A 57,671-nucleotide genomic window follows, 5' to 3' on the forward strand; every position below is an offset into this window, starting at 1 on the left:
ATGCCCTGGCTGGAGCCGGTGATCAGCGCGGTTTTACCCGTCAGATCGAACAGCGGAAATGACATCAGAAATTCCTCCCGGTTCATAAGCTTCTTTGACGTTGACATAGATGTTATCGATAACATATGCAATCAAAAACCAAACGCGGGAGTGAGAAATGAAGCCACAAATCCTCGTCATCGGCCCTTATCCGGAGTGGGATATGGTTGAGCTCGAAAAGAGCTACGATGTGAAGAAGCTCTATGAAGCCAGCGATCGAGACGCCTTCATCGCCAATGAAGCCAGCCAGGTAACGGCAATTGCTACGCGCGGTGAACTCGGCGCCTCGGCGGAGCTGATCGGCAGGTTGCCAAATCTGAAGATCGTTTCGGTCTACGGGGTAGGATATGACGCGGTCAATCTGGACGCCTGCCGCGAACGCGGTATTCGCGTCACCAACACGCCCGATGTGCTTACCAACGATGTTGCCGATCTCGGCGTCGCTATGATGCTCTGCCAGTCGCGCGGCATGATCGGCGCCGAGCAGTGGGTGAAGGACGGAAGCTGGGCCGCCAAGGGTCTTTACCCGCTTAAGCGCAAAGTCTGGGGCCGCAAGGCCGGTGTTCTCGGCCTTGGCCGCATCGGTTTCGAGGTCGCCAAGCGCCTGCGCGGTTTCGATATGGATATCGCCTATAGCGACGTGTCGGAAAAGTCCTATGCCGAGGGCATGACTTTTAATGCCGATCCGGTGAAGCTTGCCGAACATTCGGATTTCCTGTTCGTGACGCTGGCGGCTTCCGCTGCCACGCGGCATATCGTCTCGAAGCCGGTGATCGAGGCTCTTGGCCCGGAAGGCATGCTGATCAACATTTCTCGCGCCTCCAACATCGACGAGACAGCACTCCTGGACGCGCTTGAAAATGGCAAGCTCGGTTCGGCAGCGCTCGACGTGTTCGATGGCGAGCCCAATCTCAACCCGCGCTTCCTCAAACTCGAAAACGTTCTGTTGCAGCCGCATCATGCGTCGGGCACGATCGAGACGCGCAAGGCGATGGGCAAGCTCGTGCGAGACAATCTGGCGGCGCATTTTGCCGGCCAGCCCCTTCCCACTCCGGTCATCTGAGGTCGTGTCATGAAAGCTGTCGTCATCCATTCCGCCAAGGACCTTCGGGTCGAGGGTCGTGAAGTCGAGGTTGCTGGTGCAGGACAGGTGGATATCGCCATCGAAGCCGGCGGTATCTGCGGCTCCGACCTGCATTATTACCACCATGGCGGTTTCGGCACGGTGCGTGTGCGCGAGCCGATGATCCTCGGTCATGAAGTCGCCGGCCGGGTTGTTGCGCTCGGAAGCGGCGTTTCGCATCTCGCAGTTGGCGATCGTGTCGCCGTCTCGCCGAGCCGTCCCTGCAATAGCTGCGATTATTGCCTCAAGGGCCAGCAGAACCACTGCCTCAACATGCGCTTTTACGGCAGCGCCATGCCCATGCCGCATATCCAGGGCGCGTTCCGCCAGCGTCTGGTGGCCGAAGCCTGGCAGTGCCACAAAGTGAACGAAGGCATTTCCATCAACGAGGCAGCCTTCGCCGAGCCTTTTGCCGTGACGCTGCATGCGGTCTCTCGCGCCGGTTCGCTTCAGGGCAAGCGGGTTCTGGTCACCGGCTGCGGCCCGATCGGCGTCCTGTCGATCATCGCCGCCCGCCTGCATGGTGCACGCGAAGTGGTTGCGACCGACATCATGGATGCCGTGCTGGAAAAGGCGAAAGCAATCGGCGCCGATCGTACCATCAACACCGCGTCACACCCCGATGCCCTCAGCGCCTATACGGCCAACAAGGGTTATTTCGACGTTCACTTCGAGGCCTCTGGCAATGAACGCGCCGTCCGCTCGGGCCTGGAGGTGTTGAAGCCTCGCGGCATTCTCGTCCAGCTTGGCCTCGGCGGTGATATCTCGCTGCCGCAGAACACGATCGTCGCCAAGGAAATCGAGGTGAAGGGCACGTTCCGCTTCCACGAGGAATTCGGCCAGGCGGTCGATCTCATCAACCAGAAGCGCGTCGATTTCTCACCACTCCTGTCAGAGATCTACCCGGTCGCTGATGCGGTTAAGGCATTCGAGGTTGCGGGGGATCGCAGCCGTTCGATGAAGGTCCAGCTCAGCTTCTGAGCCGAATGAAACCTATCACGTGCTGCCGCGAAGCAGCACGTGATAGCTCGTCTTGATGGTCGCGGCGGTGCTGCGCTTTTCAAGCATGGCAATCATCTGCCCGGCTGCCTGCGCGCCTATACCGTAGCTGTCGACATTGACGGTGGTTATTCCGGGTTCAGACACCGAAGCGATCTCGTAGTCACCAAAGCCGGCGATGGCGATGTCTCCCGGCACAGAAAGCCCCATTCTACGGCATTCCATCATTGCGCCGAAAGCAGGGAGATCGCCGACGCAGATAGCAATATCGGTGTCCGCAAAATTGCGAAGCAACTGGCGGATAGCTTCTGCTCCATGCGCCATGCGCATTGGCGTGGACTCCACCGATACAACTCTGTGGCTGCTCAGGCCATGCCGCAGCAGGGCGCGGTCAAACCCGATATGACGCTGACGCCCGCGTGCATCGGAAGCTTCGGTCCCAATGATGAAGCCGAAACGCGAATAGCCTTGGGGGACGAGAGTGTCGACAAGTGCTTCCATCGCATCGGCGTTGGAGAAACCGACGACGGCATTAATTGGGTTTTCCGGCACATCCCAGGTCTCGATCACCGGAATTCCGGCATTTGCAAGCATCGATCGCGCACGCGACGTATGTTCTCCGCCCGTCAGGATGATACCTTCTGGCCGACGCCGCAGCATGGATTCAATCAGCTCTTCCTCGCGCTCGACCGAATAATTCGTGTAGCCGAGGAGCAGCTGCATGCTCGTCTGCGCAAGCGCATCGGTAATCCCGCGTGCGGTGTCGGCGAAGTTCGAATTGTCGATCGAGGGGACGATTGCGGCGATGAAGCCGCTACGGCGTGAAGACAGGGTACCGGCCGACTGATCTAGAACGTAACCAAGCTGGTCAACTGCCGCCATGATGCGCTCGAACGTGCCCCTGGCGATATAGGAATTGCCCTTGAGGGCACGCGACACCGTCATCGCGGATACGCCGGCAACTCGCCCGACATCCGCCATTGTCGGTGGACCATTACCGGCTTCGGTTGGTCGGGGCTCCTGCTCGATCGACATCTTTTCTCCTGTTACGGGATGATCCAGCTGAAAGGGTGCTTTCGGGCGCGTGTCAAGGCAAGCATGTCCAATGCCCTTCTTGGCCCAGCGTCTTTATCACAGATGTCAGAATGTTCCGCACCTCGATCATCGCGCGGGTCGGGGGGTGGTTGACCGGCATGTCGAGTATGAGGCGGCGCGAGAGTACGGGGGCGGAGAGGGGAATTGCGGCAAGGTTTCCCTGCTGCATATCCGTATACACGGCACCCCTGCCGAGGATGGCAAAGCCCAGGCCTGCGCGAATGGCAGCCCTGGTACTCGCCAAGCCCTCGATCTCGCGCACAATGTTGAGGTCGCGGCCCAGCATCAAAGCTTGCCGTTCAAGCAGGACACGAATGCCGTGACGGCGGGTCGGCATGATCAGCGGCAGAGAAAGTGCGTCCTCGACCGACATCTGCCCGGTTATGTCGTCAAAGCTGCCGATCCTTCCCACGGCATAAAGCCGCTCGTCGAAAAGGGGCAGTGAACTTGCCTTGGCGACATCAACGAGATTGATGGCAAGATCATGCAGATGCGCGTCGATCGCAGCTCTCAACGTCTGGCTGTCGCCCTCGCTGATCGTCAGGCGGATCTGCGGAAACATCTTCTCGCAGATTTCCAACACGGGAACGGAGAGAATCGGGGAGAGCGAGCTCAGCATGCCAAGCGAGACATCTCCCCTTGGCGTCAGATCCTGTTGCCTGGTTTCCGCCTCAGCCTGCTCGACCGCGCGCAGGATCGACTGGGCGTGAGAGAGCAGCGTCTGTCCCGCATCGGTAAGTATCACTCCGCGGGATGTACGGTTGAGAAGCTGGACGCCCAGATAGTCCTCCAGCGAGCGCATGTGCAGGCTCAGCGGCGGTTGAGCGACACCCAGTTCCCGTGATGCCCTAGTGAATGACCCCACTTCCGCAATCTTGGAAAAATAGCGCATCTTTAAAAGATCGAGAACCATGCATCCCCTCCACCTTCCATACCGTAAAGATATAGTACGTATCTGCAATATATATTTGTTCGAATATCGAGCTTGGCCTAGGTTTTCCATGCAGCGAGAGGAAGCGCTGTTAAAAGGAGGACACTATGAAATTTGCTCGTCTTATGACGCTAGCCGCGATCGGCGCTGCGTTGTTTTCAAATGTCGCCGCCGCCGAGCAGCTGGATGACATTAAGAAGGCTGGAGTTCTGAACTGCGGTGTTCTGACGAACTCGCCGCCGCTTGGTTTCCAGGATCCCAAGACCCGTGAGCCTAACGGTTACGAGATCGAGATTTGCCGTATGTTCGCCAAATATCTCGGCGTCAGCGCCAAGATGACGGCCGTCTCGCCACAGACCCGCATGGCCGAACTGACCCAGGGACGCGTAGACATCCTTTCATCGCTTCTGAGCTACAGCAAGGAACGCGCCGAGCAGGTGGATTTCAGCGGCGCCTATATTGCCGAGGACTTCAATTTCGTCGTGCTTGATCAGTCTGATATCAAGGCCGTTGCCGACCTTTCCGGCCAGCGCATCGGGCTGGTAAAGGGCTCGGTCCTGATCCCCCTGACGGAAAAGCGCCTTCCGGATGCCCGCATCCTCTCGTTCGAAACGAGTGCCGCATCCTTCCTCGCCCTGCAGCAGGGCAAGGTGAAGGCGACCGTCTATCGTTATTCCGAAGGCAAGGCCGTGCAACGTAATGCTGGCTCCGAGATCAAGGGGCTGCGCTTCCTTGACGAACCGCTTCTCTCCATGCCGTCCGGTTTCGGCTTCCGGAAGGGATCGCCGGAACTGGTCAAGCAGGCGAACGCATTCCTCGCCGAACTGGAGACCAATGGGGACGGCCAGAAGCTTTACGACAAGTGGCTGGGCAAGGATTCTGACCTGAAGGCCACGCGCAAGTTCGAGTTCGGCAAACCCCAGGAAACCTGGTTCACGAACTGATCTCCTCCGCATACTGCATACAGGTCAACTTTCATGGGTTACCAATTCGACTTTGGTAAGGTCCTGCAGGGTGAGTATCTCGAACTCATCCTGGAGGGTCTCCAGGCCACGATGGTGGTCTTCGTTTTCTCCTGGATTATCGGTCTGGTTCTGGCGGTCGTATTGACCGTCATTCGAGCGATCGAGTTCAAGCCGACACAGTTTCTGGTCGCTGCCTTCGTTGAATATCATCGCAACGTGCCGATGCTGATCCAGCTGTTCGTCTGGTATTTCGGTTTTGCCGTCGTCCTGCCGGATGCGGTCAACGATTATCTGAACGATATCGGAGCGGAGATCGGATATGCCATCGTGGCGCTGGCCCTGAACAAGGCGGCGTATATGTCCGAGGATTTCCGCAGCGGTCTGCGCTCCATCCATCCGGCGCAGATGGAAGCGGCGCGCTCGATCGGACTGACCTATCTTGGTGCCATGACCTGGGTGATCCTGCCGCAGGCCTGGCGCCTGGCGCTCCCGGCGCTGCTCGGGCAGACCCTCATTCTCTTCAAGGGTACCAGCCTTGCCGCCGCCATCGGTGTTGCCGAACTCAGCTACCAAGCCCGTTATATCGAGGAACAATCCTTCCGCATCTTCGAGGCCTACGGCATCGCCACGGCAATCTACATGCTCATCTCGTTTGCGATCATGTGGCTCTCGTCGATCCTCTCCAAGCGATATGAGCTGAGGGTGAAGTAATGCTGGAAATCATTCAGGAATACTGGCTTCTGCTGCTGATCGGCGAATATCCGCACGGCAAGCTCGGCGGACTGGCGATGACGCTGATCATCTCCTTCGTCAGCCTCATCGTAACATTTCCCTGCGCAGTTCTCATCGCACTCGCCAGAACCGGAAAACCTGGCATCATCCAGTCGATTGCCAACGGTTTCGTTCACAGCGTTCGCGCCATTCCGCTGCTGATGCTGATCTTCTGGGCCTATTTCGCCGTGCCGATGATCATCGGCTTTCCGATAGATGCTGCCTTCACGCTAATCGTCGCCATCGTCATCTATCAGACGGCCTATCTGGGTGAGATCATCGCAGCAGGTATCACGGGGCTGCCGAAGGGGCAGCGGGAAGCAGCCGCAGCGCTCGGCCTCGGCTATATCCCGACCATGTTCAGGATCATCCTGCCGCAGGCGATCTTCAATGTCATTCCGGGCATCGTCAATCAGCTGACAACGATCATCAAGGAATCCTCGCTCGGCTCGATCATCGCTGTCTCGGAACTCTCATATGTCATGCTGCAGGTCAATTCCAACGAGGTGACCAAGCCGCTGCAGATCTTCGGCATCCTCGCTGCGGTCTATTTCGTCCTTTGCTTCGCTCTCAGCCAGGCGACCAATTGGCTGGAACGCCGCATTTCGTCCCGCAGAACGGGGCAGGTCGTTGTGGAGGCCGTAGCATGATCGAGTTCCAAAACGTTTCCAAGTGGTTCGGTGCCTTGCAGGTGCTGCGCGATGTCAATGCTACGGTAGCCAAGGGAACCACGACCGTTCTCTGCGGCCCTTCCGGCTCCGGCAAGTCGACACTGATCCGCACCGTCAACCGGCTGGAACCGATCCAGCAGGGCAAGATCACGCTGGCCGGGCATGACATCTACGCGAAGGATATCGACGTCAACGTGCTGCGCAGCGGCATCGGCTTCGTCTTCCAGCAGTTCAATCTTTTTCCGCATCTCTCGGTCGCGGAAAACGTCATGTTGCCGCTGTTGCGCATCCGCAAGCAATCGCGTGCCCAAGCTCGGTCTGTGGCAATGCAGATGCTGGAGCGGGTAGGGCTCGCCGACAAGGCCCATTCGCTTCCTGCCGACATTTCCGGTGGTCAGTCTCAGCGTGTCGCGATTGCGCGCTCGCTGATCCTGAAGCCGGAAGTGCTTGTTCTCGACGAGCCGACCAGCGCGCTCGATCCGGAAATGGTCGGCGAGGTGCTGAAATTGCTGAGGGAACTATCGGCCGATGGCATCACCATGATGTGCGTCACCCACGAAATGGGTTTCGCCCGCGAAGTGGCGGATCGCATCTGGTTCCTGCGCAACGGCACGCTGACCTTCGACGCCGAACCCACCGAATTCTTTTCGGACGATGCCCATCAGGATGTTCGCAACTTCCTTTCGGCTGTTCGTAAAAATCATTGAAATCACAGGAGCAAAACATGGTCCATATCAAGGATATTCCCGCCCGCCCGAGCAAATCGGACATTGATGCACTGGCAAAATTTTCGCCCGCCACCATTCACGAAGCACAGGGCCGTCGGGGCGCCTTGTCGTCGCGGCTGAAGCCGGTCGATTACCGCATGAAACTCTGCGGTCCCGCTTTCACGGTCAAATCCTCGCCGCGCGACAACATCATGCTGCAGCTGGCGATCAATTACGCCAAGCCCGGCGACATCATCGTCGTTTCGGCGGGTGAATACGAAGAAGCCGGTTCGTTCGGCGATGTTCTGGCCAATGCTTGCCTTGCCAAGGGCATCGGCGGCCTGGTTACGGATACCGGCGTGCGCGATACGCTGCAGCTTCGCGAACTCGGCTTCCCGGTCTTCTCGCTCAGTACCTGCATCAAGGGCACCGTCAAGGAAACGATCGGCACGACGAATGACAGCATCATCGTCGGCGGCGAGATCATCAATCCCGGTGACGTGATCGTCGGTGATGCCGATGGTCTTGTCGTCGTTCGTCGTAGCGAAGTCGCCGAAGCGGCAAAGCTGTCTCAGGAGCGCGAAGACGCCGAAGCCGGTTTCATCGAAGCCTACAAGGCCGGCAAATCGGTGATCGAAGTCAGCAAGCTCGAGCCGGTCTTGAAGGCGAAGGGTCTCGTGGTCGAAGCCTGAGCTCCAGCCAAGACACAACACCATTTGGATATGACATGAGCGCAGCACTGAAAAAACTGACCGTTTCCTCGACCGAGGTTGCAGTCGAAATCATCGGCATGAACAAGTGGTATGGTGATTTCCACGTGCTGCGCGACATCAATCTGAAGGTGATGAAGGGCGAGCGCATCGTCATTGCCGGGCCTTCGGGCTCCGGCAAGTCGACGATGATCCGTTGCATCAACCGGCTGGAAGAACATCAGTCGGGCAATATCCTCGTCGACAACATCGAGCTTACCAACGATCTGAAAAAGATCGACGAGGTGCGCCGCGAAGTCGGCATGGTGTTCCAGCACTTCAACCTCTTCCCGCACCTGACCATCCTGGAAAACTGCACGCTGGCTCCGATCTGGGTCCGCAAGATGCCGAAGAAGGAGGCCGAAGAGATCGCGATGCACTATCTGAAGCGCGTCAAGATCCCGGAACAGGCGAACAAATATCCGGGCCAACTCTCCGGCGGCCAGCAGCAGCGCGTGGCGATCGCCCGCTCGCTCTGCATGAAGCCGAAGATCATGCTGTTCGACGAGCCGACCTCGGCGCTCGACCCGGAAATGGTCAAGGAAGTGCTCGACACCATGGTCTCGCTTGCCGAAGAAGGCATGACCATGCTGTGCGTGACCCATGAGATGGGTTTTGCCCGCCAGGTCGCAAACCGCGTCATCTTCATGGACCAGGGCCAGATCGTCGAACAGAATTCGCCGGCCGAGTTCTTCGATAATCCGCAGCACGAGCGCACAAAACTCTTCCTCAGCCAGATCCTGCACTGAGTTTTAAACGTTGCAGTGCACGAACGAAAGCTAGCAATGCGAACGGTGAGAACAAGCCAATAAAGTTCCATAATTCATATTATGCGACATCAATGTGTCGCCAAGTACATCATACCAGCAATTTCAATGGCTTTGCTTTGAATGCTTTCGCATGCCCCGATAGTACCGGCCACTGACCCTCACCGATCGGCATCATCTTCACTGGTTTGTTTGAGCAGAAAGTCGCGGTCAACGAGATGCCGCTACGGCAACGACGTCATCGTTGAACTATCTCTTGCGAGATCCGTCGCAACACCTTCCATGACAACGAGTCTCCTCAGTACAGCGCTTTGCACGTGAGAGCTTTATTTTCGATCGCGGCACGCAGTTCGCTGCATGCCGGCTTTGGAAGATGATATCGACGTACGAAGCCGGTTCTACGATCCAAGCGCGCTATGGCGGAAAGGTGCGATAGAAACACAAGCGAGCGCATACGCCGCTTCTTGCCGCCAGACCTCAGCCAGATGTCCCAAGCAATGCTGAACCAGATGGCACGCATTCTCAACGCAGAAAATGCCTAGGCTACAGGACGCCGACCGAAGCGTTCATGGCCAATTTGCAGGAGGAGGCCGACTCCCCTACCCTGCGAAACATACATGATGCACTTGGATTAGCTTCTCCAGTGGGTGGATTCGACGATGTTTGCCCAAGGTGACTTAGCCGTTCAGCCGCTAAAGCCGAGGCTCTTCGAAGCCATCTGTCCGGCCTCCAATAATATCCGAACATATGTGGATTTGCGCGCCGGATCGAAGCGGAATAGCGGAAATGAGATGCTGATTGCTGCGATTGACTTTCCCAGATGATCGCGAATGGGTACAGCCATGCATCGTACTCCTACCTCGCTCTCCTCCAGTTCCTCCGAATAACCGTCTTCGCGGATACGGATCAGCTGTTCACGCAGTGTCTGAACATCAGTAATCGTTTTTGGCGCCAGTTTCTCGAATGTCATCTTAGACAAACGCTCGGCGATTTCCGTTTCATCGCGATAGGCAAGCAACGCCTTTCCAAGAGAGGTGCTGTGCAACGGATTACGTTTGCCGAGCGGAGAGTTCATCGACAGGCTATAGGCACTGTCGTATTTGTGGATATAAGCGACGCGCTGTTCTCGCTCGTCCATCACCCCAAGATTTATGGACTCGCCAGTCTCACGAGAGAGCATGCCCATAGCACGGTCTGCGGCCTGAAGCAGATGTGTCTGGCCACGCAGTGTGCGCGCGCCCAGTCCAAACAATTTCAATGTCAGCCGATATTTTTCGGTCTCCTCCTCCTGTTCGGCATAGCCGAGATCAACAATTGTCTGCAGCAATCGGTGTGTGGTGGCCTTGGAGGTCATGGCTCTTTGAGCGATATCGCCCAGGCTGGAGCGCCCTTCCTCAGCCAGCGTTTCAAGGACCGAAAAGACCTTCAAAACCGCAGCCACATTGTCAGATTTGTTGCGCGAGGCGTCAGACATCGATCACTCCAAAAAAATAGAATTACATTTTGAAAATATTGCATCGCATTGTCAACCTCTGCCGTACCGACGAAAAATCCCCTAAAAACCTTAGTTCTTGCGGTTTGAGAGGTTTCTATCGATAAATCCTGAGCGCCCATTGCATTTCATTTTTTTGTATGCTTCCTTCAATTTCAGAATGAAATCGCGTTCCGATTTCGTGGCCGGGCGCGGAGGTCCGGCGGCACTGGAGGGAAGTATCTTTGACTATGCATGCGCTTCTGCGGCAGAAAAATTTCGTGGCGCCGAGACAGGAAGTCGTGGGCTTGATCCAGCGACTCGCGGATAATCTCGTCGCCATAGAAGACAAGACGGGCGAATTTCTTCTGCGTCTTGAAGATGGCCGGGTGATCGACACAAAGGGCTGGGCCGGTTGGGAATGGACCCACGGTATCGGGCTTTATGGTCTGTTCAATTACTGGCAGCAGACCGGCGACCAGAAGGCGCTCGATATCATCACCTCATGGTTCGATGCGCGTCTGGCCGAAGGCACCCCGACGAAGAACGTCAATACCGTCTGCCCGTTCCTGACGCTTGCATGCCTCTATGAACTCAATCCGAACCCGGCCTGGAGGCCCTACCTGGAAACTTGGGCGGAGTGGGTGATGCATGAAATGCCGCGCACGAGCGAAGGCGGCATCCAGCACATCGTTTATAATAACGTCAATCATCAGCAGATGTGGGATGACACGCTGATGATGAGCGTCATGCCGCTAGCCAAGATTGGCCTGCTGCTTGACAAGCCTGAATATGTGGAAGAGGCGAAATACCAGTTTCTCATTCACACCCAGTATCTGGCCGACCGCAAGACCGGCCTGTGGTTCCACGGCTGGACCTTCGAGGACAAGCACAATTTTGCCGAAGCGCTCTGGGCACGCGGCAATTCGTGGATCACCATCGCCATCCCGGAATTTCTCGATCTACTCGACCTGCCGGAAGGCGACGCGTTCCGGCGTCACCTGATCTCGACGCTGAAACGTCAGGCTGAAGCGCTGGCAGAACATCAATCATCGTCCGGTCTGTGGCACACGCTGATCAACGATCCGCAAAGCTATGTGGAATCCTCGGCTGCCGCCGGCTTCGGTTACGGGCTTATGAAGGCCGTACGCAAGCGTTACCTCGGTCCGGAATATCTTCCCGTGGCGGAACGTGCGGTAAAGGGTGTGATCGGCCATATCGATGCGGCCGGTGAATTGCAGAACACGTCCTTCGGCACGGCCATGGGATCAGATCTCGATTACTACCGCCAGATCAAGCTGACGGCGATGCCGTATGGGCAGGCGATGGCGATCCTATGCCTGTCGGAATATTTGCGTTCCTATATCTAACGACCAACCCGGGGGTTCCGGGCATTTCATGACCTTGTGATACGCCCGGCGCCTGTCGCCGGGCCGATGAACGCTGTCCTTTTTAGGAGGAGGAAAGCATGCATTCGCAATCAGTTTCCGAAATCACGTTAGCCTATATCGGCGGCGGCTCACTGAATTGGGCTCAGGTCCTGATGGCCGATCTCGTTCACGACCGTACAGTGGCCGGCGAGATCCGTCTGTTCGACCTCAACCTGGAAGCCGCGCAGCGTAACGCAGCGATCGGCAATCGTCTCTCGGAAGCCCACGGGCTTTCTATTCGTTATACCGCAAGCGAGACAATCGCGTCCGCTTTGACCGGTGTCGATTTTGTCGTCGTATCGATCCTGCCGGGGTCGTTCGACGACATGGCAAAGGATCTCGAACTGCCGGAAGCCGAGGGCATCATTCAGGCGGTTGGTGATACCGTCGGGCCTGGCGGATTGGTGCGCGCCATGCGTGCGATCCCCGCCATGGCCGAAATCGCCGAAGCGATCCGAAAATATGCGCCCAAGGCCTATGTGTGCAACCTGACTAACCCTATGTCGGTCCTGACGGGCGCGCTTTACGCCGCTTTCCCCGATATCAGGGCATGGGGCGAATGCCACGAAGTCACCAAGCTGCGCCACATTATCGCCTGGCTCGCCAATCGAGCAGAAGGTGCGATCCGTTACGGTTTTCGCGATGTGCAGGTTAATGTTCTCGGCATCAACCACTTCACCTGGGTCGACCGCGCCTTCGTCGGTGGCCGGGACTGGCTACCGGACTATCTGAATTTCGCGGCGGAAAATCGCGAAAACGGGTGGCGCGCCAAGCCCCTGGATCCGAACGATGAATTCCAGCGCTATTTCGAAGACATCAACAGAGTCAAGTTCGATCTGGCCTCGCGCTTCGGCATCGCGGCTGCGGCGGGTGACAGGCATCTTGCCGAATTCCTGCCCGCAAGCTGGTATCTCAACCGCGCATCCGAATGGGGCTTTGGCCTGACACCGGTGGATTGGCGCCGCCGCGATCAGGCCAAACGCCGGGAAGACGCACGCCTGGCTGAGACTGGCAACGAAGTGCCACCACTACGGACAGTCTCGGAAGAGGCCCTTGTCGGGCAGATCCGCGCGTTGACCCGTGGCGAGACGCTGGTCGTCAACGCCAACATGCCCAACATCGGTCAGATGCAAGGCTTTGCACCGGGCACTGTCGTCGAGACCAATGTGCTGTTTTCCGGTCATGGGGTGCGCCCGATACATGCCGGACGTTTGCCAGCAGCCGTCGAGGCTTTGGTAAAACCACATGCGGAGCGTCAGAATACCGTATTGCAGGCGGTCCTCGCTGGTGACGGCGCAACTCTCGAAGGCCTGTTCCTTTCCGACCCGCTGGTTGCACCGCTAGGTCAGGACCGTGCCGCAAAACTGTTCCGGGCCATGGTTGCCGCGACAGCCGCGCGCCTGCCGGAGAAGTTGAGGAGGCTCTCTGCATGAGTGGCGATAGTCGACTTCTCGGCTTCTGGTACGTCCTGCCGTACCTGATCGGCCTGCTGGTTTTCACGGCCATACCGTTTCTTGGCTCGCTCTACCTGTCGTTTACCGATTACCGGTTGATGCAGGGCATGGATTTTGTCGGACTGCAAAACTACATCGACATTCTGACCAGTGACCGCACATTCACGCGGTCCTTCAACGTGACGATGCTCTTCGTGGCGCTAACCGTGCCGCTAAAACTGGCCTTCGCGCTTTTTATCGCCAGTATCCTCAACTCCAAGCTCAAGGGCATCGGTATTTTCCGCACCGCCTATTACGTGCCCTCCATTCTTGGCGGCTCGATCGCTGTCGCGGTTTTGTGGCGCTACATGTTTGCCGATGTCGGTATGGTCAACATGGCTTTGACCGGCCTTGGTTTCAAAGCCATCAACTGGTTCGGCAATCCCGGTACGGCGCTGTTCACCATCACGATCCTGCGCTTGTGGCAGTTTGGTTCGGCCATGGTGATCTTCCTGGCGGCGCTGCAATCGATCGACAAGTCGCTTTACGAGGCGGCGGCCATCGATGGCGCAAAGCCGTGGCGGGCCTTCTTCGCCGTCACCCTGCCGCTTCTGACGCCGGTCATTTTCTTCAACATGATCATGCAGATGGTTCAGGCCTTCCAGGAGTTCAACGGACCTTATGTCATCACCAGCGGCGGCCCCTTGAAATCCACCTACCTGCTGCCGCTGTACATCTATGAAATGGCCTTCAAGAAATTCGACATGGGGTATGCCTCCGCCATCGCCTGGGTGCTGTTCACAGTCATCATGGTGCTGACGCTCATCGCCTTCTGGTCTTCGAAATACTGGGTCTATTACGCCGGCGACAAGAGGAGCTGACCATGAGTGACAGTATCATTCACTCCGACGACAAGGCCTTCGAAGAGGCCGAACAGTATCTTGCCGTGCAGAGGCGCCGCGAAAAGATAACGCTGACCATCCGCTATACCATCCTGACGGTTGTCGGCCTCATCATGCTTTATCCATTGATCTGGCTGGTCGGCGCAAGCTTCATGACCAATGAGGAAATTTTTGGCAGCGCCGGCTTCATGCCAGCGAACCCGGTAATGGACGGTTATATCGAAGGCTGGCAGACGTCGACGCCCTACACATTCGGTCGCTTCTTCTGGAACACGTTCCTGATCATCGCGCCGAAAACGATCTGCACGGTGATTTCCTGCACGGTCGTTGCCTACGGGTTTGCCCGTTTCGACTTTCCCGGCAAGAAGATTCTGTTTGCCGCCGTGATCGGCACGCTACTTCTGCCCAACGTTGTTACCCGTATCCCGCAATACATGCTCTTCAACGAACTCGGCTGGCTCGACAGCTACCTGCCGCTCTGGGTGCCGTCCGCTTTCGCCGGCGATGCGTTCTTCGTCTTCCTGCTGTTGCAGTTCTTGCGTTCCATTCCGCGTGACATGGAAGAAGCGGCGCGCGTGGATGGCGCCACCAGTTTTCAAGCGCTGATCTACGTGGTCGTGCCGATGCTGGTGCCTGCGATGATCTCGGTCGGGCTGTTCCAGTTCATGTGGACCATGGACGATTTTCTCGGCCCGTTGATCTACATCTCTTCGGTTGAAAAATTTCCTGTTTCATTGGCGCTCAAATTGTCGATCGATACTGCTGAATCGTTCGAGTGGAACCGCATCCTTGCCATGTCAGTGCTGGCGCTTCTGCCGTCGTTGCTGGTGTTCTTCATGTCTCAGAAATACTTCGTCGAAGGCATCTCTGCCGGTGGCGTAAAGGGTTAATCCAATGGCACAATTGACTATCCGTAACCTGGAAAAGGTCTATAGCGGCACCATCAAGGCGCTTCACGGCATCAATCTCGAAGTCAAGGACGGGGAATTCATGGTGCTGGTCGGTCCTTCCGGCTGCGCCAAGTCGACAACGCTGCGTATGATTGCAGGCCTGGAAACCGTTTCCGGCGGCCACATCACAATCGGCGAAAAGGTCGTCAACAACCTGCCCCCGGGTGACCGTGGCATCGCCATGGTCTTCCAGAACTACGCGCTCTATCCGCATATGAAGGTGCGCAAGAACCTCTCCTTCGGGCTCAAGCTGGCCGGGGAAAGCAAGGAGGAGATTGCAAGGCGCGTTGCTGAAGTCGCCGAAGTGCTGGAAATCGAGCCCTTGCTAGACCGCCTGCCCAAGCAGCTCTCCGGCGGGCAGGCCCAGCGCGTGGCGCTCGGGCGTGCGCTGATCAAGAAGCCGGAAGTGTTTCTGTTCGACGAACCGCTTTCCAACCTTGATGCCAAGCTTCGTGCGTCCATGCGCGTACGCATCACCGATCTGCATCGCCGGCTGAAGGAGCAGGGGCAATCGTCCACCGTGGTCTACGTTACCCATGACCAGGTCGAGGCCATGACCATGGGCGACCGGATCTGCGTCATGAAGGACGGCCACATCATGCAAGTGGATGATCCCGAAACGCTCTATGCCCGGCCGGCAAATGCGTTTGTTGCAGGTTTCATCGGCATGCCGGAAATGAACCTTGTCAGTGCCAGCTTGAGCCGCGGCGAAAGCGGGCCGGTCGTCACCTTCGGAGACCAGTCGATCCAGTTCGGCAAGGAACTCGCAGCGCGCCTACAATCGGGTGTGGACGGCGATGTAACCTTCGGCGTGCGGCCGCAGCATTTCCGCCTGGCAGAACCGAGTGAGGATGCCTTGATAGCGAAGGTCATCAAGGCGGATTTCCTTGGGCATGAAGTCGATGTGCACATTACCATCGGCGGTCAGCGTTTTACCATCGTTCTGCCTGTCGAGAACTTCCGCAAGGCTGTCGTTGACGGCGCCATCCGTATTCGCCCGGAAGAGGAACGGGTTTTCATCTTCGACCGCGCAAGCGGTTTGAACGTCAGCTTAGCTTGAGGGCGCAGCCGACGACTATGTCACCGATGCAGGGTTTCAGGAGGAAAAACGCATCATGAGTAAGAAATCGATACTGAAGGTTCTATCTGTTACACTGGCAGCGTCCGTGGTTGCCACAAGCTTCGCTTCGGCGGCGGATTTGCGCATGTCCTGGTGGGGTGGCGATGGTCGCCATGTCGCCACGCAGAAGGCTTTGGAATACTGCTCGACGAAGACTGGGCATAAGGTCAAGGCCGAGTTTGCCGGCTTCGAAGGTTATCTCGAAAAGCTGACTACGCAGATGGCCGGCAGCACCGAGGCCGATATCATCCAGGTCGACTGGCCTTGGCTCTTCCAGTTCTCCAAGAACGGCGATGGTTTTGCCGATCTCAAGCAGTTTGCCGGCGAGCTTGACCTGACCCAGTGGAACGACAGCCAGCTGGCGCCTGCCATGATCAACGGCAAGCTCAACGGGGTACCGGTTTCCGTTACCGGCGCCACCTTCTACTTCAATGACGAGATCTACAAGAAGGCCGGCCTTGAGACGCCGAAAAGCTGGGATGATCTCGCCGCAGCGGCCAAGAAGTTGAACCCGCAGGGCCTCTATCCGTTCGATACCACCCGCGTCATCCTGATGCTGATGGTCGAAGCCTTTGCGGCACAGATCTCCGGTCAGGAATTCGTCAAGCCCGGCACCAATGAGCTGGCCTGGACTGCAGAAGACATCGCCGGTGCGCTCAAGCATTACCAGTGGATGGTGGATAACGGTATCGTACGCTCCGCCAAGGATGCGGCCGGTGTCGGCAATATCGAAATCTTCGACGATCCGGCCTGGGTCACGGGCAGAATCGGCGGCACCTATTTCTGGGATTCGACCTATTCGAAATACGATGATCCGCTGACGGTCGGAAAGCTGATACCGGCCGCTCCGCTGCAAATCCCAGGCGCGAAATCGGATGGCGTCTACAAGAAGCCGTCAATGGTCTTCTCGATCTCCAGGCATTCGAAGGATCCGAAAGCCGCAGCCCAGGTGGTCAACTGCCTGCTGAACGACAAGGAAGCCATAATGATCCTTGGCGACAGCCGCGGCCTTCCTGCTTCGGCTATTGCCAAGTCGACGCTTGAAGCCGCAGGCAAGCTGACACCGGAACGTCTCGAAGGCGCGAAGATCGTTGCAGCTTCGACTGGCCCGGTCATGTCGCCGCTGATCGAACATCCGACGGTGCAGGAACTGTTCAAGGACGTCATCGAGCAGTTTGCTTATGGCCAGCTGACGGCCGATGAGGCCGGCCAGGAAATCGTCGATGGCCTGACCAAGGCCCTGCGTCGCCTTTAATCATTGCGATGGCCCATGTCGAAAGGCATGGGCCATAATAACGGCTGCGCGACATGTGTCGCCTCAACCCAGAAATGCCTCAACATCCCTATCTCACGCTGGGAGCCGAACGCGTGATTGCTGTTTCCGTACCAGATGAAGCCAGTCGGCCGATACGCGGCTTTCTAATGGCGGGTATCCCGTCGCTTATCTCAGTTTATCGCGACAGCTCGTTTTTCGCTCAGGCTCTTCCGAAAACCATTTTTTGAACGAGCGCAATTCGAACTTCATACAGTCTATGAGAAAGCAATGTCCGCAGCCTTGACGGCAATGGCGGTGGCGGGCGACGGCGTGCACGGAATAGCAGACTCACAGACCTCCAAACCGCAGCGCAAGCTCAGCCAATCAGCATGGCAACAAAAGCGTCGTAAAGTGAGAAAACAGTAGTCCCAACGCGATTGTCATGGATTTCCACCAGCAGCATTACCAAAAGGACCAGATTACCGGTGATCAAAAACGGCTTGGCCCAGTTGCGATGACCGGAGACTACAGGTTCGATATCGCCTTCCAACGCTTTCGCCGGACCTGCACCGAGCGCGACATGCGCTTCGGTAAATTCGACCGAGCGACGTATCGCCTCGATGGTGGTGCTCAGCTTGCGTATTTCCTCATCAAATCCCGGCGGTGCGGCTGCGGGTATCACCGCCGGGCTGCGCGCAACGGTATGGCGCTCGACACGCACGATACGCGAGCTTTCCTGCGCCGTATTGTCCTGCCCGATGTCTCCGCGGCGCAGCAATTCGCCGGCGATTGAGTGTACGTCCGAAAGTCTGTTGTCCATGTTACTCCCTCAATACTCCGTGAGGCATTCTCGATAGAAACGGTTCCAGTCGCGATTAGCTTTCGCGCATTGCGTGACGCAGCTGATCGGAAAGCGGCTTGATCATGTAGGACAGGATCGTGCGGTTTTCGGTCTGCATGAAGACTTCCGCCGGCATACCTGGCTTCAGCATCGTGTCTCCCACCTTGGCGATCTCGGCTTCGGGGATGCGCAGCCTTGTCAGGTAATAGCTCGCACCGGTCTTTTCGTCGGTGGTCAGATCCGGCGAGATGTCGATAACCAGCGCGCCGAGCTCCGGCGTCACCCTCTGGTTAAGCCCACTCAGGCGAACGCGGGCATCCTGACCGCCGAAAACCTGATCGACATCGGCCGGCGAAATCATCGCCTCGACGATCAGTTCGTCGTCTTCGGGGATGATGTTGACCAGCGTCTCGCCCGGACCAGCAACGCTGCCGATCGTATGGACATTGAGCTGATGCAGGGATCCGGCAATCGGCGCGCGGATTTCGAGTTTGCGCAGCTTGTCGAGGGCGGCCACGCGTTCCTCATTCAGCTTGGCGATCTCGGGACGTTTCTGGTCGAGTTCGGTCAGCACGCTCTCATAGAAAGCTTCGTCCACCTGGATGAGCTTCAGTTCCGCCTGGGTCTTGGCCTGTTGCGTCTCGATGATTTCAGCCGTCAATGCGGACTGGCTGCCGGTGAGTGAAGCCTTCTCGCGTTGCATCGCGATCAGCTGCGATTGAGTGATCAGGCCGCGAGCATTCAGGCTGTCGTAGCGACGCAATTGATCATCGAGCAGCGCCATATTGGCGTCCACCGCTTTGCGCTGCGCCTCAAGCGCCGAGATCTGTTCCGCGAATTGTCCTACCTGTTTCTCCAGCTGCGCCTTCTGGCTGCTCCTCGTCATCTGGCGGGCAAGCTTGAGCATGATCTGCGCCTCGGTCAGCAAGGTACGCCGGTCGGTCGGCACGAAGGAGAGTTCGGCTGGAAGATCAATGCCTGTGCGCCCCGCCTGTTCTGCAAGAAGACGCGCTTCCTGCACCATGAGCTGCGCAAGCTGGCCTTCGATGATGCCGAGATTGGCGCGAGCGGTCGTCCCATCGAGGCGGAAAAGCAACGCGCCGGCCTCGACGCGATCTCCCTCGCTGACGACGATTTCCGAGATGATACCGCCATCGGCATGTTCGACCTGCTTGGCGCGGCCAAGAACGATGATCTTGCCGGCGGCCATCACGGCGCCGCTGATTTCGGCATAGGCCGCAGCGGTGCACACGCCTCCGAGGAAAAGCCCTCCGACACCGATTGCCAGGAACAGTTGCTTGCGGATGGCACTGGTGATGGTTTTGTCGAGTGTGTCATAGCGCATTGGCGACCACCTTTCCGGGCTGCTGCGAGCCGCTGAGCATCGAGACATTGGAGAGTACCTGGTCCTTGTCGCCGAAAGCCACCTGTTGACCATTCTGGATGATCAGGACCTTGTTGACGGCAGCCAGTGCGCTTGCCCGATGGGCGACCACGACGACGATGCCACCGCGTTCGCGAATATCCATCATTGCGCGGGAAAGCGCCTGCTCGCCCTCGACATCGAGATTGGAATTGGGTTCGTCCAGAACGACGAGGAACGGGTTGCCGAAAAGGGCGCGGGCGAGACCGACACGCTGCCGCTGGCCGGCGGAAAGGCGCGCGCCGCCCTCACCGATCATCGTGTTGTAACCCTCGGGCAGACCGGCGATGAGATTGTGGATACCGGCCATCTTGGCGGCGGCGACGATTGCCACGACATCGGCATCCTTGTCGAAGCGGGCGATGTTTTCCGCAACCGTTCCCTCGAACAGCTCGACATCCTGCGGCAGGTAGCCGATGAAGCGGCCGCGATCCTGATCGCTCCACTGGTCGATCGTCGAACCGTCGAGGCGGATGGCACCCTTGAGCACCGGCCAAACCCCGACCAAGGCGCGGGCAAAGCTCGTCTTGCCGGAGCCGGAGCCGCCGATGATGCCGAGCCCGTCACCCGCCTGCAGCGAGAACTCGACACCCTGAAGGAGCACGAGAGGTTCTCCCGGCGCACTCGTTGCGGCATCCTGAACGGTCAGTTCCTGCCTCGGCAGCGGCAGACCTTCCAGCCCCTTGTCGACATCGCATTGGAGCAGCACTTGGTTGAGGCGACCGGCGGCCTGCCGGCAAGCGATGAAGGATGGCCATTGACCGACGGCCTGTTCGATCGGCGCGATGGCGCGGGCCATGATGATCGACGAGGCGATCATCACCCCGCCGGAGATTTCCTGCTTGATCGCCAGATAGGCGCCCAGCGCCAGCATGGCCGATTGCAGGATCATGCGCAGGAGCTTGATGACCGATGAGTAGAAATTGCTGCGGTCGGTCGCCATCTGCTGCGAGAAATAATAGGGCTCGACCATTTCCGAAAACCGGTCCGACAGCCGCCCCAGCATGCCCATCGCGTTGACCACTTCGGAATTGCGCCTCGCGCTGTCCATGATCTTCGATTGCGCGGCGGTACGCATGCCCACTTCCTTGGTCGGGCTGCGCGAGGCGAACTCGTTGCAGATGACCAGCACGAAGATCAGCGCGCCGCCGGCAAGTGCAAGATAACCGAGCGCGCTGTGCATGATGAAGACCAGCGCAAAATAGAGCGGCATGAAGGGAAGGTCGAAGATTGAGGCCGGGCCTTGCGAGCCGAGAAACCGGCGGATCGTATCGAGATCACGCCCGGGATGAACACCCGAACCCTTCGAGCCGAGCAGCACCGGAAGCCGGATATTGGCCCGCAGCGACGGATTGCAGAGCCGTGTATAGACCCGCATGCTGATCCGCAGAAGTGCCTTGGATCGCAGAATGTCGAGCATGCCGCTGAAGAGATAAAGCGACAACGTGATCATCGACAAGACAACCAATGTCGGCACGCTGCTGCTTGAAAGCACCCGGTCATAGACCTGCAGCATGAAGATCGGCCCGGTCAGCATCAGGATGTTGAGCACGGCGCTGATGACGAAAATACCCCAGAATGCCGAGCGGCATGTGCGGATGGCGTCGGCGACCGAGAGATTGCGATTACGTTTCAACATGAACTCGCCCCAGTGTCCGGCCGGTCTTGGATGCCGGCCATTCCCCCTTGATTGGCGACGGCGCCTTTGACCGGCGCCGTCGCCCGATCCCGTCAGATGACGATGTCGTAGCCTTGCAGGTGGTTCTGTTCCTGCTCGTCGAGCGGCGTCATGCCGAGATCCGCGATCTCCGGGGCGGGCGGCGTGTCGTCGATAGTGGAGGTTTCGCTATCCAGACCGAGGCTCGCTAGCGTCATTGCGGATGCACCTGCCGGTTCCAGCGAGAAGGACGAGAAGTCCTGCGAGCCGCCGTTGAAGGTCAGGCGCACGACCGTCGTGCCGGCATCGAGCGCGACGCTGACGGTTTCGGTGTCCTGGAAGTTCGACCAGGTCCCGGTTCTGGGAGTCGCGACCGTCACCGTGTCGACCGCCGAACCGTTGGTGAAGGTGGCCGTCACGCTGCGGTTCGGACCACCGGTTTCACCCAGCGACATCGACAGGTTGAAGTCATAGGTGCCGGCCTCGGTCACGTTGATCGTGTATTCCAGCCACTCGCCATTGGCGATCCAGCCCACGTCGCCGCCGCCGGTTATCTCGACCGACGAACCTGCGCGGCCGCCATTGGTGCCACCCTGAAGGCCGGCGGCATCATTGTAAGCGACGCCTTGACCGCCATTGTCATACTCGACGCCGTCGATGACGAGCCCCGCATCGCCGAGTGCCGGAGCCACACCACCGAAGGGCTGCTGGCTGGCCGGCGCCGTCAGCGTGAAGGATGCCAGATCCAGCACGTAGCCGTTCGACGCAAGCGGACCGTTGAAGGTCAACCGCAGCGTCTGCACACCTGCACCGAGATTGATCGATATAGGCGCACTCTGGGCAAAGGCGGCGCTGTCGAAATTCGAACCGCCCGCGTGGCCGTCGGCAAGGGTGACCGTGCCGAGCTGGGCCTGGCCATTGAGGGACACGCCGATCGTGGCGCCGGCAACCGGCGTCTTGGCGTTGGCCGAGAAGGTGTAGGTTCCGGCCGTCGGCACGTTGATCGTGTACTCCACCCACTCGCCCGGCTTAACATGGCCAATGTCGAGACCCGCACCGACCAGCTCGACACCGCGCCCCGGCCGGAAGGTCGGGTTGCTCGTCGGATTGTCGAGGCCGGCATTGTCGTTCCAGGAAATCCCCTGGCCGCCATTGTCGAAGTTCGTGGCGTCAACGGTCAGCACCCCGTTGGTGAAGGTCGGGGCAGCTCCCGGATATGGCGTCTGCTGGTTCACCGGTGCCGTCAGCTTGAACGAAGCCAGATCCAGCACGTAGCCGTTCGATGCAAGCGGACCATTGAAGGTAAGCCTGAGCGTCTGCACGCCAGCGCCGAGGTTGATCGAGACCGGCGCACTGTCGGCGAAAGCCGCATTGCCGAAATTCGATCCGCCTGCATGACCGTCGGCCAGCGTGACTGTCCCAAGCTGCGTCTGGCCGTTCAGCGAGACGGAGATGGTGGCGCCGGTCACCGGTGTCTTGGCATTGGCCGAGAAGGTGTAGGTTCCGGCCGTCGGCACATTGATCGTGTACTCCACCCACTCGCCCGGCTTCACATGGCCGATATCGAGGCCCGAGCCGACCAATTCAACATCACGGCCCGGCCGGAAGGTCGGGTTGCTTGTCGGGTTGTCGAGGCCTGTATTGTCGTTCCAGGAAATCCCCTGGCCGCCATTGTCGAAGTTCGTCGCGTCGACAGTCAGCACGCCATTGGTGAAGCTCGGAGCCGTGCCGCCATAGGGCGTCTGCGGTCCGGTCGGCGGCGGCGTGGTCGTGTCAAAGAAGTTGACCGTGCCGTCATTGTCCGCATCGAGCCGCAGCGCATCGTTGATGCCGTCACCATTGGCGTCATTGGCAGCCGTCAGGACATGCGGCTTGACGTTCTTGATGATGAACATGTGGTCGTTGTAGTCGTAATTTCCGGCGCCCGGATAATCCTGGATGGCGATATAGGTACCGGGAATGACGTTGCCATCGGCATCGAGCGCCTCGAAGAAGCGGATCAGGTGACCCTGGTCCTCGCCGACGAGCTGGCCGAAATTCGGATCGATCTTGTTGGCTTCCGGGTCGGTCCACGAAGCGTAGGTCGGACGGCCATCGACCGAGATGAACAGGCCGAAAGGCGTGTTCTGGTTGATAACGCCGCGGGCGACGGATGCACCGGCACCGTTCCCCGTCACCAGTTGGTCCGGCAGAACCGTCTGGCCCTGCTGGTCGTCATTGGCGAAGAGATTGGTGACCGCGCTCGATCCGACCTGGTGATAGCCGAGGCGAGCGACATTGCCCTGCTGCAGGAAGGCCGCCATCTGGATGACCTCGACGCCCTTGGACGGGTCGAGCTTTTGCAGATAGGGCATCAGCACTTCGTCGCCGATCGTTTCCACCTTGCCGCCATTGGCAAGCTGGCCCTGCGCGATATCGGTCGAGTAACCGAATGCCTCGACGATCTGGGCGACAGTCGGCTCGGAGTTGTTTTCGGAAAACTCCTGCGCCAGGCCGGCGAGCTGGATGACCTGCGCTCCATCGTAATCGTTGGAGTTGATCGTCAGCGTCGCCTTGTAGATATCCGCACCGGCAGTATTGCCAGCATGGGTGCCCTTGAAACGGACGGTCACCTGAACGGAGGCACCGGCGGCAACGCTCGTCGGAACCGTGCCGACAAACTCGAAGGCCGAAGTGTCCGACAGGACAAGGCTCGTCAGTGTCAGCGCGGTAAAGCCGTCATTGGTGATGGTGAACGTCGCTTCGTTACGGAAGGTCTGCGCGGCATTCACCGGCTGGTCGATATTGGTGAAGACCAGACGGTCGTCTGCCGCCGCATCGTCGAGACCGGCGATGACCATATCTGCGCCGAAGCCGACCGGCTGGACGCCCTCGATGACGAAGAGGTTGTCGTTATAGTCGTAGTTGATGCCGGTATAGTCCATGATGCCGAGATAGACATTCGGGATCACGTTGCCATTGGCGTCGAGCGCCTGGAACATCTTCACGGTATGTCCCTGCTGGGCGCCAGGAACGATGACCCCACCTGTCGGGTTGAGCCGCGGGTCGGTCGAAAGGCCGGCCACGGTTATCCCGAAGATTTCGTTGCCCGCCCAGCCGTCAGGTATATCGTTGTTGGTGAAGTTGCGGGTGGCAAAGGTGTTGTCATTGCCGGCATTGGGCAGAAGCCGCTGGTTGTCGTTGCCTTCGTGGTTCCAGAAGGTCGTGCCCTGCCCTTTGTTACCAGGATTGTGGATGCCGATCGTCGCACCGCCGGGGCCGTGGAAAGCTGCGATCTGGGTGATCTTCGCGGTTGTCACGCCATCGGCGAGCTTCCAGTAGGGCGACAGCACTTCCGTCTCATCGGTCTTGGCAAAGACGTCGTCGGTAGAGAGAACCGAGTTCTCGCCACCGCCCTGCAGCCTCAACCCCTCGATGACATTACCGAAGCCGAAGATCTTCCAGATCTCGTTGACATTGGGTTCCTGGCCACCCTCGTCGCGTGCCTGCCAGAAACCGGCAAGTTTTATGTTTGCGACAGGGCTGTCCTGATCATTGGTGATGAGTTTCAACTGGCCTTCAAAGACGGTCGAGGTCGCATCGACATTGGTGGTCGGCGGCGTATAGGCCGCACGATTGAAGACGACCATCACATCAAGGAAGGAGCCGGGCGCGATCGTGGCGCCGTTGAGCGCATTCGGATTCTGCAACACGAACGGGCCGGTGAGCTGGTAGTCGCTGATGGTCAGCGGCTCGGTGCCGGTATTGCTCAACCGCACCGTACCGGTATCCTTGAAGTCGCGCGGCGCGCCGGGTTCCACGGCATCCGGGTCCTCGATATAGGAGAAATGCAGCCGGTCGTCGAAATAGGCGGCATCGAGGCTCTGGACCGCGATATCGGCATTCGGATTGCCCGGCGCCGGCTGGATATCGAGATAGTCGAGACCGTTGGCACCCGGTGCGTTTGAGACGATCCGGAGCTGGTAGTTCTCACCGGCTTCAAGCACCAGATAGACGGACTCCTCCCCTGCGGTGCCCGCCCCCGGGAAAGCGCTGATATCCACTTCGACGCCGTTGAGGAACCACTTTAGCGACTGGCCGTTGGCGGCGTTCGCATTGGCGGCGACATCCAGCTTGTAGGTGCCATCCGCATCGACGGTGAAGTAGAAGTCGACGGTGCTGCCGTTGACGGTATGCGCCGAGCCATCGGTCGCCTCAAGCTCTATGCGGCCGGAGCCGTCGATCTCGGCGTAATCCGGTTCGAAGATGGCGACCGCATCCTTGGTGACCCGGATGTAGTCGATGTTCGGACCGACACCGCCCGGCGCTTTCAGGGTAATAACGGTTGTGCCGGCAGACAGGTCGAGTGTGACCGACTGCGGCCCCCAGACGGTTTCCCCGGCATTCGAGTTGGCGGCAAAAGGTAGCGTCTGGACCGCGACACCATTCACGAGAATAGTCATCGGGCGCGCGGCCTTGCCCGCACCAAGCGCATAGAGGATATCGAGGCCGTAGCTGCCGCTGGTGCCTGTCGAGATCGTCCAGCTGACCGACTGGTCGGCTGTCCCGACATAATCGACAAAGGCGCCGCCGGACTGGTTGCGGTTTTCCGTGATGATTGCCGCACCGCCGAGATCTGCCTTTTCCGCCTCGTATTTGACATAGGTCGTGCCGTCGACGACCATCTCGCCGTCGTTTGGAACGGCATTGCTCTCGCTCGCCACCAACACTTCCAGCTGGTCGATATTCGGGCCGGTATTGGAGACGGAGCGCAGGGTCACCGTATTGGCACCTGCCGTCAGAACGACCGGAATTTCGACCGTCCGCCATTGGTTCCAGGGGTCGGAACCATCGGTTACCGTGATCGGCGCAAAAGACTGGACCTTGATGATCGTGCCGTTGATTTCAAGCTGCAATGGCCGGTCCGTCGTGCCGCCATTGGCATAACGGAAGCGCAGGATGGCATTGCCGGCCTGGTCCGACGGAACCGAGAAGTTGAAGCTGATGAAATCGGCATTGGTGGAACCGAAATCGGCATAACCGCCCGGAATTCCATCATTGCTGTTGGTATTCCCATCCGTGCCGTAAGCGCCCGGACGCAGGCCGTTCACCGTGCCGGCGACAGTGCCTGGTTCGATATTCGACGCATCGCGGATCTGGATCTGCGGTGCCGTACCCGTCGGCACGACGACGGAGGTGCCGTCATTCGGCGTCCTGTCTTCGGCCTGAATGGTGGTGAGAAGCACGAAGTCTTCGCCGGAAGGCTCCTCGCCCGGCACGAAGTTCAAGGTCACCGTCTTGCTGTTGAGCGCGTCGTCCGTGACTTCAAGGCTGGCAGTCACCGGCCCCGAGGTTGTTCCGAGATCGATGGTGAACTGCTTCTGCGCATTGACGGTAATAGTCTGCTTCGGCCCGCCATCGAAGGAAATGCGGATCGCCGTGATATCGTCGTCTAGACCATCGATGCGGAAGATCGCGGCTTCAGGATCGGTAACGTCGACGGCGACGAGGGCGAGATTGTTGCCCTCGTCGGCCGTCAGATCCTGCGTAACGCCACCGGGCGCCGGGGTAAGCAGGATCAGCTGGCTCGCACCCGTGCTGCGGTTCAGCGTCATCAGGTAGAGCTGGCCGGTCACGGGGTTTTCGATGATGTCGAGCGGATCGATATAATCGTCGATGACCGAACCGTCGGGACGACGCAGCACGTCGTCGTCGATGATATTGCCCTGGGCATCGACACGGATGTAGCGGACGTTATCGCCAGTCGAGAACTGGGCGAAGAGGACCGCGCCCTTGAGGTTGGAACCGAAGGCTCCACCGGTATATTCAATCGCGCCGTTCGGCGACTGGTTGTAGCCGAGATTGTAGACGCCATCGAGATCGTAGTCCGGATCGGGCTGGACGCCGGTCTGATATCCATCCGTGCTGCTATTGCCGTCATTGCCGCCGACAACCTCGTTCGGATCTCGGCCACCCGTCGGGTTGCCACCATTGAGGATGTATTGATCGCGCAGCACGTTGGGATGGCCGTAATAACCGCCCTCGTCGATGGTGAAGAAGTAGTCGTACTGTTTTGGCGAGTTGGCGATCGTCGTATCGAGGCCCGGCTGCGTCGGATCGGTCGGCGTCTTGCCGCCCGAGGCGGTACCGTTGGTCGGTACGTAGAGATTACCGTTCGAATGCCAGACAAGGTCGTAGGCATTACGCACACCGGTGGCATAGATGCTCAGCACGGCATCCGGAGCGAACGGATTGTAGAATGTCGAATGAGTGCCGTTCGCATTGAAGCTCGCAGCCGGCGACTGATAGCTCGGGTTTCCGGCGACACTGGGCTCGGTCTGTACGTTGAACCCGCCGGCCGGCGCATTGCGGGTCGGATCGATTTCCAGGATCGCGGCATTGAGCAGGCGTTCTGGACGGTTCCCCCACGCGCCGTCGGCAGCGCCAGCCGCGGAGTTGGATCCCTGGCTGAGATAGAGCAGGTGTTCCGGCTCGCCATTCGTCGCGGTGTAATCGGGGTTGCGACGGAATTCCAGGCTATTGGTCAGGTGGTCACCGCCGGATCGCGGCAGGCCAGTGATATAGGTCTCCGCGGTCGAATTTTCGAAGACTTCGCTGAGCGTGACCTTGCTAACCCGACCGGAAAATTCCGGTGTGTCGAAAGCCTTGGATTCACGCGGGATCGGTGCGTTGTCGGAAATCCAGATCGTGTTCGAATCTTCGGGATCGAAGACGAATCCGACAATGCCGCGACGTTCGCCGCCCGGCGCTTCCAGATAGCTGAGTGACAGCGTTTCCTGCGAGGCCTTGTCGATCGTGCCGTTGGCGTTGACATCCCAGCGATGAATTTCACCGGTGATCGTGGCGACATAGAGCTTACCGTCCGGACCGAACTCGATTGTCGTATAACCGAAGGCGCCATCGGCAAAGCCGTTGAGAATGACGTCGGTCGAGAAGGCGACCTCGCGCGGCACGTCTTCCGGCGCAGTCCCCGTGACGAAGGTCGTCGTCAGGTCCTGGAACTGGCGAAGCGGCCCATTCGGATCGGTGATCGATCCGAGGTCCATCACGTCCTGAACCTTCAGCGTATAGCTGGTATTCTCCTTCAGATCCTGAAGCGGGCGGATGTTGAGCGTATCTGCCCCACCACTGATCTGGATCGCAACCGGCACTTCGATGCCGGTGAGTGTCTCGATCAGCTTGATATTGTCGGTATGGGTGATGTTCGGCCCGCGATTGCCTTCTGCCTGCAGGTTGATGCCGACGACGAAGGTCGAGGTCGGGTCGATGCCGGTCGGCAATTCGCCATCCGGACCGATCGCGATCGAGACCTGGCCGTCTTCCAGCGAGGCAGCGACAGGGGCTACGAAGTAGGAGAAATCCTTGTCGGCGCTTCGGCCATCGCCGGGTGTGAGGTCGGGGATGCGCTCGACTTCGAGATACTGGATTTCGGTGTTGACGCCGCCGATGGAGTCCATCGTCAGCCTGCCGTCCGTTACCGTCACCACAGCTGTGACCAGCGTCGAGCGGAAACCGCCGCCGTTCTGGCTGCCGTTGATCGGGTTTGCCGGCGTCCACTCAGGCATGACATTCACGCCTTCGAGGTTGATGATGTAGTTGGAATCGAAGGCTCCTGCCGTATCGCCGACCGACATCGTCACCTGATAGGTGCCGTTTTCGAGTGCCATTTCCCAGGCACGCGCACCGGCGGCTCCGGCACCCGGATATTCGAAATGGGCGTAGGTCTTCTGCAGGCTGGACGCGCCGGAAACGGTGTCCTTGTACCAATGGGCATTTGCCGGTTGGGCGGATGCGATCGTGCCGTTGGCGGTTCCGTCGGCAACGCTTGCCTCGGTTACCCAGCCATAGGAGAAGCCGTTTCCGCGGTTGCCATATGCGGCACCGGTATCGGCAAGATAACCCGTCGGGGTCTGGTATCCTGTCGGCAGGCCCTGCGTCGTCTGGCCCGGAGCCGGTTCAAAGTTGATCTTCACCACCGGCTCGAAGCGGATGAGATCGCGGGTTTCCCCCGGCCCCTCGTCCCCCTCGCGGCTGATCGTGACATTGTCGATATTCGGGCCATTGGTGGTCGTGTTGGCAATCGAAATGGCGTTGACGCCGGCGTCAAGCTCGATGTCGTAGGTAACCTCCACCCAGTTCGCCCAGCCCTGGTCACCGGTGCCACCGGTCGGGATGGTCGAATTCATCGATATGGTCTGGTTCTCGCCGTTGATCGACAGCACCATCGGGCGATCCGTCGTGCCACCATTGGCATAGCGGATCGTCAGCTGGTAGGTGCCCGCCTGATCGACGGTTACGTTGAAGCCGGCCTTGTCGCCAACCTCACCGCCCATATCGAGATAACCGCTGCCCTCATAGCCGGGACGCAGGCCGTTGCTGTCATAGGTCAGGCCGGGGCCGCTATTGCCGGCATTCGCTCCGCCCTCCTTGTTGGCGGGGGTGCGATAGACCGTATCGGCCGGTGTCAGGGCATTCGCCTCGATATCCGTGATCGTGAACGTCTCGCCTTCGATCGTGACCGAGAAAGGCTGCGTCGGGTTCTGCGGGCCCTCACCATCGAGATATTCGAAAGTAGCCTGATCGATATTCGGGCCACCGACCGCACCCGCCGGAATTTCGAGGCGAATGCTGTTTGCCCCCGCCGTCAATGTCACTTCGACGCTCTTTTCGATCCAGGAAGTCCAGCCCGTGGCACTGGCGCCAGTGCCTGTGATCGGACCGGGGATGAAGGACACCGAGCCTTCGCTCTCGCCGTTGACCGCTATGAGAAGCGGACGATCCGTCGTCGCCCCGTTCGCGTAACGGAACGTGACGAGGTATGTGCCCGCGGCCGGCGCGTTGACGTTGAAGGTGATCGCATCACCCGGATTCGAGCCGAAGTCGATGTATGCGCCGTCAGTCGCGCCGGGACGATAATTGCCCGTTGCATCGGGGCGGGTCGCATTGACCTCGCGGGTCAAAGACGTGTCGCTGTCACCGGTCCCCGTATCATTGACGGTGACCTTGGTTTCGTCTTCCGCCTGGATGGTGAACGGGGCGACGACAACCGGACCGGCAATCGTGATGTTCATCTGCGACTGCGCAACGTTACCCGCAGCATCGGTCACATAGGCAATCGCCGTGTAATTGCCCGACGCGAGCGCCGAACCGTCGACCGCATAGTCGCCGTCAGCGTCCGGATTGACGGTGACACGCGTCGCACCGCCATCGAAGCTCATCTCCACCTTGACGATATCGTCGTCGATACCGGCGAGGTTGAAGTTGATGGAATCGGCGCCGGCGCCGCTCAAGGGGCCCTGCGGGCCGGTGAGGAACAACGGAATCTCGTCCGCATCAGCCGATGTATCGCCGGTCGAGGGCACATTGCCGGTAATCTCGATGGAATCGAGATTCGGGCCGGTCGTGGCACCCGGCGGGATGGCGAGCGAGAAGGTATTGGTTCCCGCCTGCAGCGTCACCGTAACCGTCTGGAACGACCAGTTGTTGAAGCCTTCCGCCGGGCCGGACGTGCTGGTTCCGGTGGCGACGAAGGGCAGAGATTGCGCCGTGCCGCCATTCACGACGAGATTGAGCGGGCGGGCGCTGTTGCTGGCATAACGGATGCTGAACGTGTAGGTGCCGGCTGCCGGCACATCGACACTGTAGTTCAGGCGATCGCCCGCCGTGTCGCCGTAATCGACATAGCCGGTTCCGGAGAAGCCTGGACGCAGGCCATTGACGAGGCCCACGGTACCGGGGGATTCCTGGTTGCTTGGGTCGCGGATGGTCGTGATTGTCGTGTTCGAACCATTGTCCAGCAGCGTGATCGAGCCGGCTTCCGCCTGGATCGTGGTCGAGAACGGCACCAGGATCACCGGTTCGCCTACCGTGACGGAGAAGGTCACCGGTGCACTCGAAAGCTCACCATCGCTGGCGGCAACCGAAATGGCATAGGTACCGGCGGCCACATTGGTCGCGACGGTCAGCACGCCACCGGCAACGCTGATACCCGTCGGCAGCGCAGAGCCGTTGGCAAGCGTTGCGACATAGCTGACACTGTCGCCCGCATCCGGATCGGTAGCGCCGAGTGCCGTTGCAAGGTTGATCGTTGTCCCCTCGCCGGCATCCAGCACGACATCGGCGATATCGGCTCCCACTACGAGTTTCGGGGCTTCGTTGACATCACCAACGTTGATCGTCAGGTTCGTGGTGGTCGAAAGACCCTGCGTGTCGGTTGCCTTGACCGAGACGGTCACGGTCTCCTGCGCCTCGTGATCGAGGCTCACGCCATCGGCGAGACGGATCGTATTGCCTTGAATGGTGAACCGCGTGTCGGTTGTCGTGTAGACGATCGACGCACTGTTGCCATCCGGATCCGTGGCGGAAAGCGTGCCGATGACGCCCGCAATGACATTCTCGTTGATCGTGCCGCCGGTCAGTATCACCGCACTCGGAGCCTGTTGTACCGGTCCTGCGGTCGGAGTGAAAGTGAGCTTGTCGATGCGCAGATGCTCGCCGCTGTCGGACTGGCCGGAAAGCTGCGCGATGGTTGCGCCATCTATGAAGACCGGACTGGTGAAGGTGATGGTCTTCAGGTTACCGGCCTGCGCGGCGTTACCACGCGTTGCCGATGGATTGTCGAACGTGCCGTTGTTGTCGAAGCTCAGATTGGTGGCCAGAACCGTGTCGCCAATCTTCAGCGAGAAGGTGGCGCTGCCGTCTGTCTCGTCGAAGACGCTGATGGTCACGGTGTACCAGCCTTCGGTCACGCCATTCTGCGATAGAACAGTGGTGACATTGGCAGACTGGTTGGCATTGGCGCGGATCAGCTGGCCGCCGGAAGCGGCGGGGGCAGCTGAGAGATAGAAGCCGGTCGCCGAGCCCAGACCGGTAAAGGCCTCCGCTTCGACCAAGAAGCTAGCCTCGCCGACCGCTTCGCCGCCGATCAGGAACGGAACCTGGATTTCCGCCCGAAGACCGGAAGGGTCGGTCGCGACAACCGTAAAGAATCCTTCGCCCGGTTGCGTCGGTGTGCCGACAATGACGCCCTCAGCATTCAGGCTGAGGCCGGGCGGAAGGTCTTCGACGGAGAAGGTTAGCTGATCGCCGTCGACGTCGGAAAACGCATCGCTGAAGGACGAGATGTCGACGGAAACGTCGTCTCCCGTCATCGCCTCCATCGGCTCGAACTGGATCGACGTGTCGGCGAGCGGGGCATCATTGACGTCGGCAACAGTCAGGACGAAATCGCTGCTGGTCGAACCACCACGGCCGTCTGTCGCGACAACGGTAACCGTATAGCTTCCCGGCAGAGCCGCGATCGGGCCTGAGAGAACCCCGTCCTCGAAGACGAGGCCGGCAAAACCCTGAGCAGAAGTACCCTGAGCAGTCTTAACGTCCAGCGTATAGGTCAGCGTATCGCCATCCGCATCGACGAAGGGAAGGTCGACTTCGAGCAAACCGCGCTCGTTGATGCTCATGTCGGCAAAACCACCGCCGACAATGCCGGGAACGGTATTTTCCGGTTCGATCTCGGCAAGCTGCACGTTGGAGAAGCTGACCGAGCCGAGACCGTTGCTGGCCTGGTCATCATCGGCGATGAAGACCAGTGAACTGATCGTCTTGCCGGCATGGGCCGAAAGATTAATGGTGACGGTCATCACCTGACCGGGCGTTCCGGCCGAGCCGTTGCGCAGGTCGATGAAGGAAGACTGGTTGTGATTGCCAGCGATCTGGTAGATCGACTTGTCGCTAGCCTCGAAAGGCAGTTCGTCGTCATCGAAACCGATGGCGATGATTTCCGACAGTGAGCTCCCGATTGTGACCTTCAAGATCAACTGGGTATTTTCGGTGATCGTATAGCTTTCGCCAAGAGAAGCGCGTTTCCAGAAATTACCGTTGAGGGTGAGCGTGTTGCCGCCATCGGCAATGACACCGCCGGGACCGCTGTCCTGCGCGCTGTAGGGCGTCAGGCCGGCCTGGTTGAAGACGAGTGACTGCAGATCAGCCGGTTCGACCGGAACTTCCGGAACGTCTGTCACGCCGAATGTAAAGGCCTGCGTTGTCGTGAACTGGCCATCGGTGGCGCTGACGACGATCTGGACAGACGGTTCTGCGACAAAGTCGAAGCTGGCGCCCGGTGCGACGATCAGCTGGCCGCCATTGATCAAGAAACGTGCGTCGCTGACCGCATAGGACAGCACGTCGCCATCCGGGTCGGAGCCGCCGACCGTGCCCAGCACAGTGCCCTGTGCCACGTCTTCCTCAAATGTGTTTGCGCCCGTAAACGAAATGCTTGTCGGCGCTTCGTTGATATCGGCGATCGTGACAGTGATGGCCTGCGCCGTATTGGTCTGTCCGTCGCTGACGGTCACGGTCGCGGAATAGACACCATCGCCATCCGCATCGTTCGGGTTTTCGAAATCGGGCGCTGCGATCAGCGACAGATTACCGTTGGCATCGATGGTGAATTTGTCCGCATCGGCACCGGAGAGCGCATATTGCAGCAGGTCTCCATCGTCGTCGGAGGCGCTGATCTGGCCGACAGCAAGGCTGTTCTCGCTGATGACAAAGCCCGGATCGCTGGAGATTTCCGGCGCCGTATTGGTGGGATCGACAGGGTCGACTGGCTCGGCAGCAACGGTGATGCTGACCGTGATCGGGGTCGAACTGAGCGTACCGTCAGAACCGACAATCTCCACCGAATAAGAGCCCGGATCGACACTTGCAGCAATCGCGAGCTTGCCCGCAACGATCGAAAAGCCGTCCGGCAGGTCTTCGGCATTGGCGATGACGAGCGAGACATCGTCGCCATCCACATCGTCGGTCGTCAATGGAAGCTCGATGACATGCGCACTGCCTGCGACCACGTTCTGCGGGGCGACGCTGCCAAACAGCAGCGGTGTATCATTCACCCAAGCAACCGTGACGGTAACGGTGGACGTATCGCTCAGGCCGTCCTGATCGGTCACCGTGTAGCTGATCGATGCCGAGCCATTAAAGTCGGCAGCCGGTGTGAAGGTGATGACGGTGCCAAGAACCGAGACGGTGCCTTGTTCTGCCGGCACCGTTGCGATGATGGTGAGCGTATCATCTTCGGCGTCGGAAATCAGTTCCGCAACGTCGATCGTGATCGACGTGTCCTCGACGCCTTCAACCGTCAGGTCGAGCGCAATCGGAGCGGTATTTTCGACCGGCGTCGGATCGGCTTCCAAAAGCTTGATGACGAACTTGTCGATATTGGGACCGGTCGTGACGCCAGCGCCGCTGAGGATCAGTGTGTTGGAGCCGGCCTCAAGATGCACCGTGACGGTTTCGACTGACCAGCCTTCCCAGCCTTGACCAATACCGGTGGCACCGGCCGGCGCTGTCTGGACATTGGTGGGAAGGTCACTCGGGCGCGCCCTCACCGCATTGGCCTGAGTGGAGGCGAAGTTGAGCGTGTGTAGCGGATCGCCTGCGACCGCGTCGCTATAAAGCTTCAACGGCCGGTTTGTTGTGCCGCCGTTGGCATAGGTGACCATGAACGAATAGGTGCCGGAAACGGGAACGTCGAATGTCATCGAAACCTGCGCAGCGGCACTCTGCGCCCAATCGAGATAGGATTCGCCTTCGGCGCCAAATCGGAAGATTTCGCTCGCAGGCGTGTTTGACAGATTGATCGGCCGATTTATAGCGCCGTTGGAATTGTTGCCGACCTGGGTCACAAGGCTTTCTGCCTGGATTACGATCATGTTCGGATCGGCATTGCGGATTTCCAGATAGTCGATATTCGGCCCCGAAAAGCCATTCGCCGTCAGGCGGATCGTGTTCTCTCCGGCCTGCAGCAGAACGCGGGTCCCGCTCTCCGAATAGGTGGCGTTGTTTGTCGTGCCATTGAAGTCGAAGACGCGATCCCAAAGCTGGCCATTCACGTCGAGACGCATCGGACGGGTGGTAACGGTCGAGGAAAACGCATAACCGAAACCAATGTCGTAGAAACCCGCCTGGCCAACCGAGAATGTCCATTCGATATACTGGCCGTTGCCGATATTGTTGTTGGTCCCGACGCCGGCAAAATCGACATAGGCGTCGCCATCGGCCGCGTCCGCATTCGGAATATCGGTCGCGCCGGCAGTGTCCTTATGAACGACATTCGGATTGGTGGTCACGTTGCCACCGGAATTGCCGAGCGTGGCGACTTCAGCCTGAATGCGTAAGGGCATGGCGGTTACGACCGGCGGCTCAATCACCGGTTCGACTGGTGGCTCCACCGACGGCTCGACCACTTCCTCAACCACGTTCTCCGAAGGTTCGTCTGCGACCAGAGCCGGGCTGTCTACCGAAGGCTCGACCGTGACCAGCGCAGCTACGGAGCGGTTAACCGCCTGTCCTCCGATCTCGATCGGCGCAACATACGAAACGGGACCGCCCTCGCGGCCGGAAGACGAGATATCACCGGCGCCGATAAAGCGGAAATCGCGCCCGCTCGTTTCCGGTATTGCAGCGGAAGCCAAATCAGCTGGCGCAGCTTGCGGTACGGTGCCGGTCGTCAGGTTCGCCTTGCCATCCGGTGTTGCAGACGCCTCTTCCTGGGTTTCGTTCGATGCATTGGCGGTGGGAGACAAAGGTGTCGCTGCAAGACTTGCAACCTCTTCGGCCCGCGGAGCAGGCGGCGTCTCGTCCGGGGCAGCACCAGCCCTCGGCTTTTCCTCCGTCGCGTGCTGGACACTGGGGCTCAGCGCCAGCGCAACCGCACCGACGGCGGCAATGTTCAACCCGGCAAGGGCTGCCGATGTCAGGAGCGAACGGCCGGACTTGCCGCCACTGGCAGGGCCCAGGTTGCTGACGCTGGCAATTTCCGCACCGGCATTGTTGAGCGACGAGAAGGTCAGGACATGCATGCCCTCTGCAAGATCGATATGAAGGACCCTATTGGAGAAGGTCGTCCAAGAGCCGGTCGGCTCAAACTCGATGACTTCCGGCACCTGGCCACCGACGGACAATGTCGATCGAAGAGGTTCGTTACGACCGTTGGAAAAGGCGATCAGGATTTCCTGCAGGCCACCGACTGACACGTCGAGAAGAAAGCCCTTGGCCCCGGCTGCCTCGCCGACAGTTACCCCCAGCGGGGATGTCAGCTCAGCAACGGAAGTCACGATGATTTTGCCGGATTTGCTTTCGTTATCCATGATCGCCCCTAAAAGGAAGAGCGCTGATATCGCGCTCGAAGTGCTCCGACAGCCCGTGATTGTCCGGGCTTGTCCCCACCCCGCAGTGTGCTTGAGGCGATTGCGATCACAAACATCCCAAAAGGCCGAAGCGCTTGGTCAATTGAGGTAAACGAATGATTAACGACTAAACAAAACGCGCAGCCCCTACCCGAAACGCCAATTTCTGAATGAAACCGGGCAAAGCCCCACTGGCAGTCGCAGCGGGGCAAAAGAGAGCATCTATTGAGCTGAAGCGGCAGGCTCGCCAAGGATGGGGCTATCTGGAGACCTTTGAGACGCCGCAAGCGCGGAACCGAAGCCGACGGCAATAGCAAGATCCTGTTCACGTCTTGAATTCGAACAACCATAATTCAAACGGGATAAGACAGATGGGATGGTTGTCCCGCAATCGCGCCGAGCGGCGCGGGAAACGCATGCTCAGGCGATAATCGATGCCTGGAGTAGGAGCGTTTGGGTGAATTCGGGCATGAATGTTCGTAGATTGACGGCAACAAAGCCGCAAATAGCCGACATTACGGTTGTTGCCGGCCGGAAGAGATCCGAGCCAACCTGAATGCCCTTGTGACCCACGGCATAAAGCGCCGCTTGGGTGCGATTCTGCATTCCGAGCTTTTTCAGGATGGCCCGAACATGGACGCGAACGGTGCTTTCTGTGATATCCAGTTTTCGGCCGATAACCTTGTTGCTAGCACCCTTCGAAATCAGTCCGAGCACAGCATGTTCGCGATCTGTAAAAGAGCATCCCTCAAGGGCCCGGGCATTCATGTCGTCGGCGACGCCGGAATGTCCCAAGCCCGCAACGGCAACCGTCGGCAATAGCGTGATCCCATGACGAACGATGCGCGCAGCAAGCGCTATTTCCTGCAGCGAGGCACCATCAGGCAGCAACGCTCCCACTTTGCCGATGATTGATCGATACTCGTCGACACTTTGGTTTGCCCGCATCAAGACGATAATGTGCGATGTGTCGACGGCGTCGTTGTCACGATTGAGTTGCGCAACCAGTTCTTTCGGATTGACCGCGTCGATGATGACGACAGTGTCGTCCCAGTCGATTACCAGGTCCGCCACGCTTGAGAAGGAAGGAGAGTGTGAGACATGCGCAAACTCAGTTCTTATGGCTTGTGCCATGGCACAAGCAACGATCGTGCTGTCACTCACAAGAAATACTGAAACACGCATATTCCTTCTCCCCTGCAAAACTAATAAAGGAAATAAAAAAATAATCTACACTTTAATTCCCAGGAGTCGAAAAAGGTTATTTTGAAAAAGCGATGGGAATTTATACTTCACCGATTAGTCAATCATTGACAGCAAAATAATCATGAACAGATGGCGTAAATGCCTTACTCTCTAATGAGCTGCTTATGGTAACAAGCATCAATCAGCAGGCATCACTTTCGATACCTCGACATAGAAGTTCGGCCTCTGTAAAATTATCTGTCGATACGGGCCGCTTGGGTTCCGCTCTGCTCTTAGGAGACCCCTGCCCGTATTCGTTGAGAGGGGCTAGTAACCGGCGGTTCGATCAACTTGACCCTCCGGAATCTCGCAATGCTTGATAGCTTCGATCGCGCGCAGAACATGCGCCGTACCGGCGGCGGGATCGACCCAACTGGCAATGTGCGGCGTCACAGTAACCCTCTCTTCGCCCCAAAAAGGGTGGTCTGCAGCCAATGGCTCCTTGCAGAATACGTCGAGCATGGCGCCACAGATCTGGCCGCTGCGCAACGCTCTCAGCAGGTCCTCCTCGACCAACTGTTCTCCACGCCCGGCATTTATGACGTAGGCACCTTGCCTCAACGCTGCGAATGTTTCTCGATTGAGGATGCCGATCGTTTCTTCGGTATGCGGAAGAAGGCTGATCAGGATATCGGTCTCAGCCAGGAAGGACTTAAGACCACCCGCTCCGCCAAAAACGTCTAAACCTTCAACCGGCCGCCCGCTTCGGTTCCAGCCGCGAACCCTGTATCCCATCGCCGCCAGCGCCCGGGCGCTAGCCTTGCCGAGACCGCCCATGCCCATGATGCCGATCTGCGGATTTGAGAGATCGAGTTTCTGCCAGATCTTTGCAGCCTGGTTCGCACGCATCTCATCGATGCGGCGATGATGGTTGAGCACCGCCATGACGACGTATTGCACCATGCCATCTGTGATCGATTTGTCGACCATGCGTACGATCGGCAAATGTAGCGGGATCGTGTCGTCGCTCAGGAGATGATCGACGCCCGCCCCCAGCGAGAACACCGCCTTGAGATTGGGGTAACGCGCAATCTCCCCGGCGCCCGGTGCCCAACAGAGCACGTAGTCAACCTCTTCCAGCGGCCCCGTTTCGGGCCAGGCATGGACGACAAGATCGGGTGCTTGACTGGCGAATGCCTGCTGCCAGGGAGCCGTCGGGGCGTTTTTTCTGATGATGACGAGGCTCACGCGGCACTCCACAAGCGCATCCAAAAAGACGCCGGAAAGCGCCATCGGGATGTAAAGCTCCCGCAAAGCTTTCCGGCGACATGAAGGTCAGGACGAACGGCTCATTGTTCGATCATCTTGTTCCAGCGGCTGTTCCATTCGGCGCGCTTGGCATTGATCGCATCCCAATCAAGAACGACGGCAGTCTTCATGTAGGTCTGGAATGCATCAAGCTTCACCTTGCCTTCCGGCGTCGAGGCAACAGCTTTCGGGTTGGACGGGTAGACATCGCCCGCATCGAGCGCCGCGGACTGCGCATCGGCCGACAGCAGATAGGCTGCAAGCTTCTGCGTCAGTTCCGGCTCGTTGTTCTTGGCGATCGTGCAGGCCGTGTACATCAGCACCACGGAGCCTTCCTTCGGCTGAGCGTATTCGACCGGAATACTCTGGGCCTTGAGTGTGCTGACCGCCGTCGGGGTCAACGGGAAGATGGCCGCTTCGCCTGCTTGGGTCATTTCGGAAATCTTCGCCGAGCTCGGAATATATTCGAGCACGTTCTTGCCGATCGTCTCGCCGAACTTCGTGAAGCCTGGTTCGACATTGGTTTCGTCACCGCCCTGGATGCGGTTGAACATCAGGAAGGCGTGCAGGCCGAAGGACGAGGCGGAGGCCGACTGGAAGACCACCTTGTCGGCAAATTTCGGATCGGCAAAATCCATCCAAGAGGTCGGGGCGGCCCAGCCGTTATCGGCAAACAGCTTGGTGTTATAGGCGATCCCGGTCATGCCCATGTTGACACCGACGGCCATGTCGTCCTTCATCCGGGCTGCCTTGTCAACTTCGGCAAGCTCCGGGCTTTCCTTGAGTTTTTCGCAAAGGCCGAGGCCGATGGCGCGATACATGATGCCATCGTCGAGGAACATCAGGTTCATCTGCGGCGCATCCTTTGCAGCGGTCGCCTTGGCGAGAATATCGCTGGATGTGCCCGGCACGACGACGATCTTCACGTCATTGGCCTTTTCGAAGGCCGGGAAGACAGCCTGGGTGAACGTGCGTTCCAGATTGCCGCCGTTCATCCCGACATAAAGGGTTTTGGTTTCGGCATGGGCCGAACCGGCAACGGTCAGGCATGCGATGCTGGCGGCGAGTGCCGCATGGATGGATTTCATCATTCACGTTCCCCTTGATTGAGGGCTCTGCGGTGGAGCGCCGGCGCCCGAGCCCTTGGCGGCGTCGACGAAGAAGCGAGTGATCGAAAAGGCATCGATCGGTGTGGTCGTCTCACCCGTGGTAATCAGCTCGGCGATGACCTCGCCGACCCCTGGCGCGATCTGAAAACCAGCACCGGAAAAACCGAAGGCATGGATCAGGCCGGATGTGGTGCCGCTTTGACCGATCACCGGGTTCTTGTCCGGCATCGCCCCTTCCGTTCCCGACCAGAACCGGATTGCATGGGCATGTTTCAGCGACGGAAAAAGCCGCGCTGCGCGTTGCATCACTGTCGTGACGCCGACATCCGTCGGGCGGGAAAAATCGGAATTGTCCGCGCGGGCAACTCCCCGCTGGCCGCCGATGATGCAATTGCCGCGCTCCACCTGCCGGGCATAGACCTCGCCGCCCTCTACGCCGGTATTGACGGTCATGAACACTTTCATCGGCTCGGTGACGATCATCGACGGATAGATGCGGCCAAGCGGCACGCCCTCCCCGAAAGTGTCGGCAAACGGCCCCGCCCAAGCGCCGGCGGCATTGACCAGATGCGTAGCGCGGATAGCCGGTACACCCTGCGCCTCGACGAGAAACCCTTCGGCTTCCTTCGAAACGCCAAGCACCGGCGTCTGTTCGTAAATTTCGGCGCCCGCCCGCCTTGCAGCGGCGGCAAAGCCGGCAGACACGAGGCGCGGATTGGCCTGCCCATCATCGGCTGAAAACGAAGCGCCGACCGCGATATCGCGATCGATCCACGGGAAGCGCTCGGCAAGCGCATTGGCGCCAAGCAGTTCAAGCTTCAGGTCGGTCGAGGCGGTGGCCCTGGCATAGGCTTCGAGCGAGGCCATTTCCGGCTCGTTGCGGGCAAGTTTCAGCTGCCCGGTGCGACGAAACTCGCCATCGATGCCGATCAGTTGCCTGAGCTTCGGCCAGATCGCGTGGGCGCGCTGCGCCAGCGGCAACTGTTCGATTGGCCGGCCCTGGCGGCGCACACCGCCATAATTGACACCGCTCGCCTGCGCGCCGCAGAAGCCGCGCTCGAGCAAGGCGACCGACAGGCCCTTCTGCCTCAGGGCCAATGCTGCGGAACAACCGACAAGACCGCCACCAATGATAGCGATATCAACCTTCATTCCGCGGCCTCCCCGTTCATAGTGGGCGCGATCGCGGCATAGGACATGGGCAGCGGCTTCACCGGCGCCTGTCCGCGCAGGCGACCCACGGCAGATATCGGCCGGCCTGTCGAGGCTGCGAGCAGTTCGGCAGCAGCAGAACCGCAGACACGCCCCTGGCAACGGCCCATGCCGACCCGGCTCACCGCCTTCAACCTGTTCATCTCGAAAATGCCGAAATGATCGGTGGCATCGCGAATGGCCGAAACATCGATCTCCTCGCAACGACAGATCATCGTGTCGCCCGGCAGGTCGGCAATCCAGTGCGACGGGAAAGGAAAGGATTGTTCCAGGATGGTGCGGAAGGCCGAGATTCGGCGGAGCTCTTTTTCAAGCACGCCCGCCCGGCCCCGATCGACAGCAAGGCCGCGATCCTCGATCAGCGATAGCGCTGCTCTTTCACCGGACATTTCCGCCGCGTCTGCGCCGGCAATGCCGGATCCGTCTCCGGCAAGGTAGACACCGGGGACGCTGGATCGGCGCGCGGCATCAGTCTGCGGCAGAAAAACGCGATCCCGTTCATTGAAGGCGAAGTGGCAGCCGGCAAGATCGGCAAGCTGCGTTTCCGGTTTCAGCCCAAGCCCGAAACCCGCGCCGTCGCAGGCAAGATGCCGGCGTTTGCCGCGCACTTCGAAGGACACGCCTTCGACCCGGCTCGTTCCTTCGAAGCGAAGCTTGTTGATTCCGTAATGGAAGGCGACGCCCTTCATCATCATCTCGGCAACGAAGCGCGTGCCGCGCAGCACGACGGCGGGAAAGCTCGGCAAGGCCTTCATCATCGCCATCTGCGCAGTAAACGGCGCAGCATCCAGCACCGCCGCCACCGTCACGCCCGCCTTCATATATTGCCAGGCAACGAGATAAAGCAGCGGCCCAGTGCCGGCAAAGACGACGCGCGAACCGATGACGCAGCCCTGCGCCTTCAAGGCGATCTGCGAACCTCCAAGCGAAAACACGCCGGGCAAGGTCCAGCCCGGCACTGGCAGGATGCGGTCCATCGCCCCGGTGGCAAGGATCAGCCCATCATGGGCAACCCGGCGATGCCCGCCATTCGTCGCCACATCGGCAATGCCGTCCGACAGGTTCCAGACCAGCGTGTTGGGCAGGTAATCGAGCTTGCCATGCAGATTGGCGAATTCTCCATGCAGTCGCTCGGCCTTGGGCGCTTCCGAACCATACCGCGCCCTCGCATCGCGGCCATCCGGCACGAGAGGCTGGCGATAGATCTGTCCACCACAGGCCGGCGCTTCGTCGACGACGATCGGCCGAAGCCCGGCTGCAACAAGTGTGGCTGCGGCACGGATACCGGCCGGTCCGGCGCCGACGATGAGAGGTTGGGCACGATCTTTTAAAGCGTCACTCATGCGGCCTCTCCCGCCCCAGTGATCGCTTGGGTGATCACCTGCATGCCTTCCGCGAGCGGGGTGGAACAGGCACGCACCCGCTCACCGCTTGTGAGTGTGACCCAGCAATCCTGGCAGGCCGACATCTGGCAGAAACCGGCCCGCGGTTCATGGCTGAAATCGCTGGGCCTGAGCCGTTCGTCCACGGTGAGGATGGCGCTGAGCAGCGTGTCGCCGTGCCGTCCCTCGCAAGGTTTGCCGTTCAGCGAGAAACTGATCGGAACTTCATTCTGTCGCGCAACGCGATGCAGGAGCGGCATTTTCGTTCACTTCTGCCCGACAAGAATACGGTCCAGTCCGAACGCCCGGTCGAGCACGAGCATGGCGATACCGGTCAGGGCGATCATCAGCGCGGAAACGGCTGCCATCATCGGATCGATGGATTCCGTCGCGTACATGTACATCCTGACCGGCAGCGTGACGGTCTGGGGTGAGGTGACGAAGATCGACATGGTCAATTCGTCGAAACTGTTGATGAAGGCGAGCAGCCAGCCTCCGGTAATACCGGGCAGGATCATCGGCACGGTAATCCGCCGGAACACCGTGAGCGGCCCGGCACCGAGCGTCAGTGCTGCCTGTTCAGCATTGCGGTCGATGCCTGTGAGCGCCGCCATCACGAGCCGCAGCACATAGGGCGTGACGACAACGACATGGCTTGCCACCAGCCACCCAAAGCTGCCCGTTGCGCCGATCAGCGTGAACAATCTCAGAAGAGCGACGCCGAGAACCAGATGCGGAATGATCAGCGGCGACAAGAACAGGCCGTTGAGAAAACCGCGGCCCGGAAACTCGTAGCGGGAGATCGCGATGCCGGCCGGAAGCGAGATCAACACGGCAATCGTTGCCGCAAGCGTCGCCAGCCACAGGCTGTTGTAGAAGGATGCCATGAAGTCCGGATGGACGAACACGGCCTTGAACCAGCGCAGCGAAAACTCTGTCGTCGGGATGGTGAGCGTGCTGTCGGGCGTGAAGGCGACCAGACAGATGATCACCAGCGGTGCCAGCATGAAGCATACGACGAGCGTGTGAAAGATGAGGGCGATTGGTCCGTTGCGATCCATATCCTGCCCCCTCAGCCCAGAACCTTGCGCGCCTTGGCCTCGATCATCCTGTTATAGGCCAGCATGATCAGAAGGTTGGCTACGAGAACGATGAATGCAATGGCGGCGCCGAGCGGCCAGTTCAGCTCGTGCATGTATTCGTCATAGACGACGGTCGCCGCCATTTTCAGCCGCCGCCCGCCGAGCAGGCCAGGAATGGCGAAAGAGCTTGCAGAAAGGCCGAAAACGATCAGGCTGCCGGAAAGAACGCCGAGCGAAATCTGCGGGAGGATGATCCGTCGCACTGCAGTGAAACGCGAGGCGCCGAGCGACCATGCGGCCGGTTCAAGCCCAGGATCGAGCTTCTGGATCGCCGTCCAGACCGGGATGATCATGAACGGCAGCATCACATGCACCAGCGCGATCACGATCGCCGCCTCGCTGTAGAGAATGCGAACCGGGCCAAGACCGAGCATGATGCTGGCCTTGGAGATCAACCCCGTCGAACCGAGCAGCATGCTCCAGCCGAAGGAGCGCACAACGACCGAAACCAGCAGCGGACCTATGATGACGAGCAGGAAAATCGACCGCCACGGGTTCCACATCCGCGACAGGATGTAGGCTTCCGGTACGCCGATGACGACGCACAGAACCGTGGTGACGAAGGCGATCCTCAACGTTCGCCAGAAGATCGAAAGAAAATAGGGGTCGGAGAGAACCGTCGTGTAGTTCGACAGCGTGTAGCTGTCGAGCACACCTATATTGAAATCATAGGCATGAAAGGAAAGCACCGCAGTCAGCGTCAGCGGCAGAACCACCATGCCGAGAAAGAAGATCAGGCCGGGGAAAGACAGGAACCACGGCGTCGAGGATGTCTGCGCCGTCATGCGTCAATCCTCGAAGTCTCCTGTGTCCGGGCCGAGACACGCGCGCTTTCCGGCGACCAAGAGAGCCCAACGGGCTGTCCCTGGGATGCAGGCAATGAGCCATCCGTATTCGGCCAGGAAACGATGATCTGGCCGACCGCCGTATCGACGTTGAACAGCCAGTGGCTGCCGAAAAAGAACCTTGCACTGACCACTCCGTGCAGATGCCCCTGGCCCGCCGGCACGATGGTAATCCGCTCGGGGCGAAGCGACAGGATGGCCGGCTCGCCCTCTGTGGCGGGACAGTCCGTTGCCGGCAGGATGACGCCGGAAGACTGGATGCCAAGCCTGAGTGCTATACCGGGAATATTGTTCATCTTGCCAATGAAGGAGGAGATGAACTCCGTCGCCGGATTATCATAAACTGCCGCCGGCACATCCGCCTGCGTCATCTTTCCGTGTTCCATGACAACCACACGGTCGCTGATCGACAGCGCCTCTCCCTGGTCATGGGTCACCATGATCGTCGTCGTGCCGACCGTCTGCTGGATGCGCCGAAGCTCGAACTGCATTTCCTCGCGCAGCTTGGCATCCAGATTGGACAATGGCTCATCGAGCAGCAGCACCGGCGGTTCGATGACAAGGGCACGAGCGATTGCGACGCGCTGCCGCTGACCGCCGGAAAGCTGGCGCGGATAACGATCGGCAAATTGGTCGAGTTTGACCAGCGCCAGCGCTTCGGCCACCCGCCGATCGCGCGCGGCTCTGCCGACTTTGCGCATTTCCAGCCCGAAGCTGACATTCTGCGCCACCGTCATATGCGGAAAGAGCGCATAGGTCTGGAATACAATGCCTAGCCCGCGGCGGTTCGGTTTCTCGCGGGTGATCTCGCGCCCGTCGAGCATGACCGAGCCGGCCGATGGTTCGGCGAGGCCTGCAATCATCTGCAGCGTCGTGGTCTTGCCGCAGCCGGAAGGCCCCAGAAGCGATACGAATTCGCCCTTGCTGACTTCCAGATTGACCGCATCGACAGCGGTGAAATTGCCATAGATTTTCGACAGCGAATTGAGCGTCAGAAAGCTCATGTCCACTCCAGTTGCGCCAGTTTTCGCGCTTTCTCTAATTTCGTTCCCAGGCGAAGGAGACAGTAGAAAACTGCCTATGGTCAATAAAAAATTCCAATTAGGAAAATTATCATTGAAATATTCCATTATATGAAATTTATGGAAGATCAGCTCAATCCGGATTACATTTAATGGATGAAGACACTCACCAGATCTCAAGCGCAAGGCGCACGCTGATCATCCTCAAGGCGCTTGGCGCGGCAGATGCTGCCGGGGTGCGGCTGATAGATGTGGCAAAGGAAGTGGGTTGCAACCAGCCGACAGCCCATCGCGCCATGCAAGATCTGGTGGCCGAGGGGTTCGTCGAACAAGTGTCCGGCGGCAAACGCTACCGTCTCAGTCTCGAATTTTTCGTGATGGCAGCCCGTGCCGGACGCTCCGACGGATTGCGCGAGCTGGCCAGACCGGCACTGCTTCGCCTATCGTCAACCCTGACGGACACGATCTTCCTGCTCGTGCGAAGCGGTTATGATGCGGTCTGCCTAGACCGTGTCGAAGGCCCCTTCCCGATCCGTTCCTTCACCGGCGACATCGGCGGAAAGGTGCCGCTCGGCATCGGCCAAGGCAGTACCGCCATCCTCGCCAACCTGCCGGAAGCGGAAAGGGAAGCCGTTATCCGGTTCAACATGCCGCGTCTGCTCGATCGCAGCCATCTCGACGAGGCAAGCTTCCGACTTCTTCTCGCCAATGCCCGCGAACAGGGTTTCGTCAGCTTTAATGCGGGTCTCATTCCAGGCATGGCGGGCGTCGCCGTTCCCGTCTGCGACGCGAACGGCACGGCGGTCGCGGCCTTGAGCGTCGGTACGCTTGCCGAACGCGCCGAAGGCGAGAGATTGCAGGCGATGGTGGATATTCTCTCGGCCGAGGCTCGCGAACTCGGGCGCCGGATCAATCCATTCGACCCAGCCTTGCGCTCACCGTCACGTAGCCTTAGCTATGTCCAGGCGCAGAACGGACTTCGCTAGTTGGACTTGTTTCGCGACATTGCCCCTAGCGATAAAGTTAAGTCGGCTTCGACAGAGCTCTCCTGTTCGGATCATGTAAAACGTAACAAGGCTTGTGGCCTGACACGAGTGCACCGAGCAGTTCGCGCCAATTATATCAGTGACGGCTTTTTGCCGTTTCTTGGGTTTCGGCGAAGCCTGCTAGTATTCATTCGCCTTGTTCGCCGTTGAGAGCCGTTCGACTAATCGGCAGGGCAAGCGGCGGGTTCCAGGTTCAATAGCCTCACCTCTGGTAATGCTCAGCATGGCCAAGCCCGCCTGCCGGCCAAGTTCCATGAGTTCCATGTCGACAGTGGTCAAGGGCGGCCGGGTTTGCCGCGAAATGACTTCCCAATTATCGAAACCGACGACGGATATGTCCCTCGGCACAAGAATACTGCGATCACGCAGGGCATCGATGACGCCTCTGGCGATCTCGTCGTTGCCGCAGAAAATACCGTCGGGCAATTGGTCTCCGTCTGAAACCAGCCGGGCGATTGCCTCATGTCCCCACTCCTCGGACCAGTCTCCGAACATCGGTTCCCGACAGGCTTCGGCAAAATTGCAATAGGCGGCTGCGCGGAGTCTGGCAGCCAGATAGTCTTTCGGACCGGTGATATGAAGGATGCGCGAACAGCCGGATTTCCTCAAGCGCTCCATCGCCAGGCGTGCGCCATGCTCATCGTCGGGCACGAAACTGACGCTACCCGGAGGACCTTCGGCAAAGGCGTATATCACCGGAATAGGCAATGCCAGAAGCTCCCGAGGTTGCTCGAGATCCAGTCGCGTTGCGGTGAAGATGATGCCGTCGACCTGCTTGTCGAGAAGCGCCTGCAGGTGAAGCTGTGCAAGACGGGGGTTGTTGTTGGTGGCGCAGAGAAAGACTGACACGCCCTGATCAACGAGAACTTCCGAGACCCCTGCTCCCATGGGAAGCGTGAGCCGCCCGTATGTATCATTGGTCAGCATGCCGATCGTGGAACTGCGCTTGCTCTGCAGGCTTCGCGCCAGCGCATTGGGCCTGAAGCCGACGTCCCGAGCAATCCTGTTGATACGTTCACTCGTTTCAGCGTTGACACGGCCAACACCGTTCAGTGCGTTTGAGGCCGTAGACAAGCTGACACCAGCCGCCTTCGCGACATCGCGAAGTGTTCGTTTTCGATGAGATAACGGCTTTAACATTCCGCAAGAATGGGCCTGCAAAAACGATTTCTCAAGCGATTTCAGATCTGCAAAAACGTTTTTGCAAAAAACGAACTCAAAATTGTCGACAGGCAAAAAAATCCGCCCTACCGTTTGTTCACGTCCATCGGGAAAGTGCGACGAACAATAGAAAAAGGGAACCGTGATGCATAAAGCTAGCCTTGCGCTCGCAGCAATTACGTTTGCTGCGACAACCTCTTTTGCTGCCGCCGAGGAAGTCAATCTCTGGGTTCGCATCTCGTCCGGCGCTGTCTTGCAGTCGCTTGCCGAGCAGTACAACGCCAAGCACGACGACAAGATCATCGTCACCCAAATCACGGCGGAACAGATGGTGCCAAAGCTCGGCGCCGCGATTGCCGGCGGGGCACCGCCGGAAGGCGTGGTCCTGGATCTGATCTACCTGCCAACTTTTGCCGCCAACGAGAGCCTCGAAGACATTACCGACTTCGTGAAGGGGCTGCCTTATGCAAATGCGCTCAGCCCGTCTCATGTTCGTTTGGCCACATATGATGACAAGATCTACGGCGTCCCCGCCTTGCCTGACGCGTCGATCATCGCCTGGAATACCGACCTTTTCGAAAAAGCAGGCCTTGATCCGAACAAGGCTCCTGCCTCTCTGACGGAAATTGCAGAAGACGCGAAAAAGGTTAGAGCGCTTGGACCCGATACCTACGGCTTCTATTTCGTCGCAAATTCCGGAAGCTGGCTGATCTATGACTTCCTGCCGCACCAGTGGGCGGCCGGGGCCGATATACTGAGCGAAAACGGTCGTGAGGCGACGGTCGATACACCGGCCATGCGCGAAACGATCGCGGCCTATCGCGATATGTGGACGGCCGGCGCCATCCACCCGACATCGCGCTCCGGCAACGGCAACAACGCGGTGGAGGCATTTGCCTCCGGAAAGGTTGGCGTGCTGATGACCGGCTCCTACATCGTCAATCTTCTGACCGCCAAATATCCGGATGTGAAATTCAACGTTGCTCCCATACCCGGACCGAAGGATGGCGCCTCAAGCTTTGCAGGTGGTGACACACTGGCACTGATTGCCGGCATCAGCGAAGAGAAGAAGAAGGTTCTGCTCGACTTCGTCGATTTCTACATGCAGCCGGAACAGCAGGTGTTCATCACCAAGGAATCCGGCATGCCATCGCGCACCGATCTCGCTGCGGATGCCTATGCCCAATTCGACAAGCGAAACCTTGTTTCCTACGAGATCCTGACGAAGGCACGCACGCCTTATACCTTCTCCTCCGATGAGCTTTTCGTTAGCCGGACCGGCCCCTTCCTGAACCTTGTCCAGTCGAGCATCTTCGATGGCAATGTGGATGCAGCCATCTCGAAGGCGCAGGATGACTTTACCAAGATTCTCGAGCGGACGAATCCCTGACGCATGAGCGAGCAGGCAGCCGAAATCCACCTGCTCCACCATAGGCACCGACAGCCTGATAAAATGACGACGAGGATTGAATGGTAGAGACCACACTGCCGAGCGCGGTCGCGCGCCCTGTCTCAGCCTTGGGCGGCAGCCGCGAACCGCATGGCTGGCTGGGCCTGTTTTTCATCGCGCCAAGTATGGTGTTCATCATTGGATTGTTCGTCATCCCGCTTTTGATGACCGTATGGATGAGCTTCTATCACTGGCCGCTTCTGGGGCGGAAAAAGTTCATCGGCCTGGAAAACTACGCGGAACTTCTGGGCGACAGCCAACTCTGGTCCTCACTGGGATTTACCCTTCTCTACACGCTGCTGGTTACCGCAGCGATCATGGCAGTGGCTTTTCCGCTCGCTTTGCTGGTCGACCGCCCGCTCCGTAGCGCCGGTTTTTTCCGCACGATCTATTTCATGCCCGTCGTCATCGGCTTCGGTGCCGCCTCGACGCTTTGGACATGGTTGCTCAACCCTGACAACGGCGTTTTTTCCCGCCTGTTTCTCAGCCTCGGCGTTGTCGATGCAGCACCTCGCCCGCTCGAAAGTTTTTGGCCGGCGCTCGCCGTGATTATTCTGATGGTCGTGTGGAAGACAGCAGGTTTCACCATGGTCATCCTGCTCACCGGATTGCAGAGCATACCCGCCGAGGTCATCGAGGCTGCCAAGATCGACGGCGCCAGCGTGTTTAGCCGGTTTCGCCGTATCACCCTGCCGCTGATGCGCAACTCGCTGCTTCTGGCACTGATCCTCAACATCACATCCTCGATGCTCGCCTTTGACCAGTTCTTCATCATCACCCAGGGCGGCCCCGGCAATAGCACGATCTCCGCCGTGTTCTCCATTTACCTAGCATCCTTCTCGTCCTATCGGCTGGGTTACGGATCCGCCCTCTCCTTCGCACTGCTGGTGGTTCTCGTTGCCATCAGCTCCATCCAGCTCAGCTTCATGCGCCACCGCCCGGAGGAAGGCCGATGACACATGCGAATGCTGCAGCCGGCAGGCCGTTTTCGGAGCGTATCGGACACGTCACCTTCCTTCTGGTATCCCTGCTTTTGGCAATCATCTTCCTGATGCCGATTGTCTGGTCCGTGGCTAGTTCCTTCAAGCCGGCAGCGGAAGCGCTTGCCAATCCGGTAGCGCTTTTCTCGAAGGCCTTTTCGCTGGAGAATTATCGGCGGCTGGAAGATGTCGGCGCCGGCTGGCATATCTACGCAATGAATTCGCTGCTGCTCGCGGCCGGCACGATCATGCTCACCATACTGGTGTCGGTGCCTGCCGGTTACGGTTTTTCGAAATTCCGCTTTCCCGGCCAATCGCTGATCTTCGTTCTGGTCATGGCCACGATGATGATCCCGTTCCAGTCCATCCTGACACCGCTGTTTCTCATCCTGAAGTTTTTGGGTCTGCAGAACAGCTTGCTGGGACTGGTGCTTGTCTACACGACATTCCAGCTGCCATTTTCGATCTTCATGATGCGCAACGCCTTCGATGCGATACCCGCCGCGCTGGTCGAAGCTGCCCGTATCGACGGTGCCTCGCAATGGACTCTGCTACGGCGCATCCTGATGCCATTGGCACTTCCCGGTGTCGCAACCGTTGCGATGTTCGCCTTCCTCAATTCCTGGAACGAGTTCCTCGCAGCGCTGATCTTCATCTCGGATCAGAACAAGTTCACCCTGCCGATCATGCTAGTGAACGTCTCCTCCGGCATCTACGGGATCATCGACTGGGGAGCGCTACAGGCGGGCATCACCGTCACGATGATCCCCTGCATCCTGCTCTTTCTCGCCCTTCAACGCTACTACGTGCGCGGCCTTACCGCCGGCGCTGTCAAATAAGCCGCAGTTCAATGCGAAAGGAGTTTTAATGTCGTCCTCCCTCAAGAAGCCGGCTACCGATGTCGCACGCCATTTCGACAGGCTCGTACCTATCGAACACCACCACGTAAACTTTCAGGACGGTTTCTGGAAAAGCTGGTCGGAAACCGTTCGCAAGACGACGGTCCCGACGCAGCATATGCGGCTTGGAGAGGAAGGTTTCCTCGAAGTGCTGGACTTCGACAAGCCACCGGCACCGCTTGCGCGCCCGATCCAGCCCAGTGGGCTTTCGATGCAGCATTTCTTCGATTCCGATTTCGGCAAATGGATCGAAGCTGCCAGCTACACTCTGAAAAATACCGCGAACGCCGAACTCGAAGCACAGATCGACGCGATCGTCGAGAAGCTCGAACAAGGGCAGATGGAGGACGGCTATCTCAATAGCTGGTTCATTCGCCGCGAGCCTGACAAGCGCTGGACCAATCTACGCGACCTGCACGAAATGTATTCGATGGGCCATCTGCTGGAAGGTGCCGTCGCCTATTACGAGGCGACCGGCAAGCGCCGCTTCCTCGATGTGATGATCCGCGCCGTAGATCACATCGGCGCAACCTTCGGCTCCGAACCGGGCCAACTGCGCGGCTACGATGCCCATGAGGAAATCGAACTGGCTCTGGTCAAGCTCTATCGGATCACAAAAGATCCCCGGCACCTGAAGCTCGCGACCTATTTCATCAACGAGCGCGGCCAGATACCATCCTATTATGACGAGGAAGCACGGCTTCGCGGTGAGGATCCGGCTGATTATGTCTACAAGACCTACGCCTACAGCCAGGCACATCGGCCGGTGCGCGAGCAGTCGCAGGTCGTCGGTCACGCGGTGCGGGCCATGTATCTGTTCTCGGCCATGACCGATCTCGCCCATGAAAACGACGACCCGACCCTTAAGCAGGCCTGCGACCGGCTTTTCGACAATCTCACGAGCCGCCAGCTCTATGTGACGGGTGGGCTTGGGCCATCCGCCTCCAATGAAGGCTTTACCCGCGAATACGACCTGCCGAACGAAACCGCCTATGCGGAAACCTGCGCCGCCGTAGCGCTCGGCTTCTGGAGCCATCGCATGGCCCAGATCGATCTCGACGCAAAATTCACCGATGCGCTGGAAACGGTGCTCTTCAATGGCGCGCTTTCCGGCATATCCCGCGATGGCGAGCATTATTTCTATGAAAACGTGCTGGAAAGCCATGGTCAGCACCGCCGCTGGAAGTGGCATTATTGCCCCTGCTGCCCGACCAATATCGCCCGCATGATCACCTCGCTCGGCCAATATTTCTATTCAGGCAAGGCCGAGGAACTCGCGGTTCATCTCTACGGCGCAAACACGGCCGAACTGGATCTTGGAAACACCTATCTTCGCCTGAAACAGGAAACTCTCTATCCCTGGGACGGCGACGTCAGGATCCAGCTTGGCCTAACCTGGCAAGCGGAATTTTCCATCAGGCTTCGTATCCCCGGTTGGTGCCGCAGTTGGACAATCAGCATCAACGGCGTGCCCCTTGATGCCGACGGCATTGTCGAAAAAGGGTATGCGACGATCCGCCGATCCTGGGCGGATGGCGATGAAATCAGGCTGTCCTTCGACATGCCGGTCGAGCGGCTTTACGCCCATCCGGCAGTGGGCGAAGATGCGGACCGGGTTGCACTGAAGCGCGGGCCTGTCGTCTATTGCATCGAAGAAACAGATATCGGCATGGAGCCGCAGCGGCTTCGCCTGTCCGCTTCCGGCCTGATTGAAGCACGGTTCGATCAGGAGCTACTGGGTGGTGCAGTCGTGCTGGAGGGCGAGGCGATGGAAGCGCAGGTGGAGGATTGGAAGGCAGGGCTTTATCGAAACAGCCCCGCCGCTTTCAGGCCGCGGCGTTTCAAAGCCATCCCTTACCATCTCTGGGCCAATCGCGACGCAGGCGCGATGCAGGTCTGGCTGGCGGAACGATAGGAGAAACACATGGCGCGTTTGGAACTTCGCAACGTCACCAAATCCTACGGTATCTACGATGCAGTCCGTGGCATCGACCTGAATATAAAGGACAAGGAATTCGTCGTCTTCGTCGGACCCTCCGGATGCGGCAAGTCGACCACGCTCCGGATGATCGCCGGGCTTGAACATATAAGCGGCGGCGAGATTGTCATCGACGATCAGGTCGTCAACCGTCTTGGGCCGGGCAAACGCGATATTGCCATGGTGTTTCAGAATTACGCGCTCTATCCGCATATGACGGTTCGCGACAACATCGCTTTCTGCCTCGAACAGCAGCGCCTGTCGAAAAGCGAGATCGACAAGCGGATCGCACAGGCTGCCGAGACGCTCCATATCACCGAACTTCTGGAGCGCCGGCCGGGCCAACTGTCCGGCGGCCAGAGGCAGCGCGTCGCAATGGGCCGCGCCATCGTTCGCAATCCGAAGGTTTTTCTTTTCGACGAACCTCTGTCCAATCTCGACGCAAAACTGCGGGTGAAAATGAGGACGGAGATCAAACGTCTGCACAATCTGCTGCCAACCACGACCGTTTATGTGACGCATGACCAGATCGAAGCCATGACCATGGCCGACCGGGTCGTGGTGATGAACAAGGGGCTGGTAGAGCAGCAGGGCGTGCCGCAGGAACTCTATTTCAACCCGGTGAGCAAATTCGTTGCCGGTTTCATCGGATCGCCATCGATGAATTTCCAGCCCGCGAAACTCGTTGTGGAGGGGACAAGCCTCTTTGTTGAGTTGAAGGACGGAACCCGTCTTGCCATTCCGGAAGCCAGGAGATCCCGGTTCGCTTCCGCCGGCGGAAAAGACGTCACGTTCGGTATTCGCCCCGAAGCCATTTCCGGCAGCCAGGAGCGGCTCGGCTGGGTACCTTTCCATGCCAATGTCGAACTGGTCGAACCGCTTGGGTCGACCAACATGGTCTATTTCAACGTTGCCGGAGACATATGTTGCGCCAGCCTCGACAGTGAAATTCCGGTTACAGCCGGAGCAATGCTGCCGGTCTCCATCAACATGAACCAGATGCATCTCTTTGATCTGGAAACGGAGCACTCGCTGCTTTGCGGGAAAGCGACATAAGCTAAGCTGGCAGCAGGCAGCAGGCAGCAGGCAGCAGGCAGCAGGCAGAAATGTCCGTACCCGCAGCCACTGACCAAGCGCTATTGGCGCGAAACGCACCGCTCCCCATTTTCGTCGAAGACATGCATATGTTGCGGCGGGAAACTGACATGGACCATGGGACCTGCGGAGAGTGCGGCGCGGTCTAGCGTAAACACCTTGAATGCCAGACCGTGCAGCGACAGGTGCAGGATGATGCCGAAGCCGGTCGGCTCGACAAGATCGACGCTCGCCGCCATGCCGGCGCCCTCCCCGCCCATCACCACGTGCTCGGGTCGGACGCCAACCGTCACTCTTGCGCCATCGCCAAGCGATAGCGGCGCCGGGAGGGCAACCACGGTTCCATCCTTCAGCGTCACATTGCCGTTGGAATAGATCGCGTCGAGAAAGTTCATGCCCGGCGAGCCTATGAAACCGGCAACAAAGAGGTTGGCGGGACGGTCGTACAGCTCCAGCGGAGCCCCCACCTGCTGGACCACCCCGCCATGCATGGCAACGATCCGGTCCGCCAGGGTCATTGCCTCGATCTGGTCGTGGGTGACATAGATTGAGGTGGCCTTGAGGTCGCCATGCATTTTCTTGATTTCGGCGCGCATCTGCTCACGCAGGCGGGCATCGAGGTTCGACAACGGTTCGTCGAACAGAAACGCCTTGGGCTGGCGCACGATGGCGCGGCCCATGGCGACGCGCTGGCGCTGGCCACCGGAGAGTGCCTTCGGTCGGCGGTCGAGCAGCGGATCGAGCCCGAGTTTGGATGCGGCACTGGCAACAGCAGCAGCGATCTTTTCCTTGGCCGTTTTACGGAGCTTCAGGCTGTAGCTCATGTTGCCGGCGACGTTCATATGCGGATAGAGCGCATAGGACTGAAACACCATGGCGATGTCGCGGTCCTTCGGATGCAGCTCGTTGACGCGCTTGCCGTCGATGCGCATCTCACCGCCGGTAACACCTTCCAGCCCCGCAATCATGCGCAACAGCGTAGACTTGCCGCAGCCGGACGGGCCGACCAGCACGACGAACTCGCCGTCCCTGATCTGCAGGTCGATGTCGTGCAGCACCTGCACATGGCCATAAGCCTTCTTGACGTTCTGGATATCGATCGAAGCCATAAGATTACCCCTTGACCGCGCCGGCCGTCAGGCCCTGGACGAGGTAGCGCTGGATGAGCAGGAAGAAGAGAGCCGCCGGGATGAGCGCGAGCACGCCCGCCGCCATCATCTGCCCGAAATCCACCGAGAATTTGGAGACGAAGGTCAACAGCCCGACCGGGAAGGTCGCGGCATTGTTGCCGTTGATCAGCATCAGCGCGAACAGAAGCTCGCTCCATGCGGCGGTGAAGACGAAACCGAGCGTCGCAGCAATGCCGGGCAGCGTCAGCGGCAGGATGATTTCCCGAAACGCCGTGAATTTCGTGGCGCCGTCGATCATCGCCGCTTCTTCGAGATCCTTTGGGATACCGTCGAAGAAGGACTGCATCAGAAAGGTCGCGAAGGGCACGTTGAAGGCGGTGTAGACGACGATCAAGCCTGTCAGGCTGTTGGTGAGACCGAGTGGCGTAAGGATCTTGAAGATCGGGGCCACCAGCATGACCAGCGGAAACATCTGCGTCAGCAGCATCAGCGCCACGATCCAGTATTTTGCGCGAAAATTGAAACGGGAGAGCGCATAACCGGACAGTGACGCGCAAACCGTGACGATGATGGCCGTCGAGCTGGAGACGATCAGGCTGTTCTTGAAGAAGGTCGGAAATGCGCTGTGCTGCAGCACGAAGGAATAATGTTCCCACGTGGTCCGCGACGGCCACATGCGCACGCCTTCGGAATAAAGCAGGTCATTGGGCGTAACCGAGACCTTCAGCAGCCAGAACAGCGGAAAGAGTGCGAAGACGATATAACCGAATAGCGCCAGACGATGCGCGATGGTTGCAAGAAGCGACGTTTTCATGGCCCTCACCCCTTGTTCAGCAATGTCTGCCGCAGCAGGATGATCAACATCGAATAGGCCAGAAGCAGCACCAGCAGCACCAGCGCGATGGCCGAGGCATAACCGAAATCGAGCGCCTTGAAGGCCTGGGTGAAGATGTAGCTGGCGACGATCTGGGTGCGGTCGGCAGGTCCCCCGCCGGTCATGACGACGATCAGATCGGCGAAGTTGGAAATCCACACGGTGCGCAGCAGAACGGTGATGGCGATGGTCGGCGCCAGGAATGGCAGCGTGATCGACCAGAAGCGCTGGAACCATGTGGCGCCATCGATGGAGGCGGCTTCATAAAGATCGCGCGGGATCGATTGAAGGGCTGCCAGAAGCGTGATGGCGAAGAACGGAATGCCCCACCAGACATTGGCGATGATCGGACCCCACATCGCATATTGCGGATCGGACAGGATATTTCCCGGCTGACTCATCAGGCCGAGATCGAACAACCAGTGCGGGATCGGCCCGATCACGGGATTGAACAGCCACGCCCAGTTGAGACCTGCGAGAAAGGATGGCACCGCCCAGGGCAGAAACACCAGTGCTTGAACCAGACCACGGCCCATGAACGGCTTGTCGAGCAGAAGTGCCAGAATGAGGCCGAATGCGAATTGGAAGAACACGGAGGCGCCCGTCCACCACAGCGTGTTTTTCAACGCCGTATAAAACGCCCTGTCCTTCGACAGCGTCTCGAAATGTTCGAGCCCGATGAACCCGCCGGAAAACGGATTGAGCAGCTGGATATCGCGAAACGCGTAGGAAATGCCGATGACAAGCGGCACCAGCATGACGACGATAATGAGGATCAGCGCCGGCGCGCTGTAGAGATAAGGCTCCGAGGCATCGGCAAGGCGCTTTTGCCACGGCCTGCGATCCTGGCGACGGTCATAGACGTCGGCGGTCATGGACATCAGACAGTTTCCCGTTTGCGGCGCAGGATTTGCGCCGTCATTTCATGAAGGAAGGCGGGGTGGCGGCGCGATCCTCTCGCACCGCCACGGCGTCGATTACTTCTTGGAGAGGTTCTTCTGCTGTGCCTTGGTCAGATAGGCCGCCCATTCATCGGCCAGTTCTTGTGGCGTGATGTCGCCAAGCAGAGCCTGCTGCGAGGTTTTAATGGCGAGCGAATCCTTGAAGAAGGCGAATTCCTCGAGGAAGGTCGGCATTACGGTCGGAACGGTGTCCTTGTCTGCCAGTTCCTCGAACCAGCCCTTGAACTGGTCACCGGCGTAGAACGGATCCTTTTCTGCCGCCGTATAGGCCGGCAGCGCTCCGATCTTCTTGTTCCACTCGATATTGCCTTCCGGGCTCTGCAGCGTTTCGATCAGCTTCCAGGACAGGTCCTTGTTTTCGCTCTTGGCAAACATCGACCAGCCGGCATAACCGATCGTCGGGA

At 59.0% G+C, this 57,671-nt stretch carries 41 protein-coding genes and 1 pseudogene (1 of these 42 running past the window's edge); 21 read left to right on the forward strand and 21 right to left on the reverse strand.

The window, feature by feature from the left end:
* Nucleotides 1-157: 157 nt before the first annotated feature.
* Both GGE33_RS14560 and GGE33_RS14565 read left to right on the forward strand, forming a co-directional pair.
* Complete coding sequence (locus GGE33_RS14560) at nucleotides 158-1,102, forward strand: 2-hydroxyacid dehydrogenase (RefSeq protein WP_183824191.1); 945 nt, start codon at nucleotides 158-160, stop codon at nucleotides 1,100-1,102.
* A gap of 9 nt (nucleotides 1,103-1,111) precedes the next feature.
* Nucleotides 1,112-2,143 (forward strand): L-idonate 5-dehydrogenase, encoded by a 1,032-nt coding sequence (locus GGE33_RS14565; protein WP_183824194.1) that lies wholly within the window; start codon nucleotides 1,112-1,114, stop codon nucleotides 2,141-2,143.
* A 15-nt stretch (nucleotides 2,144-2,158) separates the two neighbouring features.
* Here the strand turns inward: GGE33_RS14565 and GGE33_RS14570 are convergent, their stop codons facing one another.
* Both GGE33_RS14570 and GGE33_RS14575 read right to left on the reverse strand, forming a co-directional pair.
* A complete protein-coding gene (locus GGE33_RS14570) occupies nucleotides 2,159-3,196 on the reverse strand; it encodes a LacI family DNA-binding transcriptional regulator (RefSeq protein WP_148148853.1) in 1,038 nt (345 codons plus the stop codon).
* A gap of 52 nt (nucleotides 3,197-3,248) precedes the next feature.
* Nucleotides 3,249-4,169 carry a LysR family transcriptional regulator gene (locus GGE33_RS14575; protein ID WP_183824197.1) on the reverse strand — a complete coding sequence of 307 codons (921 nt, stop codon included), beginning with the start codon at nucleotides 4,167-4,169 and terminating at the stop codon, nucleotides 3,249-3,251.
* A 125-nt stretch (nucleotides 4,170-4,294) separates the two neighbouring features.
* Here GGE33_RS14575 and GGE33_RS14580 point away from each other — a divergent pair, with 125 nt between their 5' ends.
* From GGE33_RS14580 to GGE33_RS27990, 7 genes and pseudogenes are all read left to right on the forward strand, one after another.
* Entirely contained in the window at nucleotides 4,295-5,131 is an 837-nt protein-coding gene (locus GGE33_RS14580; protein WP_183824200.1) for a transporter substrate-binding domain-containing protein, read from the forward strand.
* A 33-nt stretch (nucleotides 5,132-5,164) separates the two neighbouring features.
* A complete protein-coding gene (locus GGE33_RS14585; protein ID WP_148148850.1) occupies nucleotides 5,165-5,863 on the forward strand; it encodes an amino acid ABC transporter permease in 699 nt (232 codons plus the stop codon).
* Complete coding sequence (locus GGE33_RS14590) at nucleotides 5,863-6,573, forward strand: amino acid ABC transporter permease (protein WP_148148849.1); 711 nt, start codon at nucleotides 5,863-5,865, stop codon at nucleotides 6,571-6,573. The genes GGE33_RS14585 and GGE33_RS14590 overlap by 1 nt, the downstream gene beginning before the upstream one ends.
* On the forward strand, nucleotides 6,570-7,301 hold the full coding sequence (locus GGE33_RS14595) for an amino acid ABC transporter ATP-binding protein (RefSeq protein ID WP_183824203.1): 732 nt from the start codon (nucleotides 6,570-6,572) through the stop codon (nucleotides 7,299-7,301). Before GGE33_RS14590 ends, GGE33_RS14595 begins: the two co-directional genes overlap by 4 nt.
* 17 nt (nucleotides 7,302-7,318) lie before the next feature.
* Nucleotides 7,319-7,993 carry a 4-carboxy-4-hydroxy-2-oxoadipate aldolase/oxaloacetate decarboxylase gene (locus tag GGE33_RS14600; RefSeq protein ID WP_183824206.1) on the forward strand — a complete coding sequence of 225 codons (675 nt, stop codon included), beginning with the start codon at nucleotides 7,319-7,321 and terminating at the stop codon, nucleotides 7,991-7,993.
* A 35-nt stretch (nucleotides 7,994-8,028) separates the two neighbouring features.
* Complete coding sequence (locus tag GGE33_RS14605; protein WP_183686440.1) at nucleotides 8,029-8,799, forward strand: amino acid ABC transporter ATP-binding protein; 771 nt, start codon at nucleotides 8,029-8,031, stop codon at nucleotides 8,797-8,799.
* 313 nt (nucleotides 8,800-9,112) lie between these two features.
* A pseudogene (locus GGE33_RS27990) lies at nucleotides 9,113-9,409 on the forward strand (IS30 family transposase); the annotation flags it as partial.
* A gap of 93 nt (nucleotides 9,410-9,502) precedes the next feature.
* Here the strand turns inward: GGE33_RS27990 and kdgR are convergent.
* Complete coding sequence (gene kdgR / locus GGE33_RS14610) at nucleotides 9,503-10,291, reverse strand: DNA-binding transcriptional regulator KdgR (RefSeq protein ID WP_183824209.1); 789 nt, start codon at nucleotides 10,289-10,291, stop codon at nucleotides 9,503-9,505.
* 299 nt (nucleotides 10,292-10,590) lie between these two features.
* On the opposite strand from kdgR, the gene bglB reads away from it, so the two are divergent.
* The 6 genes from bglB (at nucleotide 10,591) to GGE33_RS14640 (ending at nucleotide 17,378) form a co-directional block, all read left to right on the forward strand.
* The gene (bglB, locus tag GGE33_RS14615) at nucleotides 10,591-11,658 is read left to right on the forward strand and encodes a beta-galactosidase BglB (RefSeq protein WP_343062495.1); all 1,068 of its coding nucleotides are present in this window, start codon (nucleotides 10,591-10,593) and stop codon (nucleotides 11,656-11,658) included.
* Between the two features lie 98 nt (nucleotides 11,659-11,756).
* Nucleotides 11,757-13,151, forward strand: a complete 1,395-nt coding sequence (locus tag GGE33_RS14620) for a family 4 glycosyl hydrolase (protein ID WP_183824212.1) — start codon at nucleotides 11,757-11,759, stop codon at nucleotides 13,149-13,151.
* On the forward strand, nucleotides 13,148-14,032 hold the full coding sequence (locus GGE33_RS14625; protein WP_148144739.1) for a carbohydrate ABC transporter permease: 885 nt from the start codon (nucleotides 13,148-13,150) through the stop codon (nucleotides 14,030-14,032). Before GGE33_RS14620 ends, GGE33_RS14625 begins: the two co-directional genes overlap by 4 nt.
* Nucleotides 14,033-14,034: 2 nt before the next feature.
* Nucleotides 14,035-14,943 carry a carbohydrate ABC transporter permease gene (locus GGE33_RS14630; protein WP_183824215.1) on the forward strand — a complete coding sequence of 303 codons (909 nt, stop codon included), beginning with the start codon at nucleotides 14,035-14,037 and terminating at the stop codon, nucleotides 14,941-14,943.
* Between the two features lie 4 nt (nucleotides 14,944-14,947).
* The gene (locus tag GGE33_RS14635; RefSeq protein WP_148144737.1) at nucleotides 14,948-16,063 is read left to right on the forward strand and encodes an ABC transporter ATP-binding protein; all 1,116 of its coding nucleotides are present in this window, start codon (nucleotides 14,948-14,950) and stop codon (nucleotides 16,061-16,063) included.
* Nucleotides 16,064-16,118: 55 nt separating this feature from the next.
* Nucleotides 16,119-17,378, forward strand: coding sequence for an ABC transporter substrate-binding protein (locus GGE33_RS14640; protein WP_183685321.1), 1,260 nt, complete (start codon nucleotides 16,119-16,121; stop codon nucleotides 17,376-17,378).
* Between the two features lie 376 nt (nucleotides 17,379-17,754).
* Here the strand turns inward: GGE33_RS14640 and GGE33_RS14645 are convergent, their stop codons facing one another.
* From GGE33_RS14645 to GGE33_RS14705, 13 genes are all read right to left on the reverse strand, one after another.
* Nucleotides 17,755-18,198, reverse strand: coding sequence for a hypothetical protein (locus GGE33_RS14645; RefSeq protein WP_183824218.1), 444 nt, complete (start codon nucleotides 18,196-18,198; stop codon nucleotides 17,755-17,757).
* Between the two features lie 55 nt (nucleotides 18,199-18,253).
* Nucleotides 18,254-19,564, reverse strand: a complete 1,311-nt coding sequence (locus GGE33_RS14650; protein ID WP_183824221.1) for an HlyD family type I secretion periplasmic adaptor subunit — start codon at nucleotides 19,562-19,564, stop codon at nucleotides 18,254-18,256.
* Nucleotides 19,554-21,281, reverse strand: coding sequence for a type I secretion system permease/ATPase (locus GGE33_RS14655; RefSeq protein WP_183824224.1), 1,728 nt, complete (start codon nucleotides 21,279-21,281; stop codon nucleotides 19,554-19,556). The genes GGE33_RS14650 and GGE33_RS14655 overlap by 11 nt, the downstream gene beginning before the upstream one ends.
* Before the next feature lie 92 nt (nucleotides 21,282-21,373).
* A complete protein-coding gene (locus GGE33_RS14660) occupies nucleotides 21,374-36,448 on the reverse strand; it encodes a carbohydrate-binding protein (RefSeq protein WP_183824227.1) in 15,075 nt (5,024 codons plus the stop codon).
* A 459-nt stretch (nucleotides 36,449-36,907) separates the two neighbouring features.
* Nucleotides 36,908-37,672, reverse strand: a complete 765-nt coding sequence (locus tag GGE33_RS14665) for a LuxR C-terminal-related transcriptional regulator (protein ID WP_183824230.1) — start codon at nucleotides 37,670-37,672, stop codon at nucleotides 36,908-36,910.
* Nucleotides 37,673-37,999: 327 nt separating this feature from the next.
* Complete coding sequence (locus GGE33_RS27505) at nucleotides 38,000-38,920, reverse strand: NAD(P)-dependent oxidoreductase (RefSeq protein WP_183824234.1); 921 nt, start codon at nucleotides 38,918-38,920, stop codon at nucleotides 38,000-38,002.
* Between the two features lie 101 nt (nucleotides 38,921-39,021).
* On the reverse strand, nucleotides 39,022-40,068 hold the full coding sequence (locus GGE33_RS14675; RefSeq protein WP_148144769.1) for an ABC transporter substrate-binding protein: 1,047 nt from the start codon (nucleotides 40,066-40,068) through the stop codon (nucleotides 39,022-39,024).
* Between the two features lie 3 nt (nucleotides 40,069-40,071).
* Nucleotides 40,072-41,241 (reverse strand): NAD(P)/FAD-dependent oxidoreductase, encoded by a 1,170-nt coding sequence (locus GGE33_RS14680; protein ID WP_183824237.1) that lies wholly within the window; start codon nucleotides 41,239-41,241, stop codon nucleotides 40,072-40,074.
* Entirely contained in the window at nucleotides 41,238-42,644 is a 1,407-nt protein-coding gene (locus GGE33_RS14685; protein WP_183824240.1) for an FAD-dependent oxidoreductase, read from the reverse strand. Before GGE33_RS14685 ends, GGE33_RS14680 begins: the two co-directional genes overlap by 4 nt.
* The gene (locus tag GGE33_RS14690) at nucleotides 42,641-42,943 is read right to left on the reverse strand and encodes a (2Fe-2S)-binding protein (RefSeq protein WP_183824243.1); all 303 of its coding nucleotides are present in this window, start codon (nucleotides 42,941-42,943) and stop codon (nucleotides 42,641-42,643) included. The genes GGE33_RS14685 and GGE33_RS14690 overlap by 4 nt, the downstream gene beginning before the upstream one ends.
* A 6-nt stretch (nucleotides 42,944-42,949) precedes the next feature.
* Nucleotides 42,950-43,744 (reverse strand): ABC transporter permease, encoded by a 795-nt coding sequence (locus tag GGE33_RS14695; protein ID WP_148144726.1) that lies wholly within the window; start codon nucleotides 43,742-43,744, stop codon nucleotides 42,950-42,952.
* A gap of 11 nt (nucleotides 43,745-43,755) precedes the next feature.
* Nucleotides 43,756-44,610 (reverse strand): ABC transporter permease, encoded by an 855-nt coding sequence (locus GGE33_RS14700; protein ID WP_183824246.1) that lies wholly within the window; start codon nucleotides 44,608-44,610, stop codon nucleotides 43,756-43,758.
* The gene (locus GGE33_RS14705; RefSeq protein WP_183824249.1) at nucleotides 44,607-45,674 is read right to left on the reverse strand and encodes an ABC transporter ATP-binding protein; all 1,068 of its coding nucleotides are present in this window, start codon (nucleotides 45,672-45,674) and stop codon (nucleotides 44,607-44,609) included. Before GGE33_RS14705 ends, GGE33_RS14700 begins: the two co-directional genes overlap by 4 nt.
* Nucleotides 45,675-45,844: 170 nt before the next feature.
* Between GGE33_RS14705 and GGE33_RS14710 the strand changes: the two genes are divergently transcribed.
* A complete protein-coding gene (locus GGE33_RS14710) occupies nucleotides 45,845-46,678 on the forward strand; it encodes an IclR family transcriptional regulator (protein ID WP_183824252.1) in 834 nt (277 codons plus the stop codon).
* A 180-nt stretch (nucleotides 46,679-46,858) separates the two neighbouring features.
* Here the strand turns inward: GGE33_RS14710 and GGE33_RS14715 are convergent, their stop codons facing one another.
* Nucleotides 46,859-47,878: a LacI family DNA-binding transcriptional regulator gene (locus GGE33_RS14715; protein ID WP_183825534.1), complete on the reverse strand. Its 1,020-nt coding sequence runs from the start codon at nucleotides 47,876-47,878 to the stop codon at nucleotides 46,859-46,861.
* A gap of 166 nt (nucleotides 47,879-48,044) precedes the next feature.
* On the opposite strand from GGE33_RS14715, the gene GGE33_RS14720 reads away from it, so the two are divergent.
* The 5 genes from GGE33_RS14720 (at nucleotide 48,045) to GGE33_RS14740 (ending at nucleotide 54,262) form a co-directional block, all read left to right on the forward strand.
* Entirely contained in the window at nucleotides 48,045-49,289 is a 1,245-nt protein-coding gene (locus GGE33_RS14720; RefSeq protein WP_183824255.1) for an extracellular solute-binding protein, read from the forward strand.
* Between the two features lie 80 nt (nucleotides 49,290-49,369).
* On the forward strand, nucleotides 49,370-50,305 hold the full coding sequence (locus GGE33_RS14725) for a carbohydrate ABC transporter permease (protein ID WP_183824258.1): 936 nt from the start codon (nucleotides 49,370-49,372) through the stop codon (nucleotides 50,303-50,305).
* Complete coding sequence (locus GGE33_RS14730; RefSeq protein WP_183824261.1) at nucleotides 50,302-51,168, forward strand: carbohydrate ABC transporter permease; 867 nt, start codon at nucleotides 50,302-50,304, stop codon at nucleotides 51,166-51,168. The genes GGE33_RS14725 and GGE33_RS14730 overlap by 4 nt, the downstream gene beginning before the upstream one ends.
* Nucleotides 51,169-51,196: 28 nt before the next feature.
* Nucleotides 51,197-53,143: a glycoside hydrolase family 127 protein gene (locus tag GGE33_RS14735; RefSeq protein ID WP_183824264.1), complete on the forward strand. Its 1,947-nt coding sequence runs from the start codon at nucleotides 51,197-51,199 to the stop codon at nucleotides 53,141-53,143.
* Between the two features lie 9 nt (nucleotides 53,144-53,152).
* Entirely contained in the window at nucleotides 53,153-54,262 is a 1,110-nt protein-coding gene (locus GGE33_RS14740) for an ABC transporter ATP-binding protein (protein ID WP_183824266.1), read from the forward strand.
* Nucleotides 54,263-54,342: 80 nt separating this feature from the next.
* On the opposite strand, the gene GGE33_RS14745 is transcribed toward GGE33_RS14740, so the two are convergent.
* From GGE33_RS14745 to GGE33_RS14760, 4 genes are all read right to left on the reverse strand, one after another.
* On the reverse strand, nucleotides 54,343-55,410 hold the full coding sequence (locus tag GGE33_RS14745) for an ABC transporter ATP-binding protein (RefSeq protein ID WP_183824269.1): 1,068 nt from the start codon (nucleotides 55,408-55,410) through the stop codon (nucleotides 54,343-54,345).
* 4 nt (nucleotides 55,411-55,414) lie between these two features.
* A complete protein-coding gene (locus GGE33_RS14750) occupies nucleotides 55,415-56,245 on the reverse strand; it encodes a carbohydrate ABC transporter permease (RefSeq protein WP_183824272.1) in 831 nt (276 codons plus the stop codon).
* Between the two features lie 5 nt (nucleotides 56,246-56,250).
* The gene (locus GGE33_RS14755) at nucleotides 56,251-57,186 is read right to left on the reverse strand and encodes a carbohydrate ABC transporter permease (protein WP_183824274.1); all 936 of its coding nucleotides are present in this window, start codon (nucleotides 57,184-57,186) and stop codon (nucleotides 56,251-56,253) included.
* Nucleotides 57,187-57,282: 96 nt separating this feature from the next.
* On the reverse strand, nucleotides 57,283-57,671 hold the final stretch of the coding sequence (locus tag GGE33_RS14760) for an ABC transporter substrate-binding protein (RefSeq protein ID WP_183824277.1). 871 nt of this gene lie beyond the right edge of the window; only the last 389 of its 1,260 coding nucleotides appear in the window; its start codon lies beyond the right edge, outside the window; it ends in the stop codon at nucleotides 57,283-57,285.

It is taken from the genome of Aliirhizobium cellulosilyticum (assembly GCF_014198105.1).
Lineage (GTDB): Bacteria > Pseudomonadota > Alphaproteobacteria > Rhizobiales > Rhizobiaceae > Neorhizobium > Neorhizobium cellulosilyticum.

Excerpts from the sequence above, each read along its gene's own strand:
- GGE33_RS14560 (WP_183824191.1), top strand. The coding sequence starts at position 158 with ATGAAGCCACAAATCCTCGTCATCGGCCCTTATCCGGAGTGGGATATG.
- GGE33_RS14565 (WP_183824194.1), top strand. The coding sequence starts at position 1,112 with ATGAAAGCTGTCGTCATCCATTCCGCCAAGGACCTTCGGGTCGAGGGT.
- GGE33_RS14570 (WP_148148853.1), bottom strand. The coding sequence starts at position 3,196 with ATGTCGATCGAGCAGGAGCCCCGACCAACCGAAGCCGGTAATGGTCCA.
- GGE33_RS14575 (WP_183824197.1), bottom strand. The coding sequence starts at position 4,169 with ATGGTTCTCGATCTTTTAAAGATGCGCTATTTTTCCAAGATTGCGGAA.
- GGE33_RS14580 (WP_183824200.1), top strand. The coding sequence starts at position 4,295 with ATGAAATTTGCTCGTCTTATGACGCTAGCCGCGATCGGCGCTGCGTTG.
- GGE33_RS14585 (WP_148148850.1), top strand. The coding sequence starts at position 5,165 with ATGGGTTACCAATTCGACTTTGGTAAGGTCCTGCAGGGTGAGTATCTC.
- GGE33_RS14590 (WP_148148849.1), top strand. The coding sequence starts at position 5,863 with ATGCTGGAAATCATTCAGGAATACTGGCTTCTGCTGCTGATCGGCGAA.
- GGE33_RS14595 (WP_183824203.1), top strand. The coding sequence starts at position 6,570 with ATGATCGAGTTCCAAAACGTTTCCAAGTGGTTCGGTGCCTTGCAGGTG.
- GGE33_RS14600 (WP_183824206.1), top strand. The coding sequence starts at position 7,319 with ATGGTCCATATCAAGGATATTCCCGCCCGCCCGAGCAAATCGGACATT.
- GGE33_RS14605 (WP_183686440.1), top strand. The coding sequence starts at position 8,029 with ATGAGCGCAGCACTGAAAAAACTGACCGTTTCCTCGACCGAGGTTGCA.
- kdgR (WP_183824209.1), bottom strand. The coding sequence starts at position 10,291 with ATGTCTGACGCCTCGCGCAACAAATCTGACAATGTGGCTGCGGTTTTG.
- GGE33_RS14620 (WP_183824212.1), top strand. The coding sequence starts at position 11,757 with ATGCATTCGCAATCAGTTTCCGAAATCACGTTAGCCTATATCGGCGGC.
- GGE33_RS14625 (WP_148144739.1), top strand. The coding sequence starts at position 13,148 with ATGAGTGGCGATAGTCGACTTCTCGGCTTCTGGTACGTCCTGCCGTAC.
- GGE33_RS14630 (WP_183824215.1), top strand. The coding sequence starts at position 14,035 with ATGAGTGACAGTATCATTCACTCCGACGACAAGGCCTTCGAAGAGGCC.
- GGE33_RS14635 (WP_148144737.1), top strand. The coding sequence starts at position 14,948 with ATGGCACAATTGACTATCCGTAACCTGGAAAAGGTCTATAGCGGCACC.
- GGE33_RS14640 (WP_183685321.1), top strand. The coding sequence starts at position 16,119 with ATGAGTAAGAAATCGATACTGAAGGTTCTATCTGTTACACTGGCAGCG.
- GGE33_RS14645 (WP_183824218.1), bottom strand. The coding sequence starts at position 18,198 with ATGGACAACAGACTTTCGGACGTACACTCAATCGCCGGCGAATTGCTG.
- GGE33_RS14650 (WP_183824221.1), bottom strand. The coding sequence starts at position 19,564 with ATGCGCTATGACACACTCGACAAAACCATCACCAGTGCCATCCGCAAG.
- GGE33_RS14655 (WP_183824224.1), bottom strand. The coding sequence starts at position 21,281 with ATGTTGAAACGTAATCGCAATCTCTCGGTCGCCGACGCCATCCGCACA.
- GGE33_RS14660 (WP_183824227.1), bottom strand. The coding sequence starts at position 36,448 with ATGGATAACGAAAGCAAATCCGGCAAAATCATCGTGACTTCCGTTGCT.
- GGE33_RS14665 (WP_183824230.1), bottom strand. The coding sequence starts at position 37,672 with ATGCGTGTTTCAGTATTTCTTGTGAGTGACAGCACGATCGTTGCTTGT.
- GGE33_RS14675 (WP_148144769.1), bottom strand. The coding sequence starts at position 40,068 with ATGAAATCCATCCATGCGGCACTCGCCGCCAGCATCGCATGCCTGACC.
- GGE33_RS14680 (WP_183824237.1), bottom strand. The coding sequence starts at position 41,241 with ATGAAGGTTGATATCGCTATCATTGGTGGCGGTCTTGTCGGTTGTTCC.
- GGE33_RS14685 (WP_183824240.1), bottom strand. The coding sequence starts at position 42,644 with ATGAGTGACGCTTTAAAAGATCGTGCCCAACCTCTCATCGTCGGCGCC.
- GGE33_RS14690 (WP_183824243.1), bottom strand. The coding sequence starts at position 42,943 with ATGCCGCTCCTGCATCGCGTTGCGCGACAGAATGAAGTTCCGATCAGT.
- GGE33_RS14695 (WP_148144726.1), bottom strand. The coding sequence starts at position 43,744 with ATGGATCGCAACGGACCAATCGCCCTCATCTTTCACACGCTCGTCGTA.
- GGE33_RS14700 (WP_183824246.1), bottom strand. The coding sequence starts at position 44,610 with ATGACGGCGCAGACATCCTCGACGCCGTGGTTCCTGTCTTTCCCCGGC.
- GGE33_RS14705 (WP_183824249.1), bottom strand. The coding sequence starts at position 45,674 with ATGAGCTTTCTGACGCTCAATTCGCTGTCGAAAATCTATGGCAATTTC.
- GGE33_RS14710 (WP_183824252.1), top strand. The coding sequence starts at position 45,845 with ATGGATGAAGACACTCACCAGATCTCAAGCGCAAGGCGCACGCTGATC.
- GGE33_RS14715 (WP_183825534.1), bottom strand. The coding sequence starts at position 47,878 with ATGTTAAAGCCGTTATCTCATCGAAAACGAACACTTCGCGATGTCGCG.
- GGE33_RS14720 (WP_183824255.1), top strand. The coding sequence starts at position 48,045 with ATGCATAAAGCTAGCCTTGCGCTCGCAGCAATTACGTTTGCTGCGACA.
- GGE33_RS14725 (WP_183824258.1), top strand. The coding sequence starts at position 49,370 with ATGGTAGAGACCACACTGCCGAGCGCGGTCGCGCGCCCTGTCTCAGCC.
- GGE33_RS14730 (WP_183824261.1), top strand. The coding sequence starts at position 50,302 with ATGACACATGCGAATGCTGCAGCCGGCAGGCCGTTTTCGGAGCGTATC.
- GGE33_RS14735 (WP_183824264.1), top strand. The coding sequence starts at position 51,197 with ATGTCGTCCTCCCTCAAGAAGCCGGCTACCGATGTCGCACGCCATTTC.
- GGE33_RS14740 (WP_183824266.1), top strand. The coding sequence starts at position 53,153 with ATGGCGCGTTTGGAACTTCGCAACGTCACCAAATCCTACGGTATCTAC.
- GGE33_RS14745 (WP_183824269.1), bottom strand. The coding sequence starts at position 55,410 with ATGGCTTCGATCGATATCCAGAACGTCAAGAAGGCTTATGGCCATGTG.
- GGE33_RS14750 (WP_183824272.1), bottom strand. The coding sequence starts at position 56,245 with ATGAAAACGTCGCTTCTTGCAACCATCGCGCATCGTCTGGCGCTATTC.
- GGE33_RS14755 (WP_183824274.1), bottom strand. The coding sequence starts at position 57,186 with ATGTCCATGACCGCCGACGTCTATGACCGTCGCCAGGATCGCAGGCCG.